This window comes from Flaviflexus sp. (assembly GCF_052087705.1).
Classification (GTDB): Bacteria; Actinomycetota; Actinomycetes; order Actinomycetales; family Actinomycetaceae; genus Flaviflexus; species Flaviflexus ciconiae.
Genome location: NZ_JBQCYC010000011.1, coordinates 25,244 through 78,510, shown reverse-complemented (window position 1 = coordinate 78,510; position 53,267 = coordinate 25,244). Strand labels below are relative to the sequence as shown.

The window sequence follows — 53,267 nt, the reverse complement described above, 5'->3', positions numbered from 1 at the left end:
AGCTCCGGACTTTTAATCCGTAGGTTGTGGGTTCGAATCCCACGGGGCCTACCCCACTTTCCCCCGGTATAGCAACAATTTGCTTACCGGGGGAAAGGCTTCCTGGGGAATGTGCAACCCATGTGCCACTCCCATCCCCACACCGGGCACTCGCTCGACGCATCCAGATAACGGCCCAGAAGTACTTCGCGAACTGGTCTTGGCCCGCACTCGCGGGTGAGAACTCAGAAAGTGTGGGTGAAGTGTCAGAAAGTGTGTTGTTATTCTCTGCAGCCCTTTGTCCTGCAGGGGAATATCCTTGTCGGCATGCTTTGAGAGCTTAGGACACGACCCGTTGGCGAACATATGGGAGCGGGCCGGTTTCCCGACCCGCTCCCACAGTTTTGCGAGGTTATCCTCGCGCTACTTAGTTCGCGCTGACGCGCTTTTCGCCGTTACCTGCGTGCACCCCTGTTGGTAATGCCCAGGTAGGCGGAAATGAGAAGGATTGCGATGACGATTGAGACGATCCACTTGAGGATGGTCGAATCAGAGCCCATGGGGCCTTCGACGAGCCACCAGCCAAGTGCGGCACCGCTAGCACCGAGGATTACAGTCCAGATGACACCAAGGTTCTGATCGCCCTTCATGAGGATGCGAGCAAGGACGCCGATGATGGCGCCAACAACAATTGTTCCGATGATACCCATGTGTATGTACCTCCTGAATTTGGGAAGCTACGATTTACAGTTCCACCGGAGAACACACTAGAGGCTTACTTCACGAATTTCCGCATTCACCTGCACAAATATCCAAAATTATCCAAAAATTAGCCAATTTGCAGGGTTAGTTTTTACCGTTCTACAAGCTTTGGGGGCTTTGGTCGATATGTCGCAATGAGGACCGCGATCGATACGCAGACCAGTCCGGCAACCTCACCCCAGGTCGGTACCTGCTGCAGCATGACGAGACCCACCACCATGCTCATGGCGGGAAGAATCGAGTTCAGAATGGCAAAAATCGTTGCAGGTACGTCCCGCAGAACAAGCTGGTCAATAACGTAGGGAACGACGGAGGAGAGCACGGCAACCCCGGCGAGTGTCAGCCAGAATGCCACATCGGGCTTGACCTCGATGAACTCCCCGAGCGCCAAAGGACTGTAGACAAGAGCCGCCCCTGCCATGCCGATAGCCAGTCCGTCAACGTTGTTGGGCTTCCCCGCCATTCGGCTTCCCAGAGTCATGTAGAACGCCCACGCGACACCTGCGGCAAGAGCAAAGCCAATACCGAGGGCCACGCCAGGCTCATTGGGGTCAAGGCCGATCCAGGAGATCAAGAAAACGCCCAGAAACGCGAAGAGAATCGCAACGGTCGTTCGCTTCGTCCGTGCCGTCGCGGCGAGGACAACGGGGCCAAGGAACTCGAGAGCAACGGCGGTGCCAAGAGGAATACGGGCAATTGACAGGTAGAACAGCAGGTTCATGCCCCCGAGCGCCAAGCCGAAAAGCACGGCTTTGCCCTTGTCCGGGTAGGACCGGGGGCGTCGCCACAGTAGCAGGAGAATGGCGGCGAAAGCGATCCTCCCCCACCCGACGGAGAGGCCGGAAACGATCGTGAAGAGGCCGACGGCAATCGAGGCGCCCACGTACTGGGATAGGCCCGACAGTAACATGGCAGAAACATTCTTCACCCCGCCAGTATGGACCCAACGGAGATTGCTTTGCCAGAGACGTTCACGTGACAGGAGAAAAGCATCGCGAAAGGGGAGATTTTGGAGACATCCAGAAGCTTCGCATCGTACATGGGGACATTTTGGGGACAGCGAAACAAGATTCACCCCAGGACGGCGGATCAAGTGAGCCTTGCCCAGTGATTTGGGAACTTACCTGAGCGATACTTCTGCGAGAACGCCTCGGTGGTCAGAAAACGAAAACTTGTGGATTGAGGTGTTTGTGGCGATGAGGTCGGAGACGATGTAGTCCATCTGGAACGTGGGCTCGTGGGCTGGATAGGTTGGGCCGTCCACCAGGCTGGGCCAGATCGAGGCGTTTTTCCTCATGTTGAAGTCACCACCGAGCACCCGCGGCCCCGGGAGGTTCTGCAGGAAGGTTTCGGCTTGTCGGAGCTGGTCGACACCAACGCCGAACTGCCAGGACAGGTGCGTGGTTGCCACCGTGAGGGTTTTCTCATCGCAATCCAGAACCCCGGCAAGGACCTGGCGGGGCTGGTCCATGTCCACCGTCATGCCCCTCATGCGGTGAAGCGGCCTGTTTGTGTTGAGTGGGTGAGCATGCCACGTGGCCGGAAAGCGGGAAGCTATACCGATTCCGGTTCCCCGCTCCCCGATCTTCCTACCCTGTGGGCTGACGAGCGGCAGGACTGTTGCCCACGTGCTCCTCCCGGGGAGAAACGCGTGATGACCAAGGCCGCAGGCGGCCGCCACCAGGCCGGTGTGGTCCACCCTGCCGGAGAATAGGGAGCCCTTGTCGGCCTCTTGGACGAGGACAACATCGGGTTCGAGCTCCCCGAGTTCGCGAAGCCCTTCCACGAAGTTCTCTCGGGGTTTGCCCTGTTGGAGGTTGAGCGAGAGGACGCGGATGCTATCCCTCGACAACTTCACCACCATCCGAGGGCTCGAACGTAAGCGACACCGAGTTCATGCAGTAGCGGTTGCCGGTCGGGGTCTGCGGAGCATCGGGGAAGATGTGGCCCAGATGCGAATCGCAGGTGGCGCAACGAACCTCGGTGCGGACCATCCCAAGAGTGCGGTCCTCAATGAAGGTCACAGCGCCGTCCTTTGCTTCGTAGAAGCTCGGCCATCCGCAGTGAGCATCGAACTTGGTGCCCGAAGCAAAGAGCTCGGCTCCGCAAGCCTTACATGCATACGATCCGGTTCGCTCCTCGTTCAGCAGGCGGCCCGTTCCTGGTCTCTCGGTGCCGGCTTCGCGCAGGACGTTGTACGACATGGGATCAAGACGCTCGCGCCATTCGCCCTCGGTCAGTGTCAGGAAATTCTGTTCGGTCATTTCTTCTCGTCTTCCTCGTCGGGTGCCTGTTCCTCCGCCTCGGCGGCGGGATCGGAAACGGGCTCCTGTTCAGTCGTTTCGTCGGTGAAGTTAGCGCTAGCTTTCGCCGGTCCTGCCGAGGTTACGGTAGCTGCCGCGGGAGTGCCGGGCTGCTTCTGCTCGGTGTCATCCGGGTTTGCGTTCTCGTCGGAGTCTATCGAGCCGGCAGTTTCTTCTTGATTCTCGTCCAGGGTCTCATCGCCGTCCACTGCGTTCCGTTGTGAAGCTCTCTGTTCGCGTTCCGCGATAGCGTCCTCACCGGGCCCGGCGAAAGCCTTAGCGAGTTCCTCAGCCTCGGGTGAGCCGCTGAAGATCGATGCTTCGTGGCCGGGTCGCACCTGGGAGGTAGAAACACCGGCGGTTATGGGAGTCGCTGACAGTTCGTCTTCCGAAAGTTCGAGCGGGGAACGTTCGGTAATGGGCTTCCGGAACGGCAGGTAGTTTGTGGGCAGAACCACGGTTTCCTCCAGGTCGGTTGACTGCGGGGCGCGCTTCGGCCTGGGAGGGATCGGTTCCTCTTCCTGGTCCACAAAGGTTTCCGGGTCCGGGTATTCACTGATTGCCTTCGTCAGATCGTCGATCGTTGCGTACAGGTGACGCTCGTAGGGAAGCGCCCGCGGCACACTCTTCTGGATCCACTTGACCATGTGCTCGCGAATAAAGTTACGCAGGTCCGTGAGAGTTGGAGAGTCCTTTGCCGACACCAGAAGGGCAATGCGCACTCGACCATTCTCGGCCGAATCAACCTGAAGGACAGCGGTTCTACCATCCCAGAGTTCTGTTGATTCAAGGGCCCTGTTCATTTCGGACCTCATCGCATCAACGGGAACCCGCCAGTCCAGGTCAAAGTACACCTTCCCCATCATGAGGGGATCGCGTCTCGTCCAGTTCTCGAACGCTTCCGTTGTGAGCTTGCTGGAAGGCACGATGATTCGCCGACCGTCCCAGACTCGGACAACAACATAGGTCAGCGTGATTTCTTCAACGGCACAGTATTCGCCGTTGACGATGACAACATCGTCAACGCGGAGCGAATCGGAGAACGCCACCTGCAAGCCAGCAAACACGTTACCGAGCGTGGACTGGGCGGCGAGACCGGCGATCACGGAGATAATACCGGCGGAGGCAAGAATCGACGCGCCTGCCGCCCTGGCCGTCGGGAACGTAATAAGAACACCGGCGATGCCGAGGGTCCAGATCACTGCAACGAGGACTCGGCGCACAATCTGGAACTGGGTTTGAATTCGTTTCGCCCGCTTTGTGCCGGTCCGCTCAACGTGTTTGACCACCGCCGCTTCGAAGCCCACCACAATACTGGCCACAAACCACGTGGCCGCCAAGATCATCAGGATCAGCCCGGCGTGGATGATCGGGGTCCGCCATTCGGGCTCGACTTCACCGGCGCCCACTTCGGTCCTAATCCCGAACGCTATCCAGCCACCAACTAGGGCCAGCGTTAACTGAAAGGGCCGTCTGGTCGGACCAATCGAAGGTTCCACAATGGGGTGCCGCCGAGCAATCATCTGGGCAATAGCCCCGAGAAGAACCGCGACAATAATGCCGATGACTATGCCGACGAGAGTCGCAAGAACAACGTTGACGACATCGAATGTCACCGTCACCGCCTGGTCGACCGTCTCCCCTAGCGGAGTGTCGACCGTGCCTTCTTCCGTGGGGTCCTCAACGGGGTCCTCAGGGTCCGTGACACGGGCGAGAACACTGGTGATCGCGAAGGAATTCATAGTCCCCAGACTAGTCAGAGATAGCTCCCGACTCGATAGACATTTCCTGACAAATCGCCCCGTGAGTAAGGACACAGGTATCGCTTTGCATTTCTTGTCAGTTTCTCAGTATGCTGATCTGGCTGTCGAAGTTACGGAAACGGAGCCGAGACAGTAACCAGGAAGACTGGCCCCGATCGTCTAGCGGCCCAGGACCCCGCCCTTTCACGGCGGTAACACGGGTTCGAATCCCGTTCGGGGTACGACTTAGGTCATCAGTGTTCTTTGGCCCTGTAGCGCAGTTGGTTAGCGCGCCGCCCTGTCACGGCGGAGGTCGCGGGTTCAAGTCCCGTCAGGGTCGCAGATTGCCCGGCTATGCCGGGCAATCTTATAAGCCTCTGTAGCTCAGTTGGTAGAGCGTTCGACTGAAAATCGAAAGGTCATCGGATCGACGCCGATCGGAGGCACAGTGTGAAGCCGCGAGAAATCGCGGCTTTCCTGTTACCGCTGTGTTTTCCACCCCTGGCTCCACCCTTCGCCTGCAACTCCTCCCGCAAGCAAAACTGCCATGGACCCTGGTTTCAGCAACCGCGGTGCCCCTCGACCATGTTGGCCGAAGGTAGGCTCTCCCAGTCGACTTGTAAGTTGCCTCTCCCCTTGCATCATTCCTGTCACTAAGCTGGATTCATGGAGGCAGCCACCACTTTTATGATTCGCCTCGATTCTGCGCCCGGTGCGGGTGCTGCGGAACACGGGAGCCTGGCCCCCGGATCCTACGAGATTCGGGACGGCACAGAGCCGCGGGCACAGATCACAGTGACCCGTTCCGGCCAGAGTCTTACCGCGATCATTAACTACACCATTCCCGCCGGCGCAAACAGCACCGATTTTTCACTCGCCCACTTCGCTACGTTCCTAGCCGAACAAGCCTTCTTTGATCCTGAATGCGATGAGTTCTCGGTCCGGGCGCCAGCCACTCCCCAAGCAGGGCAGACAAAAGCCGTTCCTGCAACGTCCACCGAGAACCCAGAATCTTCCTCGGCAGACGCATCCGATCCCCAATCATCGCGCGATCCACTCTTCTTTCAACGCGATGATTGGGCTCAAAGTCAGCCGATCGAGATCGTTGATTTCGTTCCCTCTCATGCGGAACAAATATCGGCACTGTGTCGCGGCGAGGGCTGGAAAACATACGCCGATCCGGAGGTAGCTCAGGTCGGGTGCGCGGCACCCGGGGTGACAACCACCGTTGCCATCAATAGCGTTACACGGACAATTGCGGGTTTCGCCCAGGCTCTCTCCGACGGTATTGCCCAGGGGTACCTTGCCCAGCTGATTATTCACCCTGCCTATCGTCGTATCGGGATCGCCCGAAAGCTTGTCGAAGAGGCCTACGACAGGTGCGGCGCACAGCGGCTTGATCTTCTCACCGATGATGCTCAGGCGTTCTACGAAACTTTCACCGGTCACGCCAAACCGGGTTACCGCATTTATCCACGAGGTGACTGATGATGGTCAACGAATCATGGTTCAGAGAAAACCAGTTGAACTGGGATGATCGCGCACGTCTCCACGAGGCAGCAGGATATGGGATTGACGAACTCGTACCCGATCCCGCCTACATCACCCCAGAAGTCGCACAAGACTGACACCTCATTGGTGACCTGACCGGGAAGTCCGTTCTTCACCTTCAATGCCACCTGGGAACCGACACGATCAGCCTCGCACGGCTCGGGGCGGAGCATGTCATTGGACTGGATCTCTCCCCCGAGTCACTCCGGCGCGCCAACAGAATCGCCGGCCATGCCGGAGCAGAAATCGATTTTGTTCAGGCAAATGTTTACGACGCGCGGAGGGCCGTCACGGAGGATTTCGACCTGGTCTACACTTCCCTCGGTGTCCTGTGCTGGCTCCCGGATGTTGACGAGTGGGCACGGGTTGTCCATTCCCTTCTAATGCCCGGCGGCCGGTTCATCATCCGCGATGATCACCCGATGTTCATGGCAATCGGCGAGGACGTGAGCGAGGGGCTCAAAATCGAGCAACCCTATTTCCAGCAAAGGGCCCCACAAGCCTGGGAGGACGACGGCAGCTACATCGACGCCAAGCACGCTCCCCGGATTCAGCACACAAAAAGCCACGAGTGGAATCACTCGATCAGCGAAATCCTCACCGCGGTTCTCAACACCGGGCTAGTCATCGACTCCTTCGAGGAAACAAACCACTCAGCATGGCGCCCCTGGCCGCACCTCATGGAACGTGACGGCGACACATTCCGGCTCAGGGAGAATCCCGACAGGCTGGCTCTGCAATGGGTCATGTCGGCGTACAGGCCTTCGTAAAGCCACGGCCACCGATCCACCCGGCCACGAGTCTCCTCGGCCCCCGCTATCGAACGCGGAGCCCCAGTCCGGCAAGGAGCTCCGCGACCTGGTCCCCCACCGGTGCCATCCCCTCGCCGTTCGTTGTGACAAGGCCGTAGATGGCGCGGAGCGCCAGGAAGAGCGTTTCAACCGTCGTCTCGTCCTTCAACCTGCCCGCTTCCTTGGCTTCCGCGACAAGGGGGTTGAGGATGTTCCGAATATCAACACCGAGTTGATGGATACGGGGGTCGGTGTTCGAGTGCACGGCAGTTTCGATAAAAGCCACGTCGCTCATGGTCAGTTCGACAAGTTTTCGCCACGCAGCATCGAACCCGAGCTCGTCCGCCGCCTTGTCCGCGAGCGCCCGATCTACCTTTTCCATATTCTCGTCAAAGACAGCTACCACCAGGTCCATACGCGAACGGAAGTGCCGGTACAGCACTCCCTGGCTTACGCCTGCCTTCTTGGCGATGGAGGAAAGCGGTGCGCTTAAGCCCTTCGAAGCAAAGATGGAACGCGCCGCCGACATGAGCGCCGCACGGTTCGAAGCCGTCACGGCGGGCCCGCGGTTCGGCTTGCGTGTCCCCATACCGACTCCCTTCGGTGACTCCATTTCAGGCACCCACCAGTTCACTCGCTCTCGATTCCGGACTTGTTAAGGCCGAACTACTTCAAGAACCTACCAAACAGTTGCTCTCTCACCGTGCGTCACACCATGACCAAGACCCGGTTCGGCTTTCTCAGCCGTTGCTATCCCGCCTTCCTTGGCGCGATCAGGTCACGTTTCGTGGGCCCGTGTCCAGCGACTTCACGCCTGGTTTGGATCTCTTCAAGAAAATACTCGCACAAACGCAGTTCCCTCATTAGTATCGAACCATACACCTAACCGGACAACCATGTCCGGTTAGGGAAGCACAACACAATGAGGTGACGTAATGCCAGCAAAGCAGGATGAGGTCTTCGACGTTGTCGTCGTCGGCAGCGGTAGCGCGGCCTTCGCGACCGCTCTCGGGGCGATCGATGAGGGACTGAGCGTGGTCATGGTGGAGTCCACCGACCAGTGGGGCGGCAACTCCGCTATGTCGGGCGGTGGCATGTGGCTACCGAACAACCCGCTTATGAAGCGCGACCGTGCGGGAGATTCGCGCGAAGAAGCTATTGAATACATGGAGCAGACAATCGGTAAGCCCGGGCCTGCCTCCTCTCGGGAACGAATCGAAGCCTACGTTGATGGCATTGAGGACTTCGTTCGCACTGCCGAGAACCACGGCATGTCATTCATGCGAGGCAAGGACTATCCGGACTACTACCCGGAGCTTCCGGGCGGCAAGATCGGTCGCTCGATCGAAGCAACAAACTTTGACCTGAAGAAGAATGGCACCTGGTCGGATACGCAGCGCAACGCGATGCCGCTACCGATCCGCACCGATGACGTGTGGTTGCTCGGGCGGTCCTGGTCGACCCCGGCCGGTTTTGTTCGCGGAGCCGAGTTCGTGTTCCGCACCCTCGGCGGCTTGGTGACCGGTAAGAAGCTCACCGGTATCGGTGGCGCCCTCATGGCGCACTTCGCCCAGGCCGTTCTCATCAAGGGCAGGGTTCCGCTGTACCTCAACACTCCGGCGGTTGGCCTCGAGGTGGAAGGTGAACGCGTTGTCGGTGTTCGCGTCAAGGACAGCGCTGGTGAACGCGTTCTGCGCGCACGCAAGGGCGTCATGCTGGGCGCTGGCGGCTTCGAGTCCAATCAGGAATGGCGTCAGAAGTACCAGAACGTTAAGGGATATACCTCGGGTGCTCCCGGTAACGTTGGTCAACCCATCGAGCTGGCGATGGAACTCGGTGCGGCTATCGACTACATGGAGGACGCCTGGTGGGGTGGCTCGCTAGCCCCCTACAGCGCGGAAGCGGACCCGTCCTTCCTCGTGGGCGAGCGCGCACTTCCCTACTCAATGATCGTCGATGCTCAGGGTAAGCGTTTCGCCAATGAAGCCGAGTCCTATGTTGATCTCGGGCACCATATGCTTGATCACGACCGCGGTGGCGACTACTGGTTCCTGACGGCCGGCCCCTACAACAAGCGTTACTTCCGGACGTTCTCGATCATGCCGGGTGTCGTGAAGGGCATGGAGGAGAACCGTCTCCTCCACAAGGCAAAGACCATCGACGAGCTGGCTCGGAAGATCAACGTCAACCCGGGTAACCTCCGCGCAACCGTCGAGCGTTTCAACGGCTTCGCACGCACCGGTATCGACCAGGACTTCGGCAGGGGCAACTCGGCCTACGACCGCTACTACGGCGACCCGACGGTTCGCCCGAACTCCTCGCTCGGCGTCTTCGAAAAGGGCCCTTACACGGCGTACAAGTTGGTGGCAGGCGACCTGGGAACGAAGGGCGGCGTCATTACCGACACCGTGTCCCGCGTGCTCCGCGAGGACGGCACCATCATCGAGGGCCTCTATGCGGCAGGCAACACCACTGCCTCCGTTATGGGCCACACCTACCCGGGCCCCGGCTCCACAATTGGTCCCGCCGCCGTGTTCGGCATGTTGGCAGCCCGCCACATGGCAAAGAACTAACTAAGCTAGTCCTTCCTCGGAGCAGTGGCCTCTTCGAGGAACGACTACGGCGCAGCAGAAACGGGCCTACATAGAAGTCTTCGCCTTCCGTGACTTCGCAGGTATCGCTTCTGGGATAGCCAGCAATCCCGCCCCACCAGTATTTCGGTGGGGCGGGATTGTGTTATTTACTCGTGAAGAATCCTTAGCGGACAACCCGGTTGAGGATCGGAGTATCTACTCCGTCACCATTCCAGTCGCCGATGAGGACCGCGTCGCTGGCGCGGCCGATCTTGACCTCGTGGTCAGCATCGCCGCCCGTGAGCGCGTTGTTGATGTGGAAGACGTTCGCACGGCGGATCGACACGGTGTCGATTCCGTCGCCATCGAAGTCACCCGCGAGCGCCTCATCGCTTGCCCAACCGTAGTTATAGACAATCTTGGCGTTGCCACCGAGGTGCTCGTTGTTGACGTAGTAGACGGAGCCACGGCGGATCGTGATCGTATCGCCATCGGTACCATCCCAGTCGCCGACCAGAACGTCGTCGCCGTCGCGGCCGTACTTGAACTCGACCTCGGCGTTACCACCAATGAGTTCGTTGTTCAGGTAGAAGGTGTGACCGCGGCGAACACCAAAGGTGTCCGTACCGTCGTTGTTCCAGTCACCGACAAGAACTTCGTCACCGAGGCGCCCGTACTTGAACTCAGCATCGGCGTCGCCGCCCTTGAGCTCGTTGATAACGTAGAAGGTCTTACCGCGGCGGACGGCGAGCGTGTCGTAGCCGTCACCATCCCAGTCACCTGCGTAGACCTCGTCGCCAATGCGTCCGTATGCGAAGGCGTCAACGAAGTCGCCGCCGTTCCAGTCATCAGAGACGTAGAAGACATTGCCCTTCGGGTCCGGAAGGACCGGTGCAACGTACTCGAGGGTCCACGAGGTCGCAGACCCTTCGGACAGCTCGTAGCCGTCCAAAGCACGAGCGGTCACCGTCGTATCCTCGGTAATCTCCACATCGCCGGTCACAACCTCACCGTCAATGAGGTACTCAACGCCCTCAACGGTCGGGATCGAGATGACGTTGTCGGCAAAGGCCGGAGCCTCGGTCTCGACAACAACAATGTCGTTGAGGCCCGGGACGTCCAGGCCGACCTTGATCGGGTCATGGTCGGAGGAGCGGAACGCGATGTCGGCCTCGAAGAGGTTCGTCACGTTGTAGTTGTGCCGCGAGTACTCCATACCTACGGACTCAACGGAGTTGATGTTCCACACGTCGGTGTCGACAACCCAGTCGTGAGCGGTTTCGGAAGCGAAGATGTGGTCGAGCGATCCCGCCCTCTTATCGAAGGTGTAAGTGTAGAGGTGCTCACCGATCTGCTCGCTCTTTTCGGCAAGCAGGTTCACGTAGCCGTCGGCTTCGAGGGCCCGCAGCGGGTCCTCTGCACCGTAGGAGTTGAAGTCACCAACGAGGAACACGGGATGCTCCGCGTACTCGGCTTCTGCGAAGTCAAGAAGAGCATTCGCCTGGTTGATGCGGTCGGGGTTGGCGTTGCCCTGGCCGGTGCCGTCGTCGGTTCCGGAGCCCTTCGACTTGAAGTGGTTGGTGATGGTCACGAACTCTTCACCCACCGGCTCACCAGCATCGTCGAGTCCCTGCCAGGCCTGACCCAGCGGCTCACGCGCGTTGTGGAAGGCGTCGTCTCCGATGAGAATCTTCGATTCCTCGGTCGGGGTCACTTCGTCGACCTGGTAGATAAAGGCGAGACGAATAACGTCCTCGTCCTCGGGAAGGTCAGCCGGGGACTCGGCGTAGGCCCACTTGTCAAAGCCAGCATTGGCGTTCAGAGCATCAACGAGGTTGGCGAGAGCATCGTCGCGATCCTTACCGAACGGGGCGGAGTTCTCGATCTCTTCAAGGCCAACAACCGAAGCATCAAGCTCTTCGATTGCAGTGACGATCTTGCCTTCCTGGCGTGCCAGATTCTCTGCATCCCACGCTCCACGGACCAGGCAGCCACCGCGAACGGAAATCGGGCTGCCCTCACGGTCGCTATAGGCACTACAGCCGGAAAGGTCGACACCGAGGGTCGTGAAGTAGTTCAGGACGTTGAATGTCGAGATCGTGATGTCGCCACCAACTTCGGGTGCCTCAGCCTCGGCTGCGCGAGTGTCCTCGAAGACCGCGAAGTCATCGTTCTCACCGGTGATGCGCTCGGTGGGCTGGAGGTTCCACTGGTAGCGGTAGTCGAGGATCACGGGATCCGTGATCTCAGCACCCGCACCCACGCGGAGCGGGGTATCGAGGTTGAGGTAAGGAACCGGGATCTCGTGGTCATCGAACCGGAAGTCCGTGTAGTTGTACGACGAACCATCGTCCAGGGTCAGCATCTTGGAGTAGTTCTCCGCCACAAGAGCATCGTGCTCGGCCTGTTCCGTGACGGGGTTGTAGATATCCGTCTCGGTGGGAAGTGCCGCGCTATCCATGGCAAGAGCAACCTGCCCGTGCGCATTCGTCTGGTAGGAGTCGGTCACGGTGAACTCGATAGCTGACACATCGATGAGCATGCCCTCGAGGGCCTCGCGCTGTTCATCCGTTGCCAGGTCGGCAGGAGTTACGACAGCGGGAATCGGGGCTTCAACGGTTTCATCGAGCACCTCCCAGGTCGGGTTGCTGAGCTGGGTAAGCGTGAAGTACTCGCCGGCGGTGCCGGCGACCTCAACGTATTCGCCGTATTCGACATCATTTGCCATCGAGCCCGAGTAGACGAAGATACCGTGCGAGGCATCGCCGATCTCGCCACCGGTTCCGGGGGTCTGCAGGTAGACACCGTTGAAACCACCAGAGGTGTATACGCCGGTAACAACGCCACGAGTGATTACCTCGTCACCGTCCATCGGAGTCGTGTCACTCGTGCCCTGAATGTCTTCAATTGCTACGAGCTCGGGATCCGGATCAGGGTCCGGATCGGGATCCGGGTCCGGCGCGGTATCATCGGAGCCCTGTGGGGTCGGTACAGTCACGAAGTCAAAGTCGGCCGAGTTGTCATCGGTGTCCAGGCCATCGGTACGAGTGATGGAACCCGGATCGGAGTTTCCACCATCGTAAGAAGCAGCCTCGGTCTCGAACTTGACCGACTTACCGTAGCCGACGAAATCGATGAAGTTCTCATTACCGGAAACATCGCCAGCAGCTACGCCGTCGACGTCTGCCGAGCCATCAACAAGGGCGATTGCTCCGTTGGCGCCGCCGGGGTTCAATCCGCCCGCGACAAGGTCGACGTTAGGCACTGCCTCGCCGTTTGATCCATTCGTACCGCCGCGGACGAGGAAGTATCCGCCAGCTTCAATGCTGTATCCCTCGAGGCTAACGTTGTTGCTCGCGTCTGCACCCTTCGATGAGAAGTACTGGAGGGACATTCCATCGAGGCTAATCTCAGCGTCGGTTGGGTTGTAAAGCTCTACAAACTTGTGGGTGTAGGGCTGGTTGTTGGAGCCGCCACGCAGGTACAGCTCGTTGATGACGACGTTGTCGTTTTCTGGTGTTGCCTGGGCGGGTAACGCCCATATCGGCGTCATGACCAGTGCACATGCACCGACTAACGCCGTCCTTCTACTCGTATATGCCTTCATTAAATATCTCTTTTCATGCAGGTCAAAATAGACGCCTTGTGCATCTGCACTAGCGTCCCACAAATTACACTGGTTAGAGGCGTGAATCACTTATTTCATAACAATTCGACATCGGAGATTCACTCTCCGGTTACCTTGTCTGATCGCCATGAGCATACGTTTTGCTACGCATTACACCGTTGTTCGCGATAGAGTGAGTGAGATCAAATGACGAGTTCATCGGAAGGAGATGAACGGTGACAGCATCCGGACATCCAAACCAGGGACCGGCAGTCCCCAATGACCTTGGAGGCACCAGCCTCCCACCGGTCAACGAGAAGGAATCCCCACGGTCTATTGGTGAGCTCGTGGCGGGGGTGACCGAACGCTTCTCCCGCCTGATTCGTGACGAGATTGAGCTCGCAAAGGTTCAGGCGAAGGCGAAGGCGTCGAAGGTCGCGGGGGGCGTAGTCTTCTTTGCGATTGCTGGCGTCCTTGCCCTCTATGCGCTCGGGATCCTTCTCCTTGCCGCCGTTTACGGACTGGCGAATGCGGTGCCGCTCTGGCTTGCCGCTCTTATCGTCGGCGTCGTTATCCTCCTGATCTGCGGCATCCTTGCCCTGATTGGGATTAAGAGCCTCAAGGCCTCAAACAAGCACGTTGTTGACCCGAAGTCGGGGCTCATAAACGACATTGAGGCAGCGAAGAAGGGACTGAACAAGAATGAGTGAATCGGCTCCCAAGCGTTCAGCGGCTGACATTGAGGCCGACCTGCAGAGGACCCGCGCCGAGCTGACAGACACTGTCGACGAGCTCGCACGCCGACTTGACCCGAAGGCCAACGCGAAGGCTGCGGCCGATCAGGCCAAGAACAAAGCTAACGAGTTTGCCGATAAGGCACGCGGGGTCGCCGACGATGCTGGCAAAGGAGATGCGGCATCGATCGGAATCATCGTCGCGGCGGTGGCGACTGTGGCGCTCGCCGGGTACCTGATCCTGAAGAAGTAGTTGACGACCCAGCCCGTTTGGGCATGACAAGGGGGTGAGAGGCGGATGTGTTCCTCTCACCCCCTTGCTTTTGCTCTGGAGCTATCGGCCTCGGTTAGTGGCCTGACGTTGATTCCAGAAGCTTTTCGACCTCGTCCTTCCGGAAGCGACGGTGCCCCCCGAGTGTGCGGATCGATGATAGTTTCCCTGCATTCGCCCATCTGGTCACGGTCTTGGGATCGACGTGAAAAAGCGCGGCGACCTGCGATGGGGTGAGCAGTTCCTGCTCGTACTGTGTTTGCATGTGTCCTCCTCGGACTCGCGGACGCTATGTCCAGATTCTCAGCAAATGTCACGGTTCTTCGGGGTCCAAGGTCCCGAATTCCGGAATTGCTGGCCATGACGTAGAATGTTGGGTGCCATCGATGTACCTTTGAGGCGCAAGATAACTGACCGATCTAGTTGAGGGGGGTCGACGCCATGGGGCGCGGCCGTCAAAAGGCCAAGCAACGCAAAGTTGCTCGCACACTGAAGTACTCCAGCCCGGAAACTGACTACCGAGCGCTGGAGCGTGAGCTTGTCTCCAGGGGAGACGAGGGTTATGAAGAGTCGGAAAGCTACGACGAGTCAGACGACTACGACGATCAGTATTCCGACTATGAGGACTACTACGGCGAGGATGAGGACGAGGAAGACGAAGCCTGATCCTCGGCATCACTAGTGCTCCTAGTTAGAAGCTAAACATAGGGGGCGCGGCACAAGCCGTGCCCCCTAGCTGTATCCTCAAACTCCCAGCTGTATCCGCAACTCCCATAACTCAGCCCCGATAGCCCGCTACACGGCACCCGCGGTAACGCCATCCCTCACCCACATACCCATCTCCTTAGCCGGCAAGAACCCGCGGTTTCCCGCGGGTTCTTGGCATTGGTTATCGGTGCGGTCCGGCACCGGGGTGGTCTTAGAGACCGATGTAGGTGCCGGTGAGGCGGACGCCGCCGCCGTCCACTCCCTTGGCGCCGCGGAGCGCTTCCCCACCATCATCGGTGCGGACAACGCCAGCGTCCCAGGCGGGGATACCCGCGGCGACGGAGGCGGCGATGGTGGCCTGTGCGTGCTCTGCGGGAACGACGGCAAGCATGCCGATGCCGAGGTTGAGGGTACCCTCGAGGTCCGCCGTGGGGACGCCACCGAGATCGGCAATGACCTTGAAGATCGGCGGAACCTCCCAGCGGGAAACTTCGGCAAGTAGGCCCGCCGGCATGACTCGCGCCAGATTGGCTGCCAGGCCGCCTCCGGTCACGTGGCAGAAGGCATGTGCACGATTTGCCATCTCCAAACACACGTTTGTATAAAGACGCGTCGGTACGAGCAGTTCCTGTCCGATTGTCGTTCCCAGATCATCCACGTGCTTCTCGTAGCTCCATCCGGCAACTTCAAGAACCTTGCGAACTAGGGAGTAGCCGTTGGAGTGGATGCCCGAGGAGGCCATGGCGATAATGGCATCGCCTTCCCGGACCCGCTCGGGGCCGAGAACGCTGTCCGCTTCGACAACGCCGGTGGCTGCTCCTGCGACGTCGTACTCTTCTTCACCGAGAAGTCCGGGATGTTCGGCCGTTTCCCCACCGAGCAGCGGGGTGTTGATCGAGGCGCAGGCGGTGGCGATGCCGCGGACAAGGTCGGCGATCCGCTCGGGGACGACCTTCCCGCAGGCAATGTAGTCGGTCATGAGAAGGGGTTTTGCCCCGACCACGACAATGTCGTCGACGACCATGCCGACCAGGTCCTGGCCAATCGTGTCGTGAATGTCGAGAGCCTGGGCGATCGCGACCTTCGTGCCAACACCGTCCGTTGAGGTGGCAAGGAGCGGCTTGCCGTATTTCAGGAGCTCGGATGCGTCGAGAAGGCCAGCGAAGCCGCCCACGCCGCCGATCACGTTGGTGTTGTGGGTCGAGGCTACGGCCGACTTCATGAGTTCAACGGCGCGGTCGCCCGCCCGGGTGTCGACACCCGCCTGTGAGTAGGTGATCTTCAACTTATTCCTCCACTGCTGGATCCAGCCCGGCGGCGACCTTCGCGTGGTCGACCGGGATCGGGTACTTACCGGAGAAGCAGGCGGTGCACAGCTTCGATTCGGGGATTGTGGTGGCCGCAATCATCCCCTCCGGGGAGATGAAGCCAAGGGTGTCCGCGCCAATAGACTGGCAGATCTCGTCAACGTTCAGACCGGATGCAATGAGCTCCGCACGGGTCGCGAAGTCGATTCCGAAGTAGCACGGCCATTCCACCGGTGGGGACGAGATGCGGACGTGAATCTCGGCGGCGCCCGCTTCGCGCAGCATGCGGACAAGCGCACGCTGCGTGTTGCCGCGGACGATCGAGTCGTCGACAACAACGATCCGCTTACCTTCGATGACTTCACTCATCGGGTTGAGCTTGAGGCGGATACCGAGCTGACGCATGGTCTGGGTGGGCTGAATAAAGGTACGACCCACGTAGGCGTTCTTCACGAGACCCTGGGCGTAGGGGATCCCGGACTCCTGGGCGTAACCGATGGCGGCGGGCGTGCCCGAGTCCGGTGTGGCGATCACGATGTCGGCATCAACCGGGTGTTCGCGAGCTAGCGCCCGCCCCATTTCGTTCCTCGATGCATTGACTCCCCTGCCCGCGATCTTCGTGTCGGGGCGGGCCAAGTACACGTATTCAAAGATGCAGCCCTTCGGGGTTGCATCGGCGAAACGAACCGAGCGCGGCCCCGCTTCGTTGATGATGAGGAGTTCACCGGGCTCGATTTCGCGGACGAACGTGGCGCCGATGATGTCGAGGGCCGCTGTCTCGGAAGCAACGACCCAACCGGCCGACAGGCGGCCCAGAACGAGTGGGCGGAAGCCGTAGGGGTCCCGGGCTGCATACAGCGTCCCTTCATCCATGAACACGAGCGTAAAAGCGCCCTTGAGGGTGGGCAGGATCCCGGGGGCCGCTTCCTCGAGGGAGTCGTAGTTGTCAGCGGCACCGAGAAGGGCCGTGATAACAGCGGTATCGGTCGAGGAGCCCCTGCCCAGTTCACCCGTGAGGTCCTCGCCCGCGTCGTCACGCACCTTGGCCATGAGGGCCTGGGTGTTGATGAGATTGCCGTTGTGCCCAAGGGCAACGGTTCCGAACGGGGTCGGGCCGAGCGTGGGCTGTGCGTTTTGCCAATGGGACTTGCCGGTCGTGGCGTAGCGGACGTGGCCAACGGCGATGTGCCCGGTCAGCGGGTGGAGGTGATCTTCGTTAAAGATCTGGGAGACAAGACCCATATCCTTGTAGATCAGGATCTGCTTCCCGTTGGAGGTGGCGATTCCGGCGGACTCTTGGCCCCTGTGCTGGAGCGCGTAGAGCCCGAAGTAGGTCAGGCTTGCGACATCTTCGCCCGGCGCCCACACGCCGAACACGCCGCATTCATCCTGGCCCTTGTCCTCTGGATCGAGAACATGGGTGAGCCGACCATCATTTTGCATGCTTTCCCTTTACAAGTTGGAAGCGGGGTCCGGTGGGCAAGACCTCTGTCAGTCTCACCCGAACATCTGTACCGACAGGCAGGTTCTTGCCGGTCACGGAAGCCTCAACGGCAGGATCGGACAGCATGACACTACCGCGCTGCTCCTCGGAGCCTTCCTTGGGTTCGGATGCTTCAACGACCACTCCGTAGAAGACTTCCCCCTCTCGGCCGGTGAGGATCAGGCCCTCGAGGGCGTTAATGGCGCCATTCTCGTAGTTTGAGGCCCGCTGGCCTGCCTTGGCCATTTCCCTCGGGAGCTTCGGAAGAGCATCCAGAACCCACTGCGGGATCGGCTCACCCGCGCAAAGGCAGCGGCACACTTCAAGGCTGTAACGATCAACAAGGCGCCGTAGCGGAGCCGTCACGTGAGCGTAGGCGGAAGCAATAGCGGCGTGCTCGGAGTATGCATCGTTGCCGACCTCCCTGTCGCCCCTGTCCTTGTCGGCAGCATCTTTACCAGCGTTGTTCTTGCCGCCCTTGCCGCCATCATTATTCTTATCTCTACCGCTCTCCTGCTCCTCCACGCCGAGTGCGAGATAGGAGGCGCCGCGGAACAGGCCGACGGCTTCGTTGAGGAAGGCGGCGTGCTTTGGTTCTTCGGAGTTGAGGGAACGCACATAGTCCGGATAGGACACGTCCCTCGGCCAGTCGAGATCGAGGGCGTGCGCGACCTGGCGCAGGCGCACATAGTCCTTTTCGCGGGCGGCAGGCAGGGTGCGGAGAATTCCGACGCCAGCGTCGAGCATCATGCGCGCTGCCGCCATCCCCGTCAGCAACGAAATCTGTGCGTTCCACTCATCGATCTCGGTGACCGCACGGTAGACCAACTGGTAGCCACCGTCTGCGGCCTCGATGTTCTGCTCGGGCAGGTCCAGCGATATGCCACCGCGAGCAATCTCGCGATGGATTCTCAGCCTCCCGATTTCGGCAAGCAGGCGGGTCAGGTCGGCGGGCACGTCGTCCGCGAGCACCTTCCCGGTGTCGTGGGATTCCTGCACTTCTTCGTAGGTGAGCTGGGCCCGCGACCGTACAACGGCAAGTTCCACCCAGGAATGGCTTAAAGCACCCTCAGAATCCAGATGAAGGTACCAGAGGTAGGCGGGCCTATCCTCCCCCTCAAGCAGCGACGCTACGCCCGCAGAGAGCTCCCTGGGGTGAAGTGGGATGGAACCGTCGGGGCCGTAGTAGGTCACTCCCCGGTTGTGCACTTCCTGGTCGAGGCGGCTACCCGGTTCAATGAAGAGGCCGACGGCACTGATTGCGTAGCGAACGAGGTAGCCGTCGCCTTCGCGGGACAGGTGCATGGCCTGGTCGAGATCCGCAGCGCCCGGCGGGTCGATTGTGACAAAGGGAATGTCCCGCCGGTCAGGGTATTCGCTCAGGTCGACGGTTCGGATGTCGTCAACCGCCTCCTGAGGATACTCCTCGGGTATCTTCAGCTTTTCGCGCAGGGTAACCAGCGCGCTGACCATTTCCTGGGGTTGTGCCACGTTAACGCGGACTATTCGCTGAGCCACGTTTTCAGGCTAGTCCAACTTCTTCGATTTCTTCAGAGATTTGCGATCGAGCAGGAGGGCAACGAGCGCTCCAAGGAAAATCCCGACCGGAACGGCGGTGAGAAGCGTGGCCGTTACGACGTCGCCAATGGCGTAGTAGCCGGCACCGGGACCGAACTGGACGATGAGTAGGCCAACGATCGCTCCGAGCACCGCTCCTAGGAACATGAAGCGCCCGTACCGCGGAGCCCGTCTTGGGTTCGTTACGTAGAACTCCGGCTGCTCAGATTCCATTCTTACTTCCTCGAAACAGTGGCAGATAGGCGGAGAGGTCTGCTCTCACGCCCGATGCCCCCACTTTACCCGCGTCGACTGCATCATCCCAGCTTACCGCCCCCACCGTCAGGTCCAGCCACGTATCGAGATCGATCTCGACAACGTTCGGCGGGGTGCCGCGAGTATGCCGTGGACCGGCAATGGCTTGGACGGCACCCACGTAGGGCACCCTGATCTCCACGGACTTCCCGGGGCTCAATGTCGCGATCTCTTCGAGTGCGCCGCGTCCCGCGGTGCGCTTCTCCCCCGCACTCAGCTCCTCACCAGCCACGTAGCGCCCAATGATCCCATCGAGTACTACCGGTTCAATCCGCCTTCTCATTCCACCAGGATAGCTTCCCCGGCGCGCAGGGTCGTTTCGGCAATAGCTGAGGCGCCCACTTTCGTGGGCGCCTCAGGCTTGTGTCTTCTCGCAGCCTGCCTCCTAGCGGAGGCCTGGCAGCGTTAGCTCATTAGCGGCGTACTGCCGGGGTGTCAATCTCGTCGCCATCCCAGTCGCCGACGAATGCATCGTCGCCGGTACGGCCGTAGTTGAGGACGAGGTCGGCGTTGCCGCCGGCCAGGTCGTTCTTCATGAACCAGGTGTGGCCACGGCGAAGCGCGAACGAATCACCGTCGTTACCATCCCAGTCACCGGCGAAGACCTCGTCGCTTGCGCGACCGTAGTGGAACTCAACGTCGGCGTTACCGCCGGTCATCGTGTTCTTGACGAAGAAGGTGTCGCCGCGGCGGACAGCGAGGGTGTCTTCACCATCGTTATCCCAGTCGCCTGCGTAAACCTCATCGGCGTCACGGCCGTAGTTGATGACGGCGTCAGCCTGGCCACCGGTCAGGTCGTTCTTGATGAAGTAGGTGTCACCGCGACGGACAGCGAGGGTATCCACGCCGTCACCGTCCCAGTCACCCACGAGAACAACGTCGTCGTCACGGCCGTAGCGGAGTTCAACATCGGCCTGGCCACCAACAAGGGAGTTCTTGAAGTAGTAGGTGTGGCCGCGGCGGACCGCGAGGGTATCGGCGCCGTCACCGTCCCAGTCACCCACGAGAACAACGTCGTTGACACGTCCATAGGCGAACTCAATGGAGGCCTCGGAAGCGGTCCAGTCGTTGGAGACGTAGAACCACTTGCCGGGAATCGGCTCAGGCTTGGTATCGGAAACAAGAACCGTCACCGGGATCTCAACATCGGTGTCGACCGAGCCATCTTCGAAGGTCGTGACGATCCGCAGGACCGACTCTTCCGGAGCATCGCCCGGAAGGGCAGCCTCAACGGTTGCCTGACCGGTGTCGTCGATGCTGGAAGTGACGGTGGTGTCGATGTCGGCGGAACCAACCTCTTCACCGTTGAGGGACAGGGTGACCGTGGTCGGCTTCTCTTCGAACGCGGTGAACGCGAGGGAGGAAAGGGACACGTTGACGGTCTCGCCAGCGGCAAACTGCTGCTCACCGATCTCGAGGCCGATCGAACGCTGGCCAGCGGGGATCGTCTCGCCGTGGCCCGCCTCAAGGTAGTCCACGTAGCCGTTGAGATCGACGTAGCCGGTCTCGCGGAAGTTCGTGCCCTCGGTGAAAACGGTGAAGCCATCCTGGCCACCGAGGAGGAACGTGTTCGAAGCAATCGTGTAGGTAGCTGCCGGGTCAACGGCTTCACCGTCGATCCAAACACCGGTGATATCGCCACCATCTTCAGCCGTCGGATCGTACGTGTAGGTCACATTGTCCGACAGGCCAAGGCGGAGAACCGGGCGGGGCTGCTCGGGCTGGAACTGCTGCTCGAGCATGGTGTAAACCTGCTCGCCCGTGAGGTCGATCGTGCCGATCGTGTTGCCGAACGGCTGGGTCGTGTAGGCCTCGCCGTAGGTCACTTCACCATTGCCGTCCTGGTCCATGTCCGCGCGGACACCACCCGGGTTGATGATGCCGAAGTCGGCTCCCATATCGAAGTTCTCCGCAGTGAACAGTGCGGCGTTGGCAAGGTGGTTGCCCATCGACGACTCGGTGCCGCGGTTCGCACCGGGATCCGTTCCATCATTGGTGCCGCGCCATGCATTATCAGTGATCTCAGCGAGGACCTCGGCGCCAAGCACCTCGGCCTCGGCGACAGCGTCATCAACGAGTGCCTCGATGTCCGGGTCTGCCGCAACGGTCTCGTCAAGCTCGACGATCTCGGTGAGGACAATGTCAGCACCGTCAGCGGCGAGGAGGATGCGGGCGTGAGCAAAGTTCTTGCCGTATTCGCCAGCCTGGAGGATCGGGGCGCCACCGTCGGTGGTGTCCTCGGAAACGATGTGGGTGTGGCCAGCAAAGACCAGGTCGACGTTCTCGTCGAGACCCTTCGCGAAGGTGTCACCCTCGTGGAACAGGGAGACAACGATGTCGGCTTCGCCGTTGGCGTCGTCGCCGTCCTTGAGGTCGGCAGCAATGTCGTTGGTGACGGCAACCGGATCGTTGAAGGTCAGGCCAGCAATGCCGTCCTGAGCAACGATATTCGGAGTGTCAGCCGTCACGGTGCCAATGTAGGCAACCGTGACGCCCTCAACCTCGACGAGTTCGTATGGGGGCTCCGCAATCTCATCTGCACCGCCGACGTTTGCACCGAGGTAGGAGAAGTCAACATCGGGGATCACACGGTCCCGAAGGTCCGCATAGCCCTGATCAAACTCGTGGTTACCAACCGCCGACACGTCGAGGCCCATGGCATCGAGAATGTCGAGAGTGGGCTGATCGTTGGCGATCGACGAGACATAGGCCGAGCCGCCAATGTTGTCACCGGCCGACACGAAGTGAGTGTCGGGGTTCTGTGCGCGGATCTCATCGATCTGCGTCTTCAGGAACGGAGCGGTCTCGATGTAACCGTGGAAATCGGTGATACCGACAATGTCGAGAGCCTGTACGCCGCCGGCAATCTCAACCGGAAGGGCGAAGTCGGTGTCGACCGAGCCATCTTCATAGGTCGTGACAATGCGAAGCTCAGCGTCGTCGGCAACAACCGCGGGGATGGTTGCCTCAACGGTTGCGGTACCGGTGTCATCAATGCTGGAAGTGACGGTGGTGTCGATGTCGGCGGAACCAACCTCGACACCGTCAATCGAGAGCGTGACCGTGGTCGGCTTCTCCTCGAATGCGGTGAACGCGAGCGAGGAGAGCTCAATGTCGAGCGTGCCACCGGCAACCAGCTCGGTCTCGTCAAAGACAAGGCCAATGGAACGCTGACCAGCGGGGATCGTCTCGCCGTGGCCCGCCTCAAGGTAGTCCACGTAGCCGTTGAGATCGACGTAGCCGGTCTCGCGGAAGTTCGTGCCCTCGGTGAAAACGGTGAAGCCATCCTGGCCACCGAGGAGGAACGTGTTCGAAGCAATCGTGTAGGTAGCTGCCGGGTCAACGGCTTCACCGTCGATCCAAACACCGGTGATATCGCCACCATCTTCAGCCGTCGGATCGTACGTGTAGGTCACATTGTCCGACAGGCCAAGGCGGAGAACCGGGCGGGGCTGCTCGGGCTGGAACTGCTGCTCGAGCATGGTGTAAACCTGCTCGCCCGTGAGGTCGATCGTGCCGATCGTGTTGCCGAACGGCTGGGTCGTGTAGGCCTCGCCGTAGGTCACTTCACCATTGCCGTCCTGGTCCATGTCCGCGCGGACACCACCCGGGTTGATGATGCCGAAGTCGGCTCCCATATCGAAGTTCTCCGCAGTGAACAGTGCGGCGTTGGCAAGGTGGTTGCCCATCGACGACTCGGTGCCGCGGTTCGCACCGGGATCCGTTCCATCATTGGTGCCGCGCCATGCATTATCAGTGATCTCAGCGAGGACCTCGGCGCCAAGCACCTCGGCCTCGGCGACAGCGTCATCAACGAGTGCCTCGACATCAGCATCGGGGGTTACCGTCTCATCGAGGGCAACAATCGCCTGTGAATCAATGGTGATGGTGCCGTCAACCGCAACCGTCAGGGAGGCGTGAGCAAAGTTCTTGCCGTATTCACCAGCCTGGAGGATCGGGGCGCCACCGTCGGTGGTGGTCTCCGAAACAATGTGGGTGTGGCCAGCAAAGACCAGGTCAACGTCAGCGCCAAGTCCCTTTGCAAAGGAATCGCCCTCGTGGAACAGGGAGACAACAACGTCGGCCTCTCCGTTGGCGTCATCGCCGTCCTTGAGGTCGGCAGCAATGTCGTTGGTGACAGCAACCGGATCGTTGAAGGTCAGGCCCGCCACGCCGTCCTTGGAGACGATCGTCGGGGTGGTTTCGGTGACGGTGCCAATAAAGGCAACGTTCACGCCATCGATATCAACGATGTCGTACGGTGGCTCCGCAATCTCATCTGCACCGCCGACGTTTGCACCGAGGTAGGAGAAGTCAACATCGGGGATCACACGGTCCCGAAGGTCCGCATAGCCCTGATCAAACTCGTGGTTACCAACCGCCGACACGTCGAGGCCCATGGCATCGAGAATGTCGAGAGTGGGCTGATCGTTGGCGATCGACGAGACATAGGCCGAGCCGCCAATGTTGTCACCGGCCGACACGAAGTGAGTGTCGGGGTTCTGTGCGCGGATCTCATCGATCTGCGTCTTCAGGAACGGAGCGGTCTCGATGTAACCGTGGAAATCGGTGATTCCGACAAGGTCAATCGTGACAGGCTCGGTATTGGTGTTCTGGGGTTCAACCGCGACATCCTGCGGTTCGGTCGTCGTCTCCTGCGGCGCAACGCTTCCGGTGTTCTCGGAGTCGTCCTCCACCGGCGCGGCGGCTGCCGGGACTGAAAGTCCCACAGCGGCCAGGGCAACGGTGGCAGCCACAGCGATGGGGCGTCTGGTGCCCTGTAGGTGAATTCGCATCACTTACGTCCTTATCACTGGGTGAACATATGACACACTTAACATACACGGAAGCAGTAAACATCGGGTTAAAACTGGGCAGATGGTGATCGACTAAATAACCCCTAGGATGATCATGATTACCAGTTGTTTCGATCCAACACAGTCAGCGGATGAAGCATACTGGCAACCACAGCAACAAGGCATGAATGCAGATCGGGAAGGAACGGCACATGCAAGCGTCACTCACCCTCACGGGGACACCAGTAGTACCGGGAATCTCGTACGCAAAGACCGCGTGGGCCAGAGTCGTCCCCGAGCCAGCCGACACCGCGCCCGACCTTCCCGAATCAGAGCGCGACGCTGAGAACGAACGCTTCCTCGCCGCCTCCGAGGCCGTAGCGGACCGCCTTCTCACCCGAGCCGCAAACACCGTTGGAACAGCCTCCGATATTCTCGCTGTCTCCGCAGGCTTCGCCAAAGACAAGGGATGGCGGAAGGATGTGTCCAAGCGAATAGCTAACGGCACTCCCCCAGTTCAGGCCGTCACTCAAGCAACCCAAATGTTCGTGGACGTATTCCGTGCCCAGGGCGGGCTCATGGAAGAGCGGATCACCGACCTGGTTGACATGCGCAATCGCGTCATCGCCGAACTCGAAGGGCACCCCGAACCCGGGATCCCCACGCCCGACGAACCCATCATCCTCCTCGCCGATGATCTGGCACCCGCCGACACTGCCGGTCTCGACCCGGAACTCATTCTCGGCATTATCACCCGGCTGGGCGGGCCAACCTCCCACACGTCGATCATCTGTCGTCAGCTCTCCATCCCCTGCATCGTTGCCGCACGGGACCTGGAGAAGATCCCCGAAGATTCCATGATCATCATGGATGGCGATTCCGGCGAATACTCGCTCGATCCGGACGTTGATCTCGCCACAACCCTCTCCGAAAACGACGCGAAGAGGCGCGCACATGCGAGGGAATGGACCGGCCCCGCGCAGACCAAGGACGAGCATCCCGTCGAACTGCTCGCCAACATCCAGGACCGGGCCGGCGCGGAACGTGCCGAGGCCTCTCAAGCAGCCGGAATCGGCCTGTTCCGCACCGAGCTCTCATTCCTCAACACCCCGACCGAACCCAGCATTGATGAGCAGACGGACCTGTACCGCAGCGTCTTTGGACGTTTCCCCGGTGCCAAGATCGTTGTTCGAACCCTCGATGCCGGATCCGATAAACCTGTTGCTTTCGCTTCTGTACCGAACGAAGAAAACCCTGCCCTCGGCGTGCGCGGCCTGCGCACCTCCGGGATCGACGAAGGCCTCCTCACGCGTCAGATCGATGCGATCGTCACCGCCTCCGCGGAACACGATGGCCCGAACTGGATCATGGCGCCCATGGTCTCCACCGTGTCAGAGGGCCGCTGGTTTGCCGGCCTTATTCGAGAGCGTGGCCTCAAGGCCGGAATCATGATCGAAGTACCGGCAGCGGCAATCATGATCGACCAGTTCCTCGAAGAAGTTGATTTCGTGTCGCTTGGAACAAACGATCTCACCCAGTACGTCATGGCAGCGGACCGCGGCAACGCTAACCTCGCGACCTACACCGACAACTGGCAGCCCGCCGTTCTCACCCTGATCAATCAAGTTGCCCAGGCCGGCGTCCGGCACGGCAAGCCCGTTGGTGTCTGCGGCGAAGCCGCGGCCGACCCGAATCTCGCCGCCGTCCTCATCGGCATGGGAGTCACATCGCTCTCCATGGCTCCGGGTGCCATCGCCTACGTCGGATCCCGACTCTCCGAAGTCACCCTTCAGCAGTGCCGGGAAGCAGCCGAGGCCGTCCTGCACGCACCCGACCCAATCAAGGCCCGGCAGACCGCCATCGCCATCCTGCAGGGCAAGGGCACGTCCGCCTAGCCGCACCCGTACATCGATCCCGAGGCACCAGGTCAGCACTGGCTCCTCGGGATCGATCTATTGCGCACGTTTTGTCAGCACGGCCCGAGGGCGTTCCAATATGAGTGTCGGGGTGAGGCGAGTTTCCTCGCTTCACCCCGACACCTCTGTGCTCTTCGCTGTTTGAACGAGACTTACGTTGCTTAGACGACGCCCTGGTCGAGCATTGCTTCGGCCACCCGGACGAAGCCTGCAGCGTTGGAGCCTACGACATAGTCGTCGGGGCGGCCCGTGTACTTCTCGGACGCTTCGACGCACTGGCGGTGAATGTCCTGCATGATCGAGTCGAGACGGTCGGCAATATCTTCGCGGGTCCAGGACTGGCGTGCAGAGTTCTGCTGCATTTCCAGGGCGGAGACGGCAACGCCACCGGCATTGGCGGCCTTGCCTGGGCCGTACAGCAGGTCGGCGGCCTCGAAGACCTCAATACCCTCGGCATCGGTCGGCATGTTGGCACCCTCGGCTACGGCCTTGACGCCGTTCTTGACGAGCGTGCGGGCATGGTCGCCGTCAATTTCGTACTGGGTAGCGCACGGGAGAGCAACGTCAACGGGGACGTCCCAGACGGCACCGTCGGTGTGGAGCTCGGCGGACGGGCGTTCCTTCACGTAATCGGCAACGCGACCACGGCGAACGTCCTTGATTTCCTTGAGTAGCTCAAGGTCGACGCCTTCGGCGTCGTAGACCCAGCCGGACGAGTCGGAGAAGGTGACGGGCTTGGCGCCGAGCGCAAGAAGCTTCTCAATCGAGTAGATGGCGACGTTACCGGAACCGGATACGGAAACCGTCTGACCTTCAAAGTCTTCGCCGCGGGTCTGTAGCATTTCGCGGGTGAAGGCGACCAGGCCATAGCCGGTGGCCTCGGTGCGGATCAGCGACCCGCCCCATCCCAGGCCCTTACCGGTGATCATGCCGGCTTCGAAGCTACCGACGAGGCGCTTGTACTGGCCGAACAGGTAGCCGATCTCGCGTCCGCCCACACCAATGTCACCGGCGGGGATATCGACCTTGGAGCCGACGTGGCGGTACAGGCCGGTCATGAAAGACTGGCAGAACCGCATGATTTCGTTGTCTGAACGGCCGTGCGGGTCGAAGTCCGAGCCGCCCTTGCCGCCGCCGATCTGCTGGGCGGTGAGAGCATTCTTGAAGATCTGCTCGAAGCCCAGGAATTTCACGATTGATGCGGAGACCGTCGGATGGAAACGGAGACCGCCCTTGATCGGGCCGAGGGTCGAGTTGAACTGGACACGGTAGCCGCGGTTGACGTGGTACACGCCATCATCGTCAACCCAGGGAACACGGAAGTGGATCATCCGCTCCGGTTCGACAATGCGCTCAAGAATGGCAAAATCCCGGTACTCGGGATGCTGCTCGAGCACAGGGGCGAGCGAATCCAGAACGCCAGTGACGGCTTCATGGAATTCCTTCTCGCCGGGGTTGCGTACAGCCAGTTCCCTACGGACTGACTCGATGTAATCATTCGCAGTGCTACTCATGACTGACACGCTAGTTCATGAAAGGAAACCAGGTCGATACTGTCCACTGCGAAATATTCCACATTTCATCGAGTTTGCGCTGATCGCGGCTTATGAAACGGACAGTACGAGAAAATTGGCGGAAATAAAGCCCTCCCCTACGATCTTTTTCCTTGAAGCAAGGAGACCAATCGTGAGGGAGGGCATTTTACGCCTTCATTCGGCGCGTGACAAGAGTCAGTTCTGCGGTGCTCGAGGAGCGGGACCGACAAGCTCGTCGATGAGGAACGAGTAGATTTCCTCGCCCTGGATTACGAGCCTGTCACCGCCGGTCGTGCCGATTCTTGCCGCCACAACACCCTCGGCTTCCGCCGCTGCGTGGACCGCGGGGAGTAGGTGCTCGGGAACAGCAATGACTGCACGAGCCTGCGACTCGGAGAAGAGTGCCGTGAAGTCATCGGCACCGAGCTTCTGCAGGTCGATCGAGGCACCCATCCGGTAGCGCAGCACCATGTCGGTGAGCGTCTGGACAAGTCCACCATTCGACACGTCGTGAGCGGCTTTGGTGACATCGGCTTCCGCGAGCGCAACCAGAACGTTGCCCAGCGCGACTTCCTGCGCCAAGTCAACCTTCGGGGGCAGGCCACCGAGGTGGTCGTGGATGGTGCGAGCCCATGCGGAACCGTCGAGTTCGTCCGCGACTTCGCCCAATGCCAGGATTGCAAGCCCTTCTTCCGTCCATCCGGAGGGACGTGCCGTCTTGACGTCATCGAGGACGCCGAGCATGGCAACAACCGGAGTGGGGTTGATGGACTCGTCGCCCGACGAGTTGTAGAGGGAGACGTTGCCGCCGGTAACGGGGATCCCAAGTTCCACGCAGCCGTCCGCGAGGCCTTCCATGGCCTGCACAAGCTGCCACATCAGGTCCGGGTCCTCGGGGTTACCGAAGTTCAGGCAGTCGGAGATCGCAATCGGCTTCGCACCGACCGTGGCGACGTTCCGGTAGGACTCCGCGAGTGCGTGACGGGCACCTTCGTACGGGTCGAGCTTCGTGAACCAGCCGTTGGCATCCGTCGCAACGGCCACCCCGCGTCCGGTTTCTTCGTCGACGCGGATGACCCCGGCATCGTCCGGCTGCGCCAGAGCGGTATTGCCGCGAACGAAGCGGTCGTACTGGCTGGTCACCCAGTCCTTCGGAGCCTGGTTCGGGGAGTGCAGGACGCGGATGAGCTGCTCGCGTAGCTCACCACCCGCGGCGGGGCGTTCCAGCTTCTCGCTCGTATCGGCCTGGAGGGTGTCCTGCCAGTCGGGGCGGGCGTAGGGACGGTCGTAGACCGGTCCATCAACGGCAACCGTCTTTGGGTCCACGTCAACGATCCGGTGGCCGTTGTGGTCGATGGTCAGGCGTCCGTCACCGGTCACCTCACCGATCACGGAGGCCTCCACTTCCCACTTGTCGATGATCTTCATGAACTCATCGAGACGCTCGGGGGCCACCACCGCCATCATCCGCTCCTGGGATTCCGACATGAGGATCTCGCCAGCATTCAGGGTGGAGTCGCGCAGGAGAACCTCTTCCAGGTTCACGTGCATACCCGAATTACCGTTCGCGGCAAGCTCCGAGGTGGCGCAGGAAATACCTGCAGCACCAAGGTCCTGAATGGCCTCGACGAGACCGTTCTGGAACAGCTCGAGGCAGCATTCGATGAGGATCTTCTCCATGAAGGGGTCGCCCACCTGAACCGACGGACGCTTGGTTGGCATGCCGCCCTCGAAGGCCTCCGAAGCAAGAATCGAGGCGCCGCCGATACCGTCGCCGCCCGTGCGGGCACCGAACAGCACAACCTTGTTGCCCGCACCTTCGGCATTGGCCAGGTGAATGTCCTCGTGGCGGAGCACGCCTACCGCGAGCGCGTTAACGAGCGGGTTGCCCTGGTAGGACGAATCGAACTCGACCTCGCCACCGATGTTTGGCAGGCCAAGGGAGTTGCCGTAGCCCGCAATACCGGCGATGGCACCGTTGGCCACGCGCCACGTGTCCGGCTCGTTCGGGTCACCGAAGCGAAGCTGATCCATGACGGCAACGGGGCGGGCACCCATGGCGATGATGTCGCGGACGATACCGCCCACGCCGGTGGCCGCGCCCTGGTAGGGCTCCACGTAGGACGGGGAGTTGTGGGACTCGACCTTGAAGGTCACCGCCCATCCGTCACCCACGTCCACAACGCCAGCGTTCTGGCCCATGCCAACAAGAAGATGCTTGCGCATCTCATCCGTGGTCTTCTGACCAAACTGGGCGGACAGGTGCTTCTTGGAAGACTTGTAGGAGCAGTGCTCCGACCACATCACGGAGTACATGGCGAGCTCGGCGTTCGTTGGGCGCCTGCCCAGCAGGTCCTTGATTCGCGCGTACTCGTCATCCTTTAGGCCGAGGGCCGCGTACGGCATCTCCTCGTCCGGAGTGGACGCAGCATTGTCGACAGTATCGTGAATCATCTCAGAACCCCCATGAGCGACTGGAAGATCGGAAGGCCATCAACGCCGGTACGGATGCCATCAGCTCCGTCGGGACCGAAGCCAGCCTCAACGGCATGTTCCGGGTGCGGCATGAGGCCAACAATGGTGCCGGCCTCGTTCGTGATTCCCGCAATGTCATTGCGAGACCCGTTCGGGTTCACATCGAGGTAACGGAAGACAACGCGACCCTCACCCTCCAGCTCCTCAATCGTGGAGTCGTGCGCCTGGAAAGAGCCCTCGCCGTTCTTCAACGGAATAACAATCTCGGCATTCTCATCGAATGCTGAGGTCCACGAAGTGCGGTTGTTCTCGACCCGCAGCTTCTGCTCCCGGCAAATGAATTTCTGGTGGTCGTTACGCACGAGCGCGCCGGGAAGCAGCCCCGCCTCGCACAGCACCTGGAAGCCGTTGCAGATACCCAGGACCGGCATGCCTGACTTGGCGCGGTCAATCACGGACGACATGACCGGGGCGAGCGCAGCGATTGCGCCACACCGCAGGTAGTCACCGTAGGAAAAACCTCCGGGGATGATAACGGCATCGACTCCCTTGAGATCGGAATCTGCATGCCACAGTTCGACTGCTTCGCCGCCAGCAAGCTTCACGGCCCGGCGTGCGTCCCCCTCATCAAGCGACCCGGGGAAGGTGATGACACCGACTTTCACTGTTCCTCCGCATATACGCCGACAACGTCTTCGATCACGGGATTGGACAGGACCGTCTCGGCGGCCTTCTTGGCGGCCTCAAGGTCCGCCTCTGTGACGTCGCCTTCAACGGTCAACTCGAACCGCTTTCCCTGGCGAACATCGGTAAAAATGTTAAGACCCTGGTGTGGCAGGGCCCCGGCGATAGCCTTTCCTTGCGGATCAAGGATTTCAGGCTTTGGCATGACTTCTACAATGATGCGTCCCATGGGATCAACTGTAGCGTCAACAGGTTCGATATCGCTTCGCAGTCTGCCCTGCGAGCCAGAAACCGTCACCGCTCACAGCGGTGCCATTTGGTCGGTGCCTATTTCTTCCAGGTGCGCCCGGTGAGCCGCTCGTACGCCAGGATGTAGCGTTCGCGAGTCTTGTCAACGATGTCTGCAGGAAGCTCCGGCGGCGCCGAATCCTGATCCCAGTCGGACTCTTCCGAAGTCAGCCAGTCGCGAATGAACTGCTTATCCAGGGACGGCTGGGGTTTGCCGGGCTCGTAGATCGACGCATCCCAGAAGCGCGACGAGTCCGGGGTGAGAATCTCATCCGCAAGGATCAGCTCCTTCTCACCCGGCTGGAGACGATATCCGAACTCGAACTTCGTATCGGCAAGAATGACACCCTTTTCCTTCGCGATCTCCCGTGCCCGCGTGTAGAGAGCAATCGACTTTTCACGAAGCTGAAGGGCAGTTCCGGTGCTGACCCGATCCTTGACCTCTTCGAAGGTGATGTTCTCGTCGTGCTCCCCGACCTGCGCCTTCGCGGCGGGAGTGAAGATTGGCTCGGGAAGCTCATCGCATTCCTCAAGGCCCTCGGGAAGCTCAACGCCGCATATGCTGCCGGTCTCCCGATATTCGGCAAGGCCGGAACCCGCAATGTAGCCGCGAACCACGCATTCGATCGGCATCATTTGAAGACGCTCGGTAATCATCGAGCGACCCTTGACCGTTTCCGGCACCTCGACCGACACGAAGTGGTTCGCGGTGACATCGGAAAGCTGATCAAACCACCAGAGGGTCATCGACGTGAGGATCCGTCCCTTGTCTGGAATCGGGCTCGGAAGCACGTGGTCGAAGGCAGAGATGCGATCGGACGCCACGATGAGAAGTGCGTCGCGCCCAGAATGCGCAGACAGGTCAGCCGGAGCGTACAGGTCCCGGACCTTGCCGGACGTAAGATGCGTCCAGCCGCGAAGATTCTCATACGGCGTCTTAGTCATACGAGTATTGTCCCACGAAAACCGGCATTATGCGCCCCTAACTTTAAGCGTCCCAAACCCGCGATTTAAGCCCCTGGCCTGCGGAAAGACCTCAGAACTCAAGAGAATCTTGAGCCTCTGGGACGAAGGTGCCGCATAGGGCGTCACAGCAGTCCGTCAATGACCTCACTAGGTCAAATGACGTTATCTGGATGCTCTTGTCCGATATTGATATCGATCTCGGGTAGTTAGACTCCCGCAGCAATATCGGTACGGTATTGCGCCCCCTCAAAGGGCACGATCTTCGCGTAGGCGTCCTCCCGAGCAGCCGCTACCGTCTCACCAAAGCCTCGGACGCACAGCACGCGCCCGCCGTTCGTGACAATCTGGTCGTCCTTGCGGGTCGTACCGGCGTGAATCAGATCGGGAACATCCTCGATCTGGTCGCCGAGCTGGAGCTTGCCCGGGTATCCCGCGCTGGCCAAAACAACGGTGACAACAGCTCCCGGATCCCAGTCGAGCGGGGCAAGCTGGTGAAGCATGCCGGTGGCAGCAGAGTAGAGCACCTCCGACAGTGGCGTCTTGAGCCGCGGCAGAACCGCCTGCGTCTCCGGATCCCCGAAACGAACGTTGAACTCGATAACTCGAATGCCGCGCTCGGTAAGCGCAAGACCGACGTACAGGATCCCGACGAACGGGGTTCCCTGCCTTTCCATTTCACGCACCACCGGGTAGGCAACGCGCTCGAGAACTTCCTCGGTCAGGTTCTCGGGAGCCCAGGGAAGCGGCGAGTACGATCCCATGCCACCCGTATTCGGCCCCTCATCCCCATCCTTCAGACGCTTGTAGTCCTGCGCCGGCTCAAGGGGAACCACGGTCTTACCGTCGCAGACGCACAGGAGCGAAACTTCCGGACCGTCCAGGAACTCTTCGATAACAACGGAACCGCCCCGGTCAATGCAGTGGTAGGCGTGTTCCTTTGCCTCTTCCAGATCCGTTGTGACAACGACTCCCTTGCCCGCTGCTAGGCCATCGTCCTTGACGACGTAGGGGGCCGGAAACATTTGCAGGGCCTCATCGGCCTGCTCGCGGGTCGAGCACACGTGGGCAAGAGCCGTGGGCACCTCCGAAAGCGCCATGATCTGCTTCGCAAATGCCTTTGAGCCTTCGAGCTTGGCGGCGCCACCCGACGGGCCAAAGACCGCAATCTCGGCTTCCCTCAAGTCATCGGCCACACCCGCAACAAGGGGCGCCTCGGGGCCGATTACGACGAGATCCACAGCCTTTCGGCGAGCAATCTCAACCATGTCGGCACCGTTGAGAATATCGCCCGCAATGCATTCGGCGTTCGCAATCGATTCGATCCCCGGGTTGCCGGGAACAGCGACAAGTTCTTCAACGTGAGGGGCGAGTGCAAGCGCCAGGGCATGCTCGCGGCCGCCCGAACCGAGGAGGAGAATCTTCATACCCATGAGCCTACCTGCGCCTCCGCCATGACGCGGTACTCGCGCGCATTTCGATCACCAGATGAACAGGGTAATGACCGCAAATTCGGATAGCGGCCACGGCACTTCTTCACTATTCCCGGCACACATCTAACCGCTAATAATCCCCCACCAATCCCCGCCCTCATCTTTCTGCTACCTATCAGCAGGAACAGGAAGCGGCAGGCGCCGAAGCACCTGCCGCTTTCCTATGCGAAGGGATTAGTTAGTTACTTGCGTGCGGCCTCGATGCGGTCGCGGAACTCGCCGAGCTGGTTGGTGATGCCGGCCGGAACCTTGTCACCGAACTGCTTGAAGTATTCTTCGACCTGATCGATCTCGCTTGCCCAGGCATCCGGGTCGGTCTCGAAGAGCTTGTCCCAGGTCTCCTTGTCGACATCGGTGCCGTCAAGGTTGAAGTCCTCGAACTTGGGGTAGCGACCGGTGATGCCGTCGGTGGCCTCAACGCGACCGTCGGCGCGGCGGACGATCCAGTCGAGTACGCGGGAGTTGTCGCCGAAGCCGGGCCACATGAACTTGCCGTCCTCGTCCCTACGGAACCAGTTGACCTGGTAAACCTTGGGGAACTTGTCGCCAAGCTTGGCCTGCATCTCCGTCCAGTGGCCCCAGTATTCGGCCATGTTGTAGCCGCAGAAGGGAAGCATGGCGAAGGGGTCGTGGCGGAGCGAGCCAGCCTTGACGTCCGTAGCGGCAGCGGTGACCTCGGAGGCAACCGATGCGCCGATGAAGACGCCGTGGTCTGCCGAGTACTGCTCTGCCACCAGCGGGACGTTGGTGGCGCGGCGGCCGCCGAACAGGATCGCGTCAACCGGAACACCCTCGGGCGCCTCCCAGTCGGGCGAGATGATCGGGCACTGCGAAGCCGGAACGGTGAAGCGGGAGTTCGGGTGAGCGGCAAACTTGCCTGCCTCCGCGTCTGCCTTCGTGAAGTCGTTGCCGTGCCAGTCGATCAGGTGATCGGGCATCTCGCCGTCGATACCCTCCCACCAGACATCACCATCGTCGGTCAGTGCGACGTTGGTGAAGATGGAGTTGGCGCGAGCCGTGTCCATTGCCATCGGGTTGGTGTCGTAGGAGGTGCCGGGAGCAACGCCGAAGAAGCCAGCCTCGGGGTTGATCGCACGGAGACGACCCTCCTCATCCGGGCGCATCCAAGCAATGTCGTCACCGATCGTCTCAACCTTGTAGCCCTCAATGGTGGGCTGCAGCATGGCAAGGTTCGTCTTGCCACAGGCCGAGGGGAAGGCAGCGGTTACGTGGAACTGCTTGCCGGTTGCCTCTTCGGTCAGGCGGAGGATCAGCATGTGCTCTGCCATCCAGCCATCGCGGCGAGCCATGGTGGAGGCGATGCGGAGTGCGTAGCACTTCTTGCCTAGCAGGGCGTTGCCGCCGTAGCCCGAACCGTAGGACCAGATCTCGTTGGTCTCGGGGAAGTGAGTGATGTACTTGTCGTCGTTGCAGGGCCAGGACGTATCGGGGCGCTCATTGCCCTCTGCATCGACCAGCGGGTAGCCGACCGAGTGAACGGCGGGGACCCATTCGCCGCCCTTGCCAATGAGCTCGAGCGCCGGGGTGCCCATGCGGGTCATGATTCGCATGTTGACGACAACGTATGGGGAGTCGGTGAGCTCGATGCCGAGCTGCGAAATCGGGCCGCCCACCGGGCCCATCGAGAACGGAATGACGTACATGGTGCGGCCGCGCATCGCGCCGTCGAAGACACCCTTGAGGGTCTCCTTCATTTCCTTAGGGTCCGCCCAGTTGTTGGTCGGGCCAGCATCCTCTTCCTTTTCGGAGCAGATGTAGGTCCGCGACTCAACACGCGCAACGTCGGACGGCAGGGAATGAGCAAGGAACGAGTTCGGACGCTTCTCCGGGTTCAGGCGAGTGAACATACCCGACTCAACCATCTGCCCCGTGAGCAGATCCCATTCTTCGTCGCTACCGTCGACCCAGAAAATGTCCTTCGGCTTTGCCAGGTTCGCCACCTCGGCTACCCAGGCAACAAGATCGGCCGGAGCAATCTCCGGGGCCTCTGCCTTGACACTCTCGGCGGTGTAGGTCTTGTCAGTCATCGCGCTTCCTCCTAGAAACTAGGCGATGGTCTTTTTCCTTTATTGGTTAAGTACCACTTATGATTATTCCGGTTAAAAATCGCCCAACGGTGGGACTATTGGCATTATTTCGCTGGGAAATGAATTGGGACTCTCGACCTAATTGACCCTTCCATGTTGTCGCATTTGTCCATCAAATAATCTCAAATGGGCTTTTGTAGCAACCCCACTGAAACAACACCCAAACCGGCCACTAATTTGTCCGATGAGTTACTAAATCGCATATAAAAGCATCCGATCTGCCCTGTTTGATCATCTCATCGTTACCGATCGGTAAGGTCCGCGGGTCGAATTCGGCAAATTGGTAGAACTCCCCAAGGTTTTGTTCACAGATTCAGCAGTTCTCCGCTTAGTCTGGACCTTGTAGCCGACAGCTCACGCACCGGCATTCTGAAAGGACAACAATGAAAACCCGCACCAAGAAAGCATTGGCCATAGCAGCCGTTGCACCGACCATGCTGGTCCTCTCAGCATGCCGGATGGAATCAATCATCGAAATCAATGAAGATGGCTCCGCCAACGTCATCATGGAGATGGAAGACACCCAAGGCATGATGGCCGGCATGGGTTACACCTGCGACCAGGTCTTCGAAGAGATGGGCCTCTCCGAAGAGGATGAAGCAGAGTACGTCGTCGAGGACATCTCCGGCGAGAACCTCGCATGCCGTCTCACCGCGAACAGCATGGAGAACGTCGTTGATGGCGAGACCCTGATCGACAACGGTGACTCCTACACGTTCCTCATGGAGGGCGATCCCTCGATGAGCATGGAAGAGATCCCACCGGAGATGGGCACCTTCGAGTTCATCATCACGATCCGCATGCCCGGAGAGATCGTTGAGGCCACCAACGGCGGCCAGATCGATGGAAACTCCGTTAGCTACAACGATCTTGAGGTCATGGCCCAGGGCTTCGAGGTTACCGGCATGAAGTCCGGTGGCGCCACCAACGGCGGCAACGAAGGTGGCAATGATGGCGGCTCCGACGATGGCACCGGAAATGAAGGTGGCAACGAGGGTACCGACGACGGCACCGGCAACAACGACGGCGTCCCCGGTCCGGATACCGGTAACGACGACGGCACCTCAAACAACGGTGGCGATGACACCGGTAGCAACGGTGACGACACCACCAGTAACGAGGCCGACGACGCTAGCGACTCCGATGAAGAGGGCGGCTTCCCGATGTGGGCATGGTTCGCCATCGGTGGCGGCGCCATCGTCATCATCGGCCTTGTCGCTTGGATGATTGCCCGCGGCAACAAGAACAAGAACCAGGGCGGCCCCTACGGTCCCGGTGGCGGCTACGGCGGTCCCCAGGGTGGTTACGGAGCCCCGCAGCAGTACGGTGGCCCCCAGGGCGGCCAGCAGTACGGCGGACCCCAGGGTGGACAGTACGGCGGTCCTCAGGGCGGCCAGTACGGTGGCCCGCAGCAGGGCGGCCAGCCTCCTCAGGGAGGCCAGGGCAACTGGGGATGATCCCCAGAGCGGTAACTGTATCCGGTAGGACCCACAGCGATCGCTAACTCTTGGGGAGGGCAGGTGCACACGGCACCTGCCCTCCCCCTTTTATTACCATGACCGCCCGCGCTCTGTTGAGGCTCTCCGTTTATCGCTACCCCGTTAATCGCTACCTCGCTATTACCGTTGCCGCTCCCGTTTATCACCCCTCCTCTAGCGCCTGTCGGACCGCTTCCCGCTTTGCGTAGAGAAAAGCCGAGGGCGCCACAGTCAGTAACCGTGGCGCCCTTCGTGCTAGTTATTCAGTTCTCGTCGCTGCGACGAATCTCCCTTGCTCTTATATGAGAGGGTGGCGGACGATGGTCTGCTCGCGGCCGGGACCAACACCGATCGAGGAGATCTGGGCGCCGGACATTTCCTCGAGGGCAATGACGTAGTCCTGTGCGCTCTTCGGGAGATCCTCGAAGTTCCGCACGTCGGAAATGTCTTCCTGCCAGCCCGGGAAGTACTCGTAGATCGGCTTCGCATGGTGGAAGGATGTCTGATCCGCCGGCATGTCCTCGTGACGAACACCGTCAACGTCGTATGCCACGCAGACCGGGATCTGATCAAGGGTGGAGAGAATGTCGAGCTTCGTGAGCACGATATCGGTCAGCGAGTTGACGCGGGTCGCGTAGCGGGCGATCACGGCGTCGTACCAACCGCAGCGGCGGGGACGTCCCGTTGTCGTTCCGAACTCTCCACCGCGTTCACGCAACCAGTCACCAGATTCGTCGTGAAGCTCCGTCGGGAAGGGACCCTCACCAACGCGGGTTATGTACGCCTTGGCAACGCCCACGACGCGGTCGATTCGGGTGGGGCCAACGCCCGAGCCCGTGCATGCGCCGCCCGCAGTTGCCGACGAGGACGTAACGAAGGGGTAGGTGCCGTGGTCGACATCAAGCATGGTGGCTTGGCCGCCCTCGAAGACAACGGTCTCACCGTTGTCGAGAGCATCGTTGAGAAGGTTGGTGACGTTCGCGACCATCGGCTTGATCCGATCGGCATATTTGAGGAGCTCCTCGGTGACGATGTCGATGTCAGCGGCCTTTGTGTTGAACACCTTGAGGAACAGGTGGTTCTTCTGATCGATTGCCGACTCCACCTTCTGACGCAGGATCGACGCGTCGAACAGGTCCTGGATGCGGATGCCGATGCGGTTCATCTTGTCTGCGTAGGTCGGACCAATGCCACGGCCCGTGGTACCGATCTTGCGGTTACCGAGGAAGCGCTCCGTGACCTTGTCGAGAGTCCGGTTGTACGAGGGAATGACATGAGCATTGGCAGACACCTTAAGCTTCGAGGTGTCGATTCCGCGCGACTCAAGCTCATCGACTTCCTGGAAGAGCACATCGAGATCAACAACAACACCACCACCGATGACCGGCGTGCACGAATCGGTGAGAGCACCGGCTGGAATAAGGTGAAGAGCGAACTTCTCACCATCAACCACGATCGTGTGGCCCGCATTGTTGCCGCCGTTGAACTTCACGACATAGTTAACGTCCGTGCCGAGCTGGTCAGTGGCCTTACCCTTCCCTTCATCGCCCCATTGGGCGCCGATGACAATGAGTGCCGGCATGGTGATCTCCTTCAATGGTTTATACCGAGAGCGCGTTCATTCTAGTTCGGGCTGACTTACAAGACATCGGTGTCTCGCCCTGCAACCGCCTACGCAAGCATACAACCTGGTCAGACGGCGAGTGCTCTGCCAGCCTTATCTCACATCTATTCCAAGTTAAACAGGTAAACGCAGACGAATAGATAAGGACCTCGTGCAAAGTCGAGACCACCCCGAGGCGTGCGAAGTCCCGCTGAAGCAGTAGCAATCTCAACAGAGCAGTAAGGACCGGACTGTTCACATTTCTTGAGTTTTAAGATCGGTTGGCAACGTTGCGCAGAAGTTTCATTGATTCGCTCACAAACGAGCGTTTAGAGATCACCCAGAATGCCTAAAACTCGTAGCATTTACTTGCTGTTCACTGTCTTGACCTGGGCACTCATTCGCGACTTTCACCTACGTCCATTAACCTTGGAGGCAGGGCATTTTGCCGCCTTTCATCACAAAGGAGAAGTTGTGACCTCTGAACTGACCAATAGCCTCGGCGCATTTACCCGAGCCGTGGCTGGCCGCACTCCGGAATCATCGACACCGATGGAGCTTTGGACAGGCCTCTCTGCCAACATCGTTGACCTGATTGCCGACAAGTGGGAAAAGTCTGCAAAGCACGCCGCCACCGGCCGCCAACAGCACTACTTCTCGGCCGAGTTCCTCATGGGCCGTGCGCTGCTTAACAACCTGACCAACCTTGGTCTCGTCGATGAAGCTGCTGCCGCTGTTAAGGCTCACGGTGGGAACCTGTCCGATGTTCTCGAGGCCGAGCACGACGCTGCTCTCGGTAACGGCGGCCTTGGTCGCCTCGCCGCCTGCTTCCTTGATTCTTGCGCCACCCTGGACCTTCCGGTGACGGGTTACGGCATCCTTTACCGCTACGGCCTGTTCAAACAGCAGTTCTCGGATGGTTTCCAGGTTGAGCATCCGGACCCGTGGATGGAGGAGGGCTACCCCTTCGTTATCCGCCGCGAAGAAGAGGCACGCTACGTCAAGTTTGACGACATGGACGTGAGGGCTATTCCTTACGACATGCCGATCACCGGTTACGGCACCGACAATGTTGGCACCCTCCGTCTGTGGAAGTCGGAGCCCATGGAGGAGTTCGACTACGACGCCTTCAACTCGCAGCGTTTCACCGAGGCCATTGTTGAGCGTGAGCACGTTGCCGACCTGTGCCGCGTTCTCTACCCGAACGACACCACGTACGAAGGCAAGATCCTTCGTGTCCGACAGCAGTACTTCTTCGTTTCCGCTTCGCTCCAGGCGATGGTCGACAACTACGTGGAGAAGCACGGCACTGACTTCAGCAAGTTTGCTGAGTTCAACTGCATTCAGCTCAACGACACCCACCCGGTGCTCGCCATCCCCGACCTCATGCGCATCCTCCTCGACGACCACGGCCTGACCTGGGAGGACGCCTGGGACATTACCCAGAAGACCTTCGCTTACACCAACCACACCACCCTCGCTGAGGCTCTGGAGACCTGGGAGTACTCAATCTTCCAGCAGCTGTTCGGCCGCGTTCTCGAGATCATTGCCGAGATTGACCGCCGCTTCCGTAACGACCTGGCAGGCCGTGGCATCTCCGAAGATCGGATCCACTACCTGGCACCGATCTCCGACGGTCGTATCCATATGGCTTGGATCGCCTGCTATGCCTCGTTCTCGATCAACGGCGTTGCCGCGATCCACACGAACATCCTGAAGAAGGACACGCTGAACGACTGGTACCAGCTGTGGCCCGAGAAGTTCAACAACAAGACAAACGGCGTAACCCCACGACGCTGGCTCAACCACGTCAACCCGCGTCTCGCACGCCTCCTGGATGCTCAAGTTGGTTCCGATGCCTGGGTCTCCGACCTGGATCTACTCAAGCCGCTTGCCAAGAAGGCAACGCAGAAGAAGGTCCGCAAGGAGCTCATCAAGATCAAGCAGGCCAACAAGAAGGACTTCGCTGACTGGATTGAGAAGCGCCAGGGCATCACGATCAACCCGGATGCTGTCTTCGATGTTCAGATCAAGCGCCTGCACGAGTACAAGCGTCAGCTCCTCAACGCCTTCTATGTTCTCGACCGCTACTTCCAGATCAAGGACAACCCCACGCTTGACGTGGTTCCGTCCGTTGCAATCTTTGGTGCGAAGGCAGCCCCCGGCTACTACCGTGCCAAGGGCATCATCAAGCTGATCAACACGATCGCTGAGCTTGTGAACAACGACCCCGAGATTGGCGACAAGCTCAAGGTTGTATTCATCGAGAACTACAACGTCACCCCCGCCGAGAAGGTCATCCCCGCCGCAGATATCTCCGAGCAGATCTCCACGGCCGGCAAGGAAGCTTCCGGCACGGGCAACATGAAGTTCATGATGAATGGCGCGCTGACCCTCGGCACCCTCGACGGCGCGAACGTTGAGATCGTTGACGCAGTTGGCGAAGAGAATGCCTACATTTTCGGAGCGAAGGAAGAGGAGCTGCCCAGCATCATGGCCTCCTATGATACCTACGCGACGATGGAGGCAACGAAGGGCCTCAGCCGCGTTATCAACGCACTCACTGACGGCACCCTTGACGACAACGGTTCCGGCATGTTTGCCGACATCCGTCGTTCGCTCCTCGGATCCGGCCCCGGCGGCTCCGACATCTACTACGTCATCGGTGACTTCGCTTCCTACCGTGAGGCACGCGATCGTGCTCTCGAGGACACCCGGGATGAGATGGAGTGGGCACGCAAGGTGTGGATCAACATCACCGCCTCCGGACGCTTCTCCTCCGACCGCACCATCCGCGACTACGCGCGCGAGGTCTGGAAGATCGAACCGGTCAAATAACAACCTAAGTCGCTGATTTCATCAGCTAACAAGTGTGGCGCCTCGAAAACGGGGCGCCACCTTTTTGTCATTTTTCGGCAGGAGTTCAGTCGTCAATATCAACTTCGATGAAGAAGATATCGACCTGATCGTCTGAGGGTGAGGAGATGTCTACGCCTTGTCCGTCGCGGATGATGGTTCCGGAGATTGTGTCGCTTCCTCCGCCGCTCGTGCCCGGAGCCATGGCGCTACTGAATGAAACTTCGATCGAACCTTCATTGATTTCTTCAACGGTGATCGTCATGTCGGTGAGGCTCCGGTCGATCTTGATCTCGGATCCTTCCGTGACCTGATAGGTCTCCGTTCCTTCCTCGGTGGTCTCGACCGTCTCCCATCCAACAAACTGGGATGTCGTGATTGTTACTTCCGCGCTCTTCTCCTCACCTTCACCGCAGGCAGCCGCGCCAAGCAGGATGATCGGGAAGATGGCTAATGCTGTGCGTTTCATAGTTCTACCTTTGTGTCAGATTCTCGCGTAGGCGGTCGCCTTAGTTCATTCGGTGATCTCGACGGTGATCGTGTAATTCATGCCAGCATCTAACGTCGCCGTCGCTAGCTCTGTCGCACGACCTTCGGTGATAGTTGGCGCCCAAACATTCATATTCATGTTGATGCGACCGTCATTCCTCGGAGAAAGAGGAGCATCGAATAGGAGTGTTACCGAGTCCTCGTCAATCTCTTCGACGGTCACTGTTTCGGGGCCACCAAACGTAGGATCAAGTTCGAAGGTATCCCCCGCAGCAACAGTGTGGGTCACGACTTTTACCTGCGGCTCATAGTCTGGGGACCAACCGCTCCAGTCCGACATTTCGACGGTGACCTCAGCGGCGGGTTCGGGATCTCCACCGCAGGCAGCCAGAAACCCTAGGGGAAGAAGCATTGTGGCTAAGGCTCGGGTTTTCATGATCACGGTTCCTGATTCCTGTCAGTGGCTCTCGAAGGTGAGCCGGTAATTGGTGCCAGCGTCTTCGCTGTCTGTTTCGTAGGTGACTGTTTGCCCATCGGTCACCGTGAGAGTCGGATTTTCGCCGTCAATGGATGGCCCGCGATACCAGCCGATCAGGGTCACCGTGATCTCGTCGTCGGTGATCTCGTCTACGGTCAAGATTTCGACGCCGCGCTCCGAAACCACGGTCTCTCCCGGAACAACTTCGTAACTGGTGACCGTTGGCGGGTGCGTGGTTCCCTTCGTCCAGTTCGTAGATTGAATGGTGAGCACGCCCTGTGACGACGACGTCACGGTCTCGCTGGTGTTGACCGGAGGTTCCTCATCATTGGTGGAGCATGCGGCAGCGCTGAGGGCTAGTCCGGCCGCAGCGAGTGTGCTCATTATCCGTTTCATGCGCCCAGCATAAACAGCTGAGCCTCGCCATAGCAGGCCGAAAGGCGGGGAGTGGTGACCACCCCGGGTGTTGGAGAGAACACCCCTACCTCGCTAACTATGTTCCCTATTCTTCGATCTCATAGGTGAGGTCGTAGTCGACACCAGCATCAGCGCTTGCCGTACTGAAACCAACCGTCTCGCCGTTGCTCAGAGTGAACTCAGGACCATCTTCCATCCCATCGCCAGCAAAGTACGCACCGCTGACACGGACCGTGACCTCTTCGTCCGTGACCTCCAGGATCTCCAGTGTTTCAGTTCCGAACATCGATTCTATTCTGTAGGTTTCACCTTCGATCATCTCGAACTCCGTGACGTCGGTGGCAAGTGAATCGTTCTTGACCCAGTCGGTCGACTCGAGAATGAGAGTGCCTTGAGGGACGGCTTCTTCGGTCGTCGTTGGTGCGGGAGTTCCTTCTGATCCGCAGGCGGCCGCGCCACCAAGGAGTGCGGTTCCTAGAACAAGTGCTGTAGTTAGGCGTTTCATGCCAGCATCGTAAACAGGACAGTTTCTGTAGTAACACCGGGAAGGTGGGGACCGCTCCACGACGCTAGTGCTTCCGGATGGGATGAAAGAATGACGGCTGGGCCTTTGCTCAGCAAATCAATGCGGGCTGCCCTCATGAAACCTGCTTCCATGATGCTCACGGTGCCCGTCACCCGCCTGTTCCTGGCTGGTAGGAGCAGCTGACGAATACCCTCAACTACTGACTTTGACCGAATACAGCGAGGGCACTGAGTTTCACCGATAACTCCACATTATTTATCGGGCACCTATCCCCCACTCGGGTCATTTTTCCGTTCGCAGGAGCTTCGGCCACGGCGTAGGCTGGCAGGGACGAAACGAGAGGAAACTATGTCCGCTATTACCCTTGACCCTGTCCGCACTTCGCTTGCCGTGACCGGAACTGTCTTCGCGCACTATGCAATGCCGGACTTCGTGAAGTCGAAGTTTCTGCGCTTTATCGGCAAGACGGCCGTGAACTCTGCACTTGTCGCCTGGACGGCTTCCCATAGCAGTGAGGAGCTTGGCCAAGCGGGCGAGCAACTCCAGGAGTTCCTTGATTCGGCTGATGCTGAGACGCTTAAGTCAACGGCGGGTATCGCAGCTGGCGCCACGCTCGGCACAACGGTCATTGCTGTTGCTGGAGAAAAGTGGCTCTACCGCCGTGCTGAGAAGAAGCGTGCCGAAGGTAAGCACCTAGCACACACGAAGCAGGCCCTTGTCCTCGCTGTCCTCACCGGTGCCGTTACCTATGCCGCGGAGATGGTTGACGCCTGAGAGTTGGGCACTTGCTCCAATAGAGCTTTGTTGAATATGCGCGGAGGGCGACAGTTTTGAACTGTCGCCCTCCGGAGCTTTTAATTCGGGATGGTCCCGAACTGTGTGTTACTTGATGCGGGTGCCGACGGAGCCGAGCTGCTGGCAGGCCTCGACGATGCGGTCAGCCATGGCCTTCTCTGCGGCCTTGCCCCACGAGCGGGGATCGTACTGCTTCTTGTTGCCGACGTCGCCGTCGATCTTGAGGACGCCGTCGTAGTTCTTCAGCATCCAGTCAGCGACCGGGCGGGTGAAGGCGTACTGGGTGTCGGTGTCGATGTTCATCTTGATGACGCCATGCTTAACAGCGGTGGCAATCTCTTCCTCGGAGGAGCCGGAGCCACCGTGGAAGACGAGGTCGAACGGCGATTCCTTGCCGTACTTGTCGCCAACAGCCTTCTGGATCTCGCCAAGAAGCTCGGGGCGGAGCTTCACGAAGCCCGGCTTGTAGACGCCGTGGACGTTACCGAAGGTAAGGGCCGTGAGGTAACGGCCGTTCTCGCCAAGGCCGAGGGCCTCAATCGTTGCAATGCCGTCCTCGGCGGTGGTGTAGAGCTTCTCGTTGATTTCGCCAACGACGCCGTCTTCTTCGCCGCCGACAACGCCGATCTCGATCTCGAGGATGGTGTTGGCCTTCTGCGAGAGCTCGAGAAGCTCCTTGGCGATCTCGAGGTTCTCGTTGAGCTCAACAGCGGAGCCGTCCCACATGTGGGACTGGAAGGAGGGAAGCTGGCCGTTCTTGACCTGCTCGGCCTCAATCTCGAGGAGGGGGCGTACCCAGGAGTCGATGTTCTCCTTGGCACAGTGGTCGGTGTGGAGTGCGACGGTGACGTCGTAGTTCTTGGCTACTTCCTTGGCGTATGCGGCCATGGCGAGCGAACCCGCGACGCGGTCCTTGCGGGTGGAGCCCGACCAGTACTCTGCGCCGCCTACGGAAACCTGGATGATGCCGTCAGACTCAGCCTCGGCGAAGCCCTGGAGTGCTGCGGTCAGTGTCTGAGAGGAGGTGACGTTGATGGCCGGGTAGGCGAAGCCGCCCTTTTTGGCCCGGTCGATCATCTCGTTGTAAACCTCGGGGGTTGCGATAGCCACGGTGGAAATCTCCTTCGATAGTCGGCGTAATCCACTCGTCATTCTCTCACGATCGACGAGGGTTCGGTAGGCCAGGTGGCCCAGGTCTTACTGTTTTAGGGCGAAAAGCTGAACTTTATGAGTGATCACACACTCGGGGTGAACGCTGCCGTTCACCTGCGGTTTACTCGCCGCGGGGCTGACGCTCCGCCCACTCGCCAAGCGTGACCTTGGGGCCCGTGTAGAACGGGGTGTCCACGCGGACGTGGAGACGAGCTTCCGTGTAGCGGAAGTCCCTCATGAGGTCGACGATCCGGTCGAGCTGGTCGGCTTCAAGGGCAACGATCCACTCGTAGTCGTTAAGCCCGAACGAAGCAATCGTGGAGGCAACAACGTCCTTGTAGGGTGCGCCGGTCATTCCGTGGTCGCGGAGGATCCGGCTACGCTCGGACTCTTCGAGCAGGTACCACTCGTAGGAACGTACGAACGGGTACACGCACAGGTACTGCGGGGCTTCGGGCTGGAGAAGGAACCCGGGCAGGTGGCGCTTGTTGAATTCGGCGGGGCGGTGCAGGCCGGTCACGGACCATACGGGAGTGATCGGCAGGTCGGAGTTGAGGAGCGCGTGGTAGGCCGCCTGAACTCCTTCGATGGACTCGGCGTGCCACCAGACCATGAGGTCAGCATCGGCGCGGAGGCCAGCCACGTCGTAGTAGCCGCGCACGACGACGCCAGTCTCAGCAATTGCTGCCTCGGCGTCGGCAACGATCTTCTCCCGCTCGTCCGGCGAGATCTCGCCCGTCGTGGCGAAGACCGACCACATGGTGTAAATCTTCGAGCTGTTGATGAGTTCTACTGTCTGGTCATCGGGCTGCTTCATTGATGCTCCTAGATTGCTGGGAATTCGGGGCTCTTCGGGCCTGCCCAGCAGCAGGTCTCCGAGCAGAAGGTTTCGCCGGGGTTCTCAAGAAGGTCGGCTAGCTGGGAAATAAAGTCGGGGTCAACGCCAACGGTGTCTGCGCGCACAAAGCCCATGCCGAGCTCCTCGGCCTTTGCCTTTGCTTCCGTGTCAAGGTCGTAGAGGACTTCCATGTGGTCAGAAATAAAGCCAATGGGGGCCAGGACAACGTTCGTCACGCCCTGCTCATGGAGTTCCTCGAGGTGGTCGCAAATGTCGGGCTCCAGCCACGGGGTGCGGGGGCTACCGGAACGGGAGCAGTACGCCATGTCCCATTCGCTCACGCCAAGTTCAGTGGCAACCCTGCCAGCGAGTGCGTGGTGCTGCTTTTCGTAGGTCAGTTCATGGTCGGTTCCCGATGCTTCGTCCATTGCGGTCGGGATCGAGTGGGTAACGAAGATCAGACGCGAACCTTCGGCGGCCTTTGATAGACCTTCGGATACTGCGGTCAGTGTTGCTTTGAAGAATCCCTCGGTGCCCCAGAACGGGCGGACCTTGCGGATCGTCAGGTCGGGAAGGTCAAGTTCTCCCATCCAGCGAGCAATGTCCTCGCGGTACTGCCGGCATGACGAATACGACTGGTACGCGGAGGTGGCGAGGGCGAGGATGTCGCGCGCACCATCGTCATAAAGGGCCTTGATGACGTCGTTGCCGTAGGGCTCCCAGTTGCGGTTACCGATCGCTACCGGGGTGTTGTTGCCGCGCCTGGCCAGTTCGTCCCGCAGGTGTTCAACAAGTTCATCGTTCAGTTCGTTGATCGGGGACTTCCCGCCAAACATGTAGTAGTGCTCACCCACCTGCTCCAGCCGTTCATCTGGGATTCCCTTGCCCTTGGTTGCGTTCCTCAGGAATGGAACAACATCTTCCGGCTTGTTCGGGCCCCCGTACGAGAGCACGAGATAGGCATCAGGCATGTGGTTGGTCCTTTCGGGGGCACGTCAGTGCCTGTTCGGTGGGTTCTGGCAGATCAATTCCAAATACTAGTTCAGCGGCCCGATGAAACTCTTCGCCCCGGCCTTCCTTCGCGGCCTTCTGGGCAGAAACCGTCGGATGGTAGGCAACTGCCGCCGCGAAGCGTTGCAGGGCGCGGATAGCGTGCTCGGCAGGAATATCTCCGCTCGCGGGAAGTTGGCGAAGTTCCTTCTCCAGTTCGGCCGCAAAAGCATTGCGCACGGCAACAACCAGCGGGTCCATCGTGCGACCGAGAAGATCCGAGTCGAGCTTCGCGAGGCCTTCGGCGATGATGTTCTGAGCATTCTCAACGTCGCCGCTAGCGGCTGCCGGTACGTGCTTGCGCACGGTCTCAAGATCGATGAGGGTGACGTCCTCGATCTGCGTCACCTCGGACTCAACATCCTTGGAACGGGCAAGGTCAACGAGGGTAAGGGGGCCGCGAGTCCGCTTTGCATCACGAACCATGTCGGCAGTGAGCACCGGAGATCCTGTGCCGCGGCATAGAACAATAACGTCAGGCCAGTCCAGGTCGAGAGACGGCGAGTAGTCAATTCCGTGATCGGCGGCGAACTGTTTGGCCCTGCCGGACTGCGACCAGACTCGGACATTGTCAGCACGGCGTTCCCGCAGCGCCGCAACGGTCGCTCCGGCGTAGGCGCCGGTGCCGACGAGGAGGACCTTGATTCCGGCCCAGTCGGTTGCGGGAACGGTGGGTCCACCGGTTTCTTCCCACTCGTATTGGCCGCGTTCGCAGGCAACCGCCCCCGCCATATCCAAAGCCACGGCGACAATAGAACGTCCGGTGCGGGAGAAGTCCGTCTTGACGGCGACCTCGCGAGAGGTGCGGAGTGCACCCTGGATGGTCTGCTCGAGAAGAGGGGAGGTGGTGCCTTCCTTGCGGGCTGAGGCAAGCGCCTGGCGTACCTGGCCGACGATCTCGCGTTCGCCAACGACCATGGAGTCAAGACCGGAGGCGACTTCGTAGAGGTGGCGGGCAGCGTCGAGACCCGAAAAGACTGAAATGCTGTGGTCGATTCCGAGTAGCTCCGCGACATCTCGTGCGGCAGTTTCATCGGCTTCGAGGTAGACCTCGTACCGGTTGCACGTGGAAAGGACCACGGCACCCGACACGCCCTCACGTTCCAGGATCTCCTGTTTTACCAGTGCACCGCGCTGTGCAAGACCCTCAACGTCGGAAATGTCGGAATCGTGGTGATTCGCTGTTAGGACCACAAAACTCACCCTTCGATTGTGTACCTAACTGGAAAAAAGGTCTACTTAGCCGGACAATAGAGACGTGTCCCTCTTAGTCGATGCAGCCCGAGGTATTCGAGGCGAGCGTGTCCCCGTTTGGTTTATGCGTCAGGCGGGAAGGTCCCTTCCTGAGTACCGCGCGCTACGCGAAGGTACAACGATGCTGGAGGCCTGCCTGCGGCCGGAGATGGCGGCGGAGATCACAATGCAACCGGTACGCCGCCACGGCGTGGACGGTGCCGTGTTTTTCTCCGACATCGTTACTCCCCTCAAGGTTGCCGGTATTGATGTCGACATCAAGCCCGGCGTGGGCCCCGTGTTCGGCACATCCATCTCTTCCAAGGCCGACATCGACAATCTCGTCTCCCACAGGCTTGAGGACTCTCAGGAGATCCGGGACGCGGTCAAGATCTGTGTTGACGAGCTCGACGTTCCCGTCCTCGGCTTCGGTGGCGCCCCCTTCACCCTCGCGGCCTACCTCGTTGAAGGTAAGCCCTCCCGCGATCACCTGGCGGCCCGCGCACTCATGTACTCCGACCCGGAATCCTGGGACCGCCTCATGGCGTGGGCCGCCGACATCACCGGCCGGTTCCTGGAGATCCAAATCGAGGCCGGTGCCTCCGTCGTTCAGCTCTTTGACTCCTGGGCGGGCTCCCTGTCGCTGAAGACCTACGAAGAGAAGGTCCTCCCCTACTCGACGAGGGCACTCTCCTACGCAACGGTGCCCACCATTCACTTTGGTACGGGCACAAGCACGTTGCTGGGGCAGATGGCATCGATCTGCGATGTTCTCGGAGTCGACTACCGTGTCCCGCTCGACTCGGTTGCAAAGCGGATCCCGGGAAAGCCCCTTCAGGGCAATATCGATCCGGCTCTTCTTGCGGCCCCGTGGTCGGTTCTCGAAAAGCACATCGATGAGGTCATAGAAGCAGGCAAGGCGGCGCCCGCACATATCCTCAACCTCGGCCACGGCGTTCCCCCGACAACCGATCCCGAGGTCCTGACGAGGATTGTGTCCTACGTTAAGGGCGAGCTGTGATTGTCATCGTCGGAGGCGGCCTTGCCGGCCTCGTCGCAGCCCACGCTCTTGCCACCGCGGGCAAAGAAGTCACCCTCCTGGAGGCACGGAGCAAGCTCGGCGGTCTCGTCGCCTCCGAGGAAATTGGTGGAGTCCGCTTCGACATTGGAGCTGAGTCTTACGCCCGCCGGGCCACCGAGGTTACCGACTACCTGCGCGGCCTCGGACTTGAAACGGTCCTCCCCGCGGGCCGGTCCTGGATCTGGAACGGCTCCCCCATCCAGATCCCCGCAAACACGTCCCTCGGTATCCCAGCCGACCCGTCCTCCGACGAGATCGCCGCAATCATCGCCGACACCGAACGGATCAAGGAAGACCTGGTCTTAGATCCCTCCATCGGTGCAGAAGCAACGACCCTCGCCGAGCTCGTAGAGGCTCGCATGGGAACCGAGCTGCTCGAGAAGCTCGTTCGCCCCATTGCCGGAGCCATCTACTCCACCGACCCGGCCAACCTGTCGATCAACCCAAAGCTGAAGGCAGACTTCCTCGAAACGGGAAGTCTGGCAAAAGCAGTTGCGAAGGGCCTGTCGGGCCCGGCAATTGCCTCTGTCGATGGTGGCATGTTCCGCCTCGTTGACGCTCTCGCCGAACAGGCTGAGGAAGCGGGTGCCGAGCTCGTGACGGGTGCACGCGTCAACTCACTTGACCTCACCGAGAGCGGCGCCTCCGTCACCGCGGAGATCGACGGCACCTCGATTGCTATCGATGCTGAGCACATCATCCTGGCCACCGATATTCGGTCCTCCCAGTTCCTTCTGGAACAGGTCATGGACCTGGAGCCGTTCGAGATCCCGCAGGGCAAGCCGACGACGCACGTCAGCTTTGTTTTGGACGCTCCTGAGCTTGATGAGGCAACGAGGGGCTCGGGCCTTCTCTGCGTTCAGGGCACCTCTCGCGCTAAGGCGCTTACCCACCTGTCTTCCAAGTGGCCGTGGCTACGAGGGGTCACGGACTTCCATGCAATCCGTGTTTCCTATGCCCTGAACGAGGACCTCTCGACGGAGCAGGCACTCCAGGACGCTAACCAGCTTCTAGGAACCCAGATCGACCCGGAAGCGATCGTCGGGGCCCGCGTGGTCCGCTGGGGAGATGCTCTGACTCCGTCAACACCTGCCCTACGAAGCTGGGCCGAGGCCATCACCCCGCCCAAGCAGATCACCGTGACGGGCGCGTGGCGGGCAGGCACCGGCATAGCCGCCGTTATCCCCCACGCCCTCGCCTCGGCGCAGTCGCTTATCGCCTAGGGAAACACCCTGGGGTAAACACTTAACGCCCGTGGCCGGCAACGGTGTTTCGGATCGTGTCCACGTCGGCTCCGGAGCTCAGGAGTACGTGAAGCAGGACGCGGAGCTTACGGCCGGTAAGGAAGCCCCCGGGGATGATGCCGCGTTCGATGAGGTCCTCTTCGGAACCCGGATAACCGTAGGAATGCTCCAGCGTTGTTCCACTTCCCGTTCGCGTCACCATCGCAACAAGGAGACCGTCCTTCATGAGCTGCTCGCACGCATCGGCAGCAGCCTCCGATAGATGGCCGACACCCGAAGCCTCGATAACGAGGGCGCGGGGATTATTCGAGGCAATGGCAGTCACCCACATTCCATCATCCGCCCACGGGGACTGGACGATTGGGATGTGCAGTGGGTCCGCGGAAGGCACGGGTAGCGGATCAAACATTCTCGCTGGCTTCAGCATCAGTCGTAGCTTGCGTTCCGCGATCCTGCCCACCGGCCCCCACCCGGGCGACCGGAAAGTCCACACTCCGGTCGAGTGTGTTTTCGACACGAGCCTGGCGAGGTGAACGGTATCGTCCAGGACAACCAGCACCCCCAGGCCTCGTGCTTCTTCGGAAGAAGCAGCAACAACAGCGGATAGTAGGTTTGCTGGACCGTCAGCTCCCGGGAGGTTGGGGCTCCTCATGGCTCCCGTGACAACGAGCGGCTCCTCACGATCCCACAGCAGGTCAAGGAAGTATGCCGTTTCCTCAAGAGTGTCCGTGCCGTGGGTGAGAACCACCCCCACCGCCCCATCATCAACGGCCCTACGAGCAAACGCCAGAGCGTCGAGAACATGGGATGGGACGATCGCGGGGGACGCAACATTCGCGATCGAATGGGCCCGAATATCGGCAATATTGGTGAGTTCAGGAACCGCAGCAACAAGGTCCTCAGCGTCAAGCTCCGGCTTCACTGCGCCGGTACCAACTGCGGACATGGCTATCGTGCCTCCGAGAGCCCCGACAGCAACAACAGCTTTCTTCGACATGATCAGAATCCTCCCAGGATAATTGCAACGGCGGAAACGAATAAGAGACCAACAAGCTGGGACGGCCGTTGGAACTTGTTTGCCAACTTGAGGTCCGAGTCAGGAACGACCGGGATTGTCGTGGCTAGGGCAGCGACGGGGCCACCCGTAAGGAAATACTGCATAACCGCGGTCGGACCCGCGGCAGCGGCTGCCGCCGCCAACGGATTCACATCTCCCGTTGCCATCACAATAGAGAGCATAGGCAGGATGATGTCCGCAGAGGCCGAGTTTGACTGCGTGAGAAGCCCTGCCACTGCCGAGACGAGGATCAGCGTGATGATCGGGGCCGTGTCGATAAGCGGTTCGAACCAGTCACCGAGGAGATCGGCAATGCCGATAGCACCGATAACAGCGGACATGTAAAGGAAACCAATCGTGGCGATAAGCGGGACTGCAACGCGCTGAACAGATTCAAGCATGGAACGCTCTGTGTCCATTGGATTGGTCCGCGCCATGAGCATGACGATGACGGACACAATGAAGCCAACTACAAAGACCGGGTATCCCATGGCAAAACCAACAACGAGAATGAGGAAGGGGAGCAGCACCCACCAGGTTGCTGGCTCTTCATCCTTGCGTTGGAAATCCTTGAGTGCCTCCTTGAGCTCAGCTGGCGAGTGCTTCGCCCTGTCCTTGACATCCCCTCTCATCCGAAGGAACGAGACCAAGAAGATTGCGAGTGCCGTTCCAAGGCCGATCGCATTAATCCAGCCGAACGTAATGCCGGTCGTTGCGATGACTGCGAGAAGTGTTGGATGGGTAAATCCCGCGAAGTTACCGAGATGCCCGGCGTGTGCGTGAGTACCCGCTGACTTGTTCGGATCAACCCCCAGCTTGACCGAGGCGGGTCCCGTGACAACCGCGGTGATCGCCGGTTGCGTGAAACCGGCGAAGGCACCAATTAGACCTGCGGCAATACCACCGGACGTGGCGACTCCCGGAGGTAGACAGTGGTAGCAGACATGGGCTCCGGGCCCGCTCAGACGCAGGCCGGCTACGCACACGCGCAGATCCGCAAGGCGATTATCAACGGAGAGTTCACGTCCG

Annotated in this window: 45 protein-coding genes and 3 tRNA genes; 16 read left to right on the top strand and 32 right to left on the bottom strand. The window is 60.0% G+C overall.

Going from position 1 to position 53,267, the window contains the following annotated elements:
- Positions 1-434: 434 nt before the first annotated feature.
- The 5 genes from ACTHUY_RS07555 to ACTHUY_RS07535 form a co-directional block, all read right to left on the bottom strand.
- Positions 435-689 carry a GlsB/YeaQ/YmgE family stress response membrane protein gene (locus ACTHUY_RS07555; protein WP_441655174.1) on the bottom strand — a complete coding sequence of 85 codons (255 nt, stop codon included), beginning with the start codon at positions 687-689 and terminating at the stop codon, positions 435-437.
- Positions 690-832: 143 nt separating this feature from the next.
- Entirely contained in the window at positions 833-1,669 is an 837-nt protein-coding gene (locus ACTHUY_RS07550; protein ID WP_441678324.1) for an EamA family transporter, read from the bottom strand.
- A 192-nt stretch (positions 1,670-1,861) separates the two neighbouring features.
- Entirely contained in the window at positions 1,862-2,593 is a 732-nt protein-coding gene (locus ACTHUY_RS07545) for an endonuclease/exonuclease/phosphatase family protein (RefSeq protein WP_441655176.1), read from the bottom strand.
- Entirely contained in the window at positions 2,580-3,005 is a 426-nt protein-coding gene (gene msrB, locus ACTHUY_RS07540; protein ID WP_441678321.1) for a peptide-methionine (R)-S-oxide reductase MsrB, read from the bottom strand. The genes ACTHUY_RS07545 and msrB overlap by 14 nt, the downstream gene beginning before the upstream one ends.
- Positions 3,002-4,786 carry a mechanosensitive ion channel domain-containing protein gene (locus tag ACTHUY_RS07535; protein WP_441678319.1) on the bottom strand — a complete coding sequence of 595 codons (1,785 nt, stop codon included), beginning with the start codon at positions 4,784-4,786 and terminating at the stop codon, positions 3,002-3,004. Before ACTHUY_RS07535 ends, msrB begins: the two co-directional genes overlap by 4 nt.
- Positions 4,787-4,955: 169 nt before the next feature.
- On the opposite strand from ACTHUY_RS07535, the gene ACTHUY_RS07530 reads away from it, so the two are divergent.
- The 6 genes from ACTHUY_RS07530 to ACTHUY_RS07505 all read left to right on the top strand — a co-directional run bounded on the left by ACTHUY_RS07530 (position 4,956) and on the right by ACTHUY_RS07505 (position 7,107).
- Positions 4,956-5,028 (top strand) — tRNA-Glu (locus tag ACTHUY_RS07530).
- Between the two features lie 24 nt (positions 5,029-5,052).
- Positions 5,053-5,126 (top strand) — tRNA-Asp (locus ACTHUY_RS07525).
- A 33-nt stretch (positions 5,127-5,159) separates the two neighbouring features.
- A tRNA-Phe gene (locus ACTHUY_RS07520) sits at positions 5,160-5,232 on the top strand.
- 220 nt (positions 5,233-5,452) lie between these two features.
- On the top strand, positions 5,453-6,274 hold the full coding sequence (locus tag ACTHUY_RS07515; RefSeq protein WP_441678317.1) for a GNAT family N-acetyltransferase: 822 nt from the start codon (positions 5,453-5,455) through the stop codon (positions 6,272-6,274).
- On the top strand, positions 6,274-6,414 hold the full coding sequence (locus ACTHUY_RS07510) for a hypothetical protein (protein WP_441678315.1): 141 nt from the start codon (positions 6,274-6,276) through the stop codon (positions 6,412-6,414). The genes ACTHUY_RS07515 and ACTHUY_RS07510 overlap by 1 nt, the downstream gene beginning before the upstream one ends.
- Positions 6,415-6,420: 6 nt before the next feature.
- A complete protein-coding gene (locus ACTHUY_RS07505; protein ID WP_441678326.1) occupies positions 6,421-7,107 on the top strand; it encodes a class I SAM-dependent methyltransferase in 687 nt (228 codons plus the stop codon).
- A gap of 46 nt (positions 7,108-7,153) precedes the next feature.
- Here ACTHUY_RS07505 and ACTHUY_RS07500 read toward each other — a convergent pair whose 3' ends face one another.
- Entirely contained in the window at positions 7,154-7,717 is a 564-nt protein-coding gene (locus tag ACTHUY_RS07500; RefSeq protein ID WP_441678313.1) for a TetR/AcrR family transcriptional regulator, read from the bottom strand.
- A 346-nt stretch (positions 7,718-8,063) separates the two neighbouring features.
- Here ACTHUY_RS07500 and ACTHUY_RS07495 point away from each other — a divergent pair, with 346 nt between their 5' ends.
- Positions 8,064-9,701 carry an FAD-binding protein gene (locus ACTHUY_RS07495; RefSeq protein WP_441678311.1) on the top strand — a complete coding sequence of 546 codons (1,638 nt, stop codon included), beginning with the start codon at positions 8,064-8,066 and terminating at the stop codon, positions 9,699-9,701.
- A gap of 184 nt (positions 9,702-9,885) precedes the next feature.
- Here the strand turns inward: ACTHUY_RS07495 and ACTHUY_RS07490 are convergent, their stop codons facing one another.
- Positions 9,886-13,254, bottom strand: coding sequence for an ExeM/NucH family extracellular endonuclease (locus ACTHUY_RS07490; protein ID WP_441678309.1), 3,369 nt, complete (start codon positions 13,252-13,254; stop codon positions 9,886-9,888).
- Between the two features lie 290 nt (positions 13,255-13,544).
- On the opposite strand from ACTHUY_RS07490, the gene ACTHUY_RS07485 reads away from it, so the two are divergent.
- On the top strand, positions 13,545-14,018 hold the full coding sequence (locus ACTHUY_RS07485) for a phage holin family protein (protein ID WP_126704084.1): 474 nt from the start codon (positions 13,545-13,547) through the stop codon (positions 14,016-14,018).
- Positions 14,011-14,295: a DUF3618 domain-containing protein gene (locus ACTHUY_RS07480; protein ID WP_126704085.1), complete on the top strand. Its 285-nt coding sequence runs from the start codon at positions 14,011-14,013 to the stop codon at positions 14,293-14,295. Before ACTHUY_RS07485 ends, ACTHUY_RS07480 begins: the two co-directional genes overlap by 8 nt.
- Before the next feature lie 94 nt (positions 14,296-14,389).
- Here the strand turns inward: ACTHUY_RS07480 and ACTHUY_RS07475 are convergent, their stop codons facing one another.
- Positions 14,390-14,578, bottom strand: a complete 189-nt coding sequence (locus ACTHUY_RS07475) for a BldC family transcriptional regulator (RefSeq protein ID WP_441678307.1) — start codon at positions 14,576-14,578, stop codon at positions 14,390-14,392.
- A gap of 176 nt (positions 14,579-14,754) precedes the next feature.
- Here ACTHUY_RS07475 and ACTHUY_RS07470 point away from each other — a divergent pair, with 176 nt between their 5' ends.
- Positions 14,755-14,979, top strand: coding sequence for a DUF3073 domain-containing protein (locus tag ACTHUY_RS07470; RefSeq protein ID WP_441655184.1), 225 nt, complete (start codon positions 14,755-14,757; stop codon positions 14,977-14,979).
- 253 nt (positions 14,980-15,232) lie between these two features.
- Here ACTHUY_RS07470 and purM read toward each other — a convergent pair whose 3' ends face one another.
- The 6 genes from purM to ACTHUY_RS07440 all read right to left on the bottom strand — a co-directional run bounded on the left by purM (position 15,233) and on the right by ACTHUY_RS07440 (position 24,479).
- On the bottom strand, positions 15,233-16,306 hold the full coding sequence (purM, locus tag ACTHUY_RS07465; RefSeq protein ID WP_441678305.1) for a phosphoribosylformylglycinamidine cyclo-ligase: 1,074 nt from the start codon (positions 16,304-16,306) through the stop codon (positions 15,233-15,235).
- Between the two features lies 1 nt (position 16,307).
- Complete coding sequence (gene purF, locus ACTHUY_RS07460; RefSeq protein WP_441678303.1) at positions 16,308-17,771, bottom strand: amidophosphoribosyltransferase; 1,464 nt, start codon at positions 17,769-17,771, stop codon at positions 16,308-16,310.
- Complete coding sequence (locus tag ACTHUY_RS07455) at positions 17,761-19,329, bottom strand: RNB domain-containing ribonuclease (protein ID WP_441678301.1); 1,569 nt, start codon at positions 19,327-19,329, stop codon at positions 17,761-17,763. Before ACTHUY_RS07455 ends, purF begins: the two co-directional genes overlap by 11 nt.
- Positions 19,330-19,338: 9 nt before the next feature.
- Positions 19,339-19,602, bottom strand: a complete 264-nt coding sequence (locus ACTHUY_RS07450; RefSeq protein WP_441675800.1) for a hypothetical protein — start codon at positions 19,600-19,602, stop codon at positions 19,339-19,341.
- Complete coding sequence (locus ACTHUY_RS07445) at positions 19,592-19,966, bottom strand: sterol carrier family protein (protein ID WP_441675799.1); 375 nt, start codon at positions 19,964-19,966, stop codon at positions 19,592-19,594. Before ACTHUY_RS07445 ends, ACTHUY_RS07450 begins: the two co-directional genes overlap by 11 nt.
- 130 nt (positions 19,967-20,096) lie before the next feature.
- Positions 20,097-24,479 carry a bifunctional metallophosphatase/5'-nucleotidase gene (locus ACTHUY_RS07440; RefSeq protein WP_441678299.1) on the bottom strand — a complete coding sequence of 1,461 codons (4,383 nt, stop codon included), beginning with the start codon at positions 24,477-24,479 and terminating at the stop codon, positions 20,097-20,099.
- A 212-nt stretch (positions 24,480-24,691) separates the two neighbouring features.
- On the opposite strand from ACTHUY_RS07440, the gene ptsP reads away from it, so the two are divergent.
- Positions 24,692-26,374: a phosphoenolpyruvate--protein phosphotransferase gene (gene ptsP / locus ACTHUY_RS07435; protein ID WP_441678298.1), complete on the top strand. Its 1,683-nt coding sequence runs from the start codon at positions 24,692-24,694 to the stop codon at positions 26,372-26,374.
- Positions 26,375-26,556: 182 nt separating this feature from the next.
- Here the strand turns inward: ptsP and gdhA are convergent, their stop codons facing one another.
- The 7 genes from gdhA to ACTHUY_RS07400 form a co-directional block, all read right to left on the bottom strand.
- Positions 26,557-27,909 (bottom strand): NADP-specific glutamate dehydrogenase, encoded by a 1,353-nt coding sequence (gene gdhA / locus ACTHUY_RS07430; protein ID WP_441678296.1) that lies wholly within the window; start codon positions 27,907-27,909, stop codon positions 26,557-26,559.
- 216 nt (positions 27,910-28,125) lie between these two features.
- Positions 28,126-30,384: a phosphoribosylformylglycinamidine synthase subunit PurL gene (gene purL / locus ACTHUY_RS07425; protein ID WP_441678294.1), complete on the bottom strand. Its 2,259-nt coding sequence runs from the start codon at positions 30,382-30,384 to the stop codon at positions 28,126-28,128.
- Positions 30,381-31,070, bottom strand: coding sequence for a phosphoribosylformylglycinamidine synthase subunit PurQ (gene purQ / locus ACTHUY_RS07420; protein WP_126704094.1), 690 nt, complete (start codon positions 31,068-31,070; stop codon positions 30,381-30,383). The genes purL and purQ overlap by 4 nt, the downstream gene beginning before the upstream one ends.
- Positions 31,067-31,318, bottom strand: a complete 252-nt coding sequence (purS, locus tag ACTHUY_RS07415) for a phosphoribosylformylglycinamidine synthase subunit PurS (RefSeq protein ID WP_126704095.1) — start codon at positions 31,316-31,318, stop codon at positions 31,067-31,069. Before purS ends, purQ begins: the two co-directional genes overlap by 4 nt.
- A gap of 98 nt (positions 31,319-31,416) precedes the next feature.
- A complete protein-coding gene (locus ACTHUY_RS07410; RefSeq protein ID WP_441655193.1) occupies positions 31,417-32,322 on the bottom strand; it encodes a phosphoribosylaminoimidazolesuccinocarboxamide synthase in 906 nt (301 codons plus the stop codon).
- A 227-nt stretch (positions 32,323-32,549) separates the two neighbouring features.
- Complete coding sequence (gene purD, locus ACTHUY_RS07405; protein WP_441655194.1) at positions 32,550-33,767, bottom strand: phosphoribosylamine--glycine ligase; 1,218 nt, start codon at positions 33,765-33,767, stop codon at positions 32,550-32,552.
- Positions 33,768-34,015: 248 nt separating this feature from the next.
- Positions 34,016-35,881 carry a phosphoenolpyruvate carboxykinase (GTP) gene (locus tag ACTHUY_RS07400; RefSeq protein ID WP_441678292.1) on the bottom strand — a complete coding sequence of 622 codons (1,866 nt, stop codon included), beginning with the start codon at positions 35,879-35,881 and terminating at the stop codon, positions 34,016-34,018.
- Positions 35,882-36,324: 443 nt separating this feature from the next.
- Between ACTHUY_RS07400 and ACTHUY_RS07395 the strand changes: the two genes are divergently transcribed.
- A complete protein-coding gene (locus ACTHUY_RS07395) occupies positions 36,325-37,398 on the top strand; it encodes a hypothetical protein (RefSeq protein WP_441655196.1) in 1,074 nt (357 codons plus the stop codon).
- A 319-nt stretch (positions 37,399-37,717) separates the two neighbouring features.
- On the opposite strand, the gene ACTHUY_RS07390 is transcribed toward ACTHUY_RS07395, so the two are convergent.
- Positions 37,718-39,001, bottom strand: coding sequence for an adenylosuccinate synthase (locus ACTHUY_RS07390; RefSeq protein ID WP_441678290.1), 1,284 nt, complete (start codon positions 38,999-39,001; stop codon positions 37,718-37,720).
- Positions 39,002-39,496: 495 nt separating this feature from the next.
- On the opposite strand from ACTHUY_RS07390, the gene ACTHUY_RS07385 reads away from it, so the two are divergent.
- Positions 39,497-41,860, top strand: coding sequence for a glycogen/starch/alpha-glucan phosphorylase (locus ACTHUY_RS07385; RefSeq protein WP_441678288.1), 2,364 nt, complete (start codon positions 39,497-39,499; stop codon positions 41,858-41,860).
- 85 nt (positions 41,861-41,945) lie between these two features.
- Here ACTHUY_RS07385 and ACTHUY_RS07380 read toward each other — a convergent pair whose 3' ends face one another.
- The 4 genes from ACTHUY_RS07380 to ACTHUY_RS07365 all read right to left on the bottom strand — a co-directional run bounded on the left by ACTHUY_RS07380 (position 41,946) and on the right by ACTHUY_RS07365 (position 43,767).
- Positions 41,946-42,347, bottom strand: coding sequence for a hypothetical protein (locus tag ACTHUY_RS07380; RefSeq protein ID WP_441678286.1), 402 nt, complete (start codon positions 42,345-42,347; stop codon positions 41,946-41,948).
- 45 nt (positions 42,348-42,392) lie between these two features.
- Positions 42,393-42,803: a hypothetical protein gene (locus ACTHUY_RS07375; protein WP_441678284.1), complete on the bottom strand. Its 411-nt coding sequence runs from the start codon at positions 42,801-42,803 to the stop codon at positions 42,393-42,395.
- Between the two features lie 21 nt (positions 42,804-42,824).
- The gene (locus tag ACTHUY_RS07370; protein WP_441655533.1) at positions 42,825-43,241 is read right to left on the bottom strand and encodes a hypothetical protein; all 417 of its coding nucleotides are present in this window, start codon (positions 43,239-43,241) and stop codon (positions 42,825-42,827) included.
- Between the two features lie 106 nt (positions 43,242-43,347).
- Positions 43,348-43,767: a hypothetical protein gene (locus tag ACTHUY_RS07365; RefSeq protein WP_441678283.1), complete on the bottom strand. Its 420-nt coding sequence runs from the start codon at positions 43,765-43,767 to the stop codon at positions 43,348-43,350.
- Between the two features lie 369 nt (positions 43,768-44,136).
- Here ACTHUY_RS07365 and ACTHUY_RS07360 point away from each other — a divergent pair, with 369 nt between their 5' ends.
- The gene (locus ACTHUY_RS07360) at positions 44,137-44,562 is read left to right on the top strand and encodes a hypothetical protein (protein WP_441655531.1); all 426 of its coding nucleotides are present in this window, start codon (positions 44,137-44,139) and stop codon (positions 44,560-44,562) included.
- A gap of 108 nt (positions 44,563-44,670) precedes the next feature.
- On the opposite strand, the gene fbaA is transcribed toward ACTHUY_RS07360, so the two are convergent.
- From fbaA to ACTHUY_RS07340, 4 genes are all read right to left on the bottom strand, one after another.
- Positions 44,671-45,693: a class II fructose-bisphosphate aldolase gene (gene fbaA / locus ACTHUY_RS07355; protein WP_441675248.1), complete on the bottom strand. Its 1,023-nt coding sequence runs from the start codon at positions 45,691-45,693 to the stop codon at positions 44,671-44,673.
- Between the two features lie 163 nt (positions 45,694-45,856).
- Positions 45,857-46,552, bottom strand: coding sequence for a hydrogen peroxide-dependent heme synthase (gene hemQ, locus ACTHUY_RS07350; RefSeq protein WP_126704107.1), 696 nt, complete (start codon positions 46,550-46,552; stop codon positions 45,857-45,859).
- Between the two features lie 8 nt (positions 46,553-46,560).
- Entirely contained in the window at positions 46,561-47,544 is a 984-nt protein-coding gene (hemH, locus tag ACTHUY_RS07345) for a ferrochelatase (RefSeq protein ID WP_441655529.1), read from the bottom strand.
- On the bottom strand, positions 47,537-48,826 hold the full coding sequence (locus ACTHUY_RS07340) for a glutamyl-tRNA reductase (RefSeq protein WP_441655528.1): 1,290 nt from the start codon (positions 48,824-48,826) through the stop codon (positions 47,537-47,539). The genes hemH and ACTHUY_RS07340 overlap by 8 nt, the downstream gene beginning before the upstream one ends.
- A gap of 55 nt (positions 48,827-48,881) precedes the next feature.
- Here ACTHUY_RS07340 and hemE point away from each other — a divergent pair, with 55 nt between their 5' ends.
- Together hemE and ACTHUY_RS07330 are read left to right on the top strand one after the other, a co-directional pair.
- The gene (gene hemE / locus ACTHUY_RS07335) at positions 48,882-49,877 is read left to right on the top strand and encodes a uroporphyrinogen decarboxylase (RefSeq protein WP_441655527.1); all 996 of its coding nucleotides are present in this window, start codon (positions 48,882-48,884) and stop codon (positions 49,875-49,877) included.
- Positions 49,874-51,160, top strand: a complete 1,287-nt coding sequence (locus tag ACTHUY_RS07330) for a protoporphyrinogen/coproporphyrinogen oxidase (protein WP_441678281.1) — start codon at positions 49,874-49,876, stop codon at positions 51,158-51,160. Before hemE ends, ACTHUY_RS07330 begins: the two co-directional genes overlap by 4 nt.
- Positions 51,161-51,182: 22 nt before the next feature.
- Here the strand turns inward: ACTHUY_RS07330 and ACTHUY_RS07325 are convergent, their stop codons facing one another.
- Positions 51,183-52,178, bottom strand: coding sequence for an asparaginase (locus ACTHUY_RS07325; RefSeq protein ID WP_441678279.1), 996 nt, complete (start codon positions 52,176-52,178; stop codon positions 51,183-51,185).
- Between the two features lie 2 nt (positions 52,179-52,180).
- The coding region (locus ACTHUY_RS07320; protein ID WP_441678277.1) for a hypothetical protein at positions 52,181-53,267 on the bottom strand (1,087 nt) is incomplete at its 5' end.

Bases quoted from the DNA above. Each gene is read 5' to 3' on its own strand.
- ACTHUY_RS07555 (WP_441655174.1), bottom strand. From the start codon at position 689: ATGGGTATCATCGGAACAATTGTTGTTGGCGCCATCATCGGCGTCCTT.
- msrB (WP_441678321.1), bottom strand. From the start codon at position 3,005: ATGACCGAACAGAATTTCCTGACACTGACCGAGGGCGAATGGCGCGAG.
- ACTHUY_RS07535 (WP_441678319.1), bottom strand. From the start codon at position 4,786: ATGAATTCCTTCGCGATCACCAGTGTTCTCGCCCGTGTCACGGACCCT.
- ACTHUY_RS07515 (WP_441678317.1), top strand. From the start codon at position 5,453: ATGGAGGCAGCCACCACTTTTATGATTCGCCTCGATTCTGCGCCCGGT.
- ACTHUY_RS07510 (WP_441678315.1), top strand. From the start codon at position 6,274: ATGATGGTCAACGAATCATGGTTCAGAGAAAACCAGTTGAACTGGGAT.
- ACTHUY_RS07500 (WP_441678313.1), bottom strand. From the start codon at position 7,717: ATGGGGACACGCAAGCCGAACCGCGGGCCCGCCGTGACGGCTTCGAAC.
- ACTHUY_RS07495 (WP_441678311.1), top strand. From the start codon at position 8,064: ATGCCAGCAAAGCAGGATGAGGTCTTCGACGTTGTCGTCGTCGGCAGC.
- ACTHUY_RS07490 (WP_441678309.1), bottom strand. From the start codon at position 13,254: ATGACGCCGATATGGGCGTTACCCGCCCAGGCAACACCAGAAAACGAC.
- ACTHUY_RS07480 (WP_126704085.1), top strand. From the start codon at position 14,011: ATGAGTGAATCGGCTCCCAAGCGTTCAGCGGCTGACATTGAGGCCGAC.
- ACTHUY_RS07475 (WP_441678307.1), bottom strand. From the start codon at position 14,578: ATGCAAACACAGTACGAGCAGGAACTGCTCACCCCATCGCAGGTCGCC.
- ACTHUY_RS07470 (WP_441655184.1), top strand. From the start codon at position 14,755: ATGGGGCGCGGCCGTCAAAAGGCCAAGCAACGCAAAGTTGCTCGCACA.
- purF (WP_441678303.1), bottom strand. From the start codon at position 17,771: ATGCAAAATGATGGTCGGCTCACCCATGTTCTCGATCCAGAGGACAAG.
- ACTHUY_RS07450 (WP_441675800.1), bottom strand. From the start codon at position 19,602: ATGGAATCTGAGCAGCCGGAGTTCTACGTAACGAACCCAAGACGGGCT.
- ACTHUY_RS07445 (WP_441675799.1), bottom strand. From the start codon at position 19,966: ATGAGAAGGCGGATTGAACCGGTAGTACTCGATGGGATCATTGGGCGC.
- ACTHUY_RS07440 (WP_441678299.1), bottom strand. From the start codon at position 24,479: ATGCGAATTCACCTACAGGGCACCAGACGCCCCATCGCTGTGGCTGCC.
- ptsP (WP_441678298.1), top strand. From the start codon at position 24,692: ATGCAAGCGTCACTCACCCTCACGGGGACACCAGTAGTACCGGGAATC.
- gdhA (WP_441678296.1), bottom strand. From the start codon at position 27,909: ATGAGTAGCACTGCGAATGATTACATCGAGTCAGTCCGTAGGGAACTG.
- purL (WP_441678294.1), bottom strand. From the start codon at position 30,384: ATGATTCACGATACTGTCGACAATGCTGCGTCCACTCCGGACGAGGAG.
- purS (WP_126704095.1), bottom strand. From the start codon at position 31,318: ATGGGACGCATCATTGTAGAAGTCATGCCAAAGCCTGAAATCCTTGAT.
- ACTHUY_RS07410 (WP_441655193.1), bottom strand. From the start codon at position 32,322: ATGACTAAGACGCCGTATGAGAATCTTCGCGGCTGGACGCATCTTACG.
- purD (WP_441655194.1), bottom strand. From the start codon at position 33,767: ATGAAGATTCTCCTCCTCGGTTCGGGCGGCCGCGAGCATGCCCTGGCG.
- ACTHUY_RS07400 (WP_441678292.1), bottom strand. From the start codon at position 35,881: ATGACTGACAAGACCTACACCGCCGAGAGTGTCAAGGCAGAGGCCCCG.
- ACTHUY_RS07395 (WP_441655196.1), top strand. From the start codon at position 36,325: ATGAAAACCCGCACCAAGAAAGCATTGGCCATAGCAGCCGTTGCACCG.
- ACTHUY_RS07390 (WP_441678290.1), bottom strand. From the start codon at position 39,001: ATGCCGGCACTCATTGTCATCGGCGCCCAATGGGGCGATGAAGGGAAG.
- ACTHUY_RS07380 (WP_441678286.1), bottom strand. From the start codon at position 42,347: ATGAAACGCACAGCATTAGCCATCTTCCCGATCATCCTGCTTGGCGCG.
- ACTHUY_RS07375 (WP_441678284.1), bottom strand. From the start codon at position 42,803: ATGAAAACCCGAGCCTTAGCCACAATGCTTCTTCCCCTAGGGTTTCTG.
- ACTHUY_RS07370 (WP_441655533.1), bottom strand. From the start codon at position 43,241: ATGAAACGGATAATGAGCACACTCGCTGCGGCCGGACTAGCCCTCAGC.
- ACTHUY_RS07365 (WP_441678283.1), bottom strand. From the start codon at position 43,767: ATGAAACGCCTAACTACAGCACTTGTTCTAGGAACCGCACTCCTTGGT.
- ACTHUY_RS07360 (WP_441655531.1), top strand. From the start codon at position 44,137: ATGTCCGCTATTACCCTTGACCCTGTCCGCACTTCGCTTGCCGTGACC.
- hemQ (WP_126704107.1), bottom strand. From the start codon at position 46,552: ATGAAGCAGCCCGATGACCAGACAGTAGAACTCATCAACAGCTCGAAG.
- hemH (WP_441655529.1), bottom strand. From the start codon at position 47,544: ATGCCTGATGCCTATCTCGTGCTCTCGTACGGGGGCCCGAACAAGCCG.
- ACTHUY_RS07325 (WP_441678279.1), bottom strand. From the start codon at position 52,178: ATGTCGAAGAAAGCTGTTGTTGCTGTCGGGGCTCTCGGAGGCACGATA.